Annotated in this window: 65 protein-coding genes and 3 pseudogenes (2 of these 68 only partly in view); 35 read left to right on the top strand and 33 right to left on the bottom strand. The window is 63.1% G+C overall.

All coding sequences use genetic code 11. The features are described from left to right. The 7 genes and pseudogenes from ORS3428_RS34415 to ORS3428_RS12990 all read left to right on the top strand — a co-directional run. Positions 1–192 carry the 3' portion of a helix-turn-helix domain-containing protein gene (locus ORS3428_RS34415; protein WP_108723052.1) on the top strand. It extends 60 nt beyond the left edge of the window, so the window shows 192 of its 252 coding nt (coding positions 61–252); the start codon falls outside the window, past its left edge; its stop codon occupies positions 190–192. Positions 193–202: 10 nt separating this feature from the next. Then, the gene (locus ORS3428_RS13000; RefSeq protein WP_071098241.1) at positions 203–856 is read left to right on the top strand and encodes an ImmA/IrrE family metallo-endopeptidase; all 654 of its coding nucleotides are present in this window, start codon (positions 203–205) and stop codon (positions 854–856) included. Between the two features lie 73 nt (positions 857–929). Then, positions 930–1,004 (top strand): annotated as a pseudogene (locus ORS3428_RS32440) (VOC family protein); the annotation flags it as partial. Positions 1,005–1,123: 119 nt separating this feature from the next. Beyond that, positions 1,124–1,273: a hypothetical protein gene (locus tag ORS3428_RS33295; RefSeq protein WP_157895959.1), complete on the top strand. Its 150-nt coding sequence runs from the start codon at positions 1,124–1,126 to the stop codon at positions 1,271–1,273. 68 nt (positions 1,274–1,341) lie between these two features. Beyond that, a complete protein-coding gene (locus ORS3428_RS12995; RefSeq protein ID WP_443136853.1) occupies positions 1,342–1,581 on the top strand; it encodes a hypothetical protein in 240 nt (79 codons plus the stop codon). A gap of 27 nt (positions 1,582–1,608) precedes the next feature. Further along, entirely contained in the window at positions 1,609–1,782 is a 174-nt protein-coding gene (locus tag ORS3428_RS33495; protein ID WP_172833683.1) for a hypothetical protein, read from the top strand. A 124-nt stretch (positions 1,783–1,906) separates the two neighbouring features. Further along, entirely contained in the window at positions 1,907–2,800 is an 894-nt protein-coding gene (locus ORS3428_RS12990) for a complex I NDUFA9 subunit family protein (protein WP_071098239.1), read from the top strand. 457 nt (positions 2,801–3,257) lie between these two features. Here ORS3428_RS12990 and ORS3428_RS12985 read toward each other — a convergent pair whose 3' ends face one another. From ORS3428_RS12985 to ORS3428_RS34410, 3 genes and pseudogenes are all read right to left on the bottom strand, one after another. Next, on the bottom strand, positions 3,258–3,728 hold the full coding sequence (locus ORS3428_RS12985; RefSeq protein ID WP_071098237.1) for a YbhB/YbcL family Raf kinase inhibitor-like protein: 471 nt from the start codon (positions 3,726–3,728) through the stop codon (positions 3,258–3,260). Between the two features lie 345 nt (positions 3,729–4,073). Continuing rightward, positions 4,074–4,937, bottom strand: a pseudogene (locus tag ORS3428_RS12980) (glycoside hydrolase family 25 protein); the annotation flags it as partial. Between the two features lie 98 nt (positions 4,938–5,035). Beyond that, positions 5,036–5,180, bottom strand: a pseudogene (locus tag ORS3428_RS34410) (GH25 family lysozyme); the annotation flags it as partial. Positions 5,181–5,402: 222 nt separating this feature from the next. On the opposite strand from ORS3428_RS34410, the gene ORS3428_RS12975 reads away from it, so the two are divergent. Beyond that, the gene (locus tag ORS3428_RS12975; protein WP_244507953.1) at positions 5,403–6,449 is read left to right on the top strand and encodes a Tim44 domain-containing protein; all 1,047 of its coding nucleotides are present in this window, start codon (positions 5,403–5,405) and stop codon (positions 6,447–6,449) included. Positions 6,450–6,532: 83 nt separating this feature from the next. On the opposite strand, the gene ORS3428_RS12970 is transcribed toward ORS3428_RS12975, so the two are convergent. The 3 genes from ORS3428_RS12970 to ORS3428_RS12960 form a co-directional block, all read right to left on the bottom strand. After that, positions 6,533–7,324, bottom strand: coding sequence for a phosphodiester glycosidase family protein (locus ORS3428_RS12970; protein WP_071098230.1), 792 nt, complete (start codon positions 7,322–7,324; stop codon positions 6,533–6,535). A 79-nt stretch (positions 7,325–7,403) separates the two neighbouring features. Beyond that, positions 7,404–8,024: a hypothetical protein gene (locus tag ORS3428_RS12965; RefSeq protein ID WP_244507952.1), complete on the bottom strand. Its 621-nt coding sequence runs from the start codon at positions 8,022–8,024 to the stop codon at positions 7,404–7,406. Continuing rightward, positions 8,012–8,884 carry an undecaprenyl-diphosphate phosphatase gene (locus ORS3428_RS12960; protein WP_071098228.1) on the bottom strand — a complete coding sequence of 291 codons (873 nt, stop codon included), beginning with the start codon at positions 8,882–8,884 and terminating at the stop codon, positions 8,012–8,014. Before ORS3428_RS12960 ends, ORS3428_RS12965 begins: the two co-directional genes overlap by 13 nt. Positions 8,885–9,068: 184 nt before the next feature. Here ORS3428_RS12960 and ORS3428_RS12955 point away from each other — a divergent pair, with 184 nt between their 5' ends. Beyond that, complete coding sequence (locus ORS3428_RS12955) at positions 9,069–9,977, top strand: hypothetical protein (protein WP_071098226.1); 909 nt, start codon at positions 9,069–9,071, stop codon at positions 9,975–9,977. A 36-nt stretch (positions 9,978–10,013) separates the two neighbouring features. Here the strand turns inward: ORS3428_RS12955 and ORS3428_RS12950 are convergent, their stop codons facing one another. The 3 genes from ORS3428_RS12950 to ORS3428_RS12940 all read right to left on the bottom strand — a co-directional run bounded on the left by ORS3428_RS12950 (position 10,014) and on the right by ORS3428_RS12940 (position 11,239). Beyond that, positions 10,014–10,232, bottom strand: coding sequence for a hypothetical protein (locus tag ORS3428_RS12950; RefSeq protein ID WP_071098224.1), 219 nt, complete (start codon positions 10,230–10,232; stop codon positions 10,014–10,016). A 242-nt stretch (positions 10,233–10,474) separates the two neighbouring features. Next, positions 10,475–10,870 (bottom strand): GFA family protein, encoded by a 396-nt coding sequence (locus tag ORS3428_RS12945; RefSeq protein WP_071098221.1) that lies wholly within the window; start codon positions 10,868–10,870, stop codon positions 10,475–10,477. A 120-nt stretch (positions 10,871–10,990) separates the two neighbouring features. After that, on the bottom strand, positions 10,991–11,239 hold the full coding sequence (locus tag ORS3428_RS12940) for a ParB N-terminal domain-containing protein (RefSeq protein WP_071098219.1): 249 nt from the start codon (positions 11,237–11,239) through the stop codon (positions 10,991–10,993). 287 nt (positions 11,240–11,526) lie between these two features. On the opposite strand from ORS3428_RS12940, the gene ORS3428_RS12935 reads away from it, so the two are divergent. The 5 genes from ORS3428_RS12935 (at position 11,527) to ORS3428_RS12915 (ending at position 17,243) form a co-directional block, all read left to right on the top strand. Then, positions 11,527–13,167: a N,N-dimethylformamidase beta subunit family domain-containing protein gene (locus tag ORS3428_RS12935; protein ID WP_244507951.1), complete on the top strand. Its 1,641-nt coding sequence runs from the start codon at positions 11,527–11,529 to the stop codon at positions 13,165–13,167. Position 13,168: 1 nt separating this feature from the next. Then, on the top strand, positions 13,169–14,551 hold the full coding sequence (locus ORS3428_RS12930) for an aminotransferase family protein (protein ID WP_244507950.1): 1,383 nt from the start codon (positions 13,169–13,171) through the stop codon (positions 14,549–14,551). Positions 14,552–14,561: 10 nt separating this feature from the next. Beyond that, positions 14,562–15,491, top strand: coding sequence for a 3-keto-5-aminohexanoate cleavage protein (locus tag ORS3428_RS12925; RefSeq protein WP_071098214.1), 930 nt, complete (start codon positions 14,562–14,564; stop codon positions 15,489–15,491). Positions 15,492–15,702: 211 nt separating this feature from the next. Beyond that, positions 15,703–16,212, top strand: a complete 510-nt coding sequence (locus ORS3428_RS12920; protein ID WP_071098212.1) for a GNAT family N-acetyltransferase — start codon at positions 15,703–15,705, stop codon at positions 16,210–16,212. Between the two features lie 2 nt (positions 16,213–16,214). Further along, positions 16,215–17,243, top strand: coding sequence for a histone deacetylase family protein (locus ORS3428_RS12915; RefSeq protein WP_071098210.1), 1,029 nt, complete (start codon positions 16,215–16,217; stop codon positions 17,241–17,243). Positions 17,244–17,247: 4 nt separating this feature from the next. Here ORS3428_RS12915 and ORS3428_RS12910 read toward each other — a convergent pair whose 3' ends face one another. The 3 genes from ORS3428_RS12910 to ORS3428_RS12900 all read right to left on the bottom strand — a co-directional run bounded on the left by ORS3428_RS12910 (position 17,248) and on the right by ORS3428_RS12900 (position 20,364). Beyond that, positions 17,248–18,516, bottom strand: coding sequence for a cysteine desulfurase-like protein (locus ORS3428_RS12910; RefSeq protein ID WP_071098207.1), 1,269 nt, complete (start codon positions 18,514–18,516; stop codon positions 17,248–17,250). A gap of 37 nt (positions 18,517–18,553) precedes the next feature. Then, positions 18,554–19,621, bottom strand: a complete 1,068-nt coding sequence (locus ORS3428_RS12905) for an aldo/keto reductase (RefSeq protein ID WP_071098205.1) — start codon at positions 19,619–19,621, stop codon at positions 18,554–18,556. 224 nt (positions 19,622–19,845) lie between these two features. Then, positions 19,846–20,364 carry a hypothetical protein gene (locus ORS3428_RS12900; protein ID WP_071098202.1) on the bottom strand — a complete coding sequence of 173 codons (519 nt, stop codon included), beginning with the start codon at positions 20,362–20,364 and terminating at the stop codon, positions 19,846–19,848. 344 nt (positions 20,365–20,708) lie between these two features. Here ORS3428_RS12900 and ORS3428_RS32430 point away from each other — a divergent pair, with 344 nt between their 5' ends. After that, positions 20,709–20,873, top strand: a complete 165-nt coding sequence (locus ORS3428_RS32430; protein WP_108723049.1) for a DUF1127 domain-containing protein — start codon at positions 20,709–20,711, stop codon at positions 20,871–20,873. 106 nt (positions 20,874–20,979) lie between these two features. Here ORS3428_RS32430 and ORS3428_RS12895 read toward each other — a convergent pair whose 3' ends face one another. Beyond that, entirely contained in the window at positions 20,980–21,483 is a 504-nt protein-coding gene (locus ORS3428_RS12895; RefSeq protein ID WP_071098200.1) for a DUF1993 domain-containing protein, read from the bottom strand. A 115-nt stretch (positions 21,484–21,598) separates the two neighbouring features. Between ORS3428_RS12895 and ORS3428_RS12890 the strand changes: the two genes are divergently transcribed. Then, the gene (locus ORS3428_RS12890) at positions 21,599–22,648 is read left to right on the top strand and encodes a DUF1176 domain-containing protein (protein ID WP_071098198.1); all 1,050 of its coding nucleotides are present in this window, start codon (positions 21,599–21,601) and stop codon (positions 22,646–22,648) included. A 155-nt stretch (positions 22,649–22,803) separates the two neighbouring features. Here ORS3428_RS12890 and ORS3428_RS12885 read toward each other — a convergent pair whose 3' ends face one another. From ORS3428_RS12885 to ORS3428_RS12855, 7 genes are all read right to left on the bottom strand, one after another. Beyond that, positions 22,804–23,652, bottom strand: coding sequence for an alpha/beta hydrolase family protein (locus ORS3428_RS12885; RefSeq protein WP_071098288.1), 849 nt, complete (start codon positions 23,650–23,652; stop codon positions 22,804–22,806). Positions 23,653–23,900: 248 nt separating this feature from the next. After that, a complete protein-coding gene (locus ORS3428_RS12880) occupies positions 23,901–25,511 on the bottom strand; it encodes an NTP transferase domain-containing protein (RefSeq protein ID WP_071098196.1) in 1,611 nt (536 codons plus the stop codon). After that, positions 25,508–26,212 carry an XdhC family protein gene (locus ORS3428_RS12875; RefSeq protein ID WP_071098194.1) on the bottom strand — a complete coding sequence of 235 codons (705 nt, stop codon included), beginning with the start codon at positions 26,210–26,212 and terminating at the stop codon, positions 25,508–25,510. Before ORS3428_RS12875 ends, ORS3428_RS12880 begins: the two co-directional genes overlap by 4 nt. Before the next feature lie 6 nt (positions 26,213–26,218). Next, positions 26,219–26,557 (bottom strand): XdhC family protein, encoded by a 339-nt coding sequence (locus ORS3428_RS12870; protein WP_071098192.1) that lies wholly within the window; start codon positions 26,555–26,557, stop codon positions 26,219–26,221. 46 nt (positions 26,558–26,603) lie between these two features. Then, positions 26,604–27,854, bottom strand: a complete 1,251-nt coding sequence (locus ORS3428_RS12865) for a vWA domain-containing protein (RefSeq protein ID WP_071098190.1) — start codon at positions 27,852–27,854, stop codon at positions 26,604–26,606. Positions 27,855–27,859: 5 nt separating this feature from the next. After that, positions 27,860–28,789, bottom strand: coding sequence for an AAA family ATPase (locus ORS3428_RS12860; protein ID WP_071098188.1), 930 nt, complete (start codon positions 28,787–28,789; stop codon positions 27,860–27,862). A gap of 29 nt (positions 28,790–28,818) precedes the next feature. After that, complete coding sequence (locus tag ORS3428_RS12855) at positions 28,819–29,313, bottom strand: flavin reductase (protein WP_071098286.1); 495 nt, start codon at positions 29,311–29,313, stop codon at positions 28,819–28,821. A 176-nt stretch (positions 29,314–29,489) separates the two neighbouring features. Between ORS3428_RS12855 and ORS3428_RS12850 the strand changes: the two genes are divergently transcribed. Both ORS3428_RS12850 and ORS3428_RS12845 read left to right on the top strand, forming a co-directional pair. Then, positions 29,490–30,560, top strand: a complete 1,071-nt coding sequence (locus tag ORS3428_RS12850) for a branched-chain amino acid ABC transporter substrate-binding protein (RefSeq protein ID WP_071098186.1) — start codon at positions 29,490–29,492, stop codon at positions 30,558–30,560. Then, a complete protein-coding gene (locus tag ORS3428_RS12845; protein ID WP_071098183.1) occupies positions 30,560–31,576 on the top strand; it encodes a P1 family peptidase in 1,017 nt (338 codons plus the stop codon). The genes ORS3428_RS12850 and ORS3428_RS12845 overlap by 1 nt, the downstream gene beginning before the upstream one ends. A 58-nt stretch (positions 31,577–31,634) precedes the next feature. Here the strand turns inward: ORS3428_RS12845 and ORS3428_RS12840 are convergent, their stop codons facing one another. Next, on the bottom strand, positions 31,635–31,892 hold the full coding sequence (locus tag ORS3428_RS12840; RefSeq protein WP_071098181.1) for a DUF2171 domain-containing protein: 258 nt from the start codon (positions 31,890–31,892) through the stop codon (positions 31,635–31,637). Between the two features lie 281 nt (positions 31,893–32,173). Here ORS3428_RS12840 and purB point away from each other — a divergent pair, with 281 nt between their 5' ends. Further along, entirely contained in the window at positions 32,174–33,481 is a 1,308-nt protein-coding gene (purB, locus tag ORS3428_RS12835) for an adenylosuccinate lyase (RefSeq protein ID WP_071098179.1), read from the top strand. A 199-nt stretch (positions 33,482–33,680) separates the two neighbouring features. On the opposite strand, the gene ORS3428_RS12830 is transcribed toward purB, so the two are convergent. Further along, the gene (locus tag ORS3428_RS12830) at positions 33,681–34,493 is read right to left on the bottom strand and encodes a VOC family protein (protein WP_071098177.1); all 813 of its coding nucleotides are present in this window, start codon (positions 34,491–34,493) and stop codon (positions 33,681–33,683) included. A 199-nt stretch (positions 34,494–34,692) separates the two neighbouring features. Here ORS3428_RS12830 and ORS3428_RS12825 point away from each other — a divergent pair, with 199 nt between their 5' ends. Continuing rightward, the gene (locus ORS3428_RS12825; protein ID WP_071098175.1) at positions 34,693–35,259 is read left to right on the top strand and encodes an RBBP9/YdeN family alpha/beta hydrolase; all 567 of its coding nucleotides are present in this window, start codon (positions 34,693–34,695) and stop codon (positions 35,257–35,259) included. Between the two features lie 9 nt (positions 35,260–35,268). Here the strand turns inward: ORS3428_RS12825 and ORS3428_RS12820 are convergent, their stop codons facing one another. Both ORS3428_RS12820 and ORS3428_RS12815 read right to left on the bottom strand, forming a co-directional pair. Beyond that, on the bottom strand, positions 35,269–36,042 hold the full coding sequence (locus ORS3428_RS12820; RefSeq protein WP_071098174.1) for an HpcH/HpaI aldolase family protein: 774 nt from the start codon (positions 36,040–36,042) through the stop codon (positions 35,269–35,271). 103 nt (positions 36,043–36,145) lie between these two features. Next, positions 36,146–36,466: a DUF1476 domain-containing protein gene (locus ORS3428_RS12815; RefSeq protein WP_071098169.1), complete on the bottom strand. Its 321-nt coding sequence runs from the start codon at positions 36,464–36,466 to the stop codon at positions 36,146–36,148. Between the two features lie 276 nt (positions 36,467–36,742). On the opposite strand from ORS3428_RS12815, the gene purC reads away from it, so the two are divergent. The 7 genes from purC (at position 36,743) to ORS3428_RS12780 (ending at position 40,471) form a co-directional block, all read left to right on the top strand. Further along, entirely contained in the window at positions 36,743–37,537 is a 795-nt protein-coding gene (gene purC, locus ORS3428_RS12810; RefSeq protein ID WP_071098167.1) for a phosphoribosylaminoimidazolesuccinocarboxamide synthase, read from the top strand. Positions 37,538–37,601: 64 nt separating this feature from the next. Continuing rightward, a complete protein-coding gene (gene purS, locus ORS3428_RS12805; protein WP_071098166.1) occupies positions 37,602–37,841 on the top strand; it encodes a phosphoribosylformylglycinamidine synthase subunit PurS in 240 nt (79 codons plus the stop codon). 18 nt (positions 37,842–37,859) lie between these two features. Next, positions 37,860–38,114, top strand: coding sequence for a hypothetical protein (locus ORS3428_RS12800; RefSeq protein WP_071098164.1), 255 nt, complete (start codon positions 37,860–37,862; stop codon positions 38,112–38,114). Positions 38,115–38,150: 36 nt separating this feature from the next. Further along, complete coding sequence (locus tag ORS3428_RS12795; protein ID WP_071098284.1) at positions 38,151–38,702, top strand: RNA 2'-phosphotransferase; 552 nt, start codon at positions 38,151–38,153, stop codon at positions 38,700–38,702. Beyond that, the gene (purQ, locus tag ORS3428_RS12790; RefSeq protein ID WP_071098162.1) at positions 38,699–39,367 is read left to right on the top strand and encodes a phosphoribosylformylglycinamidine synthase subunit PurQ; all 669 of its coding nucleotides are present in this window, start codon (positions 38,699–38,701) and stop codon (positions 39,365–39,367) included. Before ORS3428_RS12795 ends, purQ begins: the two co-directional genes overlap by 4 nt. Positions 39,368–39,420: 53 nt before the next feature. Further along, positions 39,421–39,831, top strand: coding sequence for a hypothetical protein (locus tag ORS3428_RS12785; RefSeq protein WP_071098161.1), 411 nt, complete (start codon positions 39,421–39,423; stop codon positions 39,829–39,831). Between the two features lie 10 nt (positions 39,832–39,841). Continuing rightward, positions 39,842–40,471: a Pr6Pr family membrane protein gene (locus tag ORS3428_RS12780; protein ID WP_071098159.1), complete on the top strand. Its 630-nt coding sequence runs from the start codon at positions 39,842–39,844 to the stop codon at positions 40,469–40,471. 24 nt (positions 40,472–40,495) lie between these two features. Here the strand turns inward: ORS3428_RS12780 and ORS3428_RS12775 are convergent, their stop codons facing one another. Then, the gene (locus ORS3428_RS12775) at positions 40,496–40,738 is read right to left on the bottom strand and encodes a DUF1127 domain-containing protein (protein ID WP_071098282.1); all 243 of its coding nucleotides are present in this window, start codon (positions 40,736–40,738) and stop codon (positions 40,496–40,498) included. 94 nt (positions 40,739–40,832) lie between these two features. On the opposite strand from ORS3428_RS12775, the gene ORS3428_RS12770 reads away from it, so the two are divergent. From ORS3428_RS12770 to ORS3428_RS12750, 5 genes are all read left to right on the top strand, one after another. Continuing rightward, complete coding sequence (locus tag ORS3428_RS12770) at positions 40,833–42,242, top strand: aminotransferase-like domain-containing protein (RefSeq protein ID WP_071098157.1); 1,410 nt, start codon at positions 40,833–40,835, stop codon at positions 42,240–42,242. Positions 42,243–42,385: 143 nt separating this feature from the next. After that, a complete protein-coding gene (purL, locus tag ORS3428_RS12765) occupies positions 42,386–44,623 on the top strand; it encodes a phosphoribosylformylglycinamidine synthase subunit PurL (RefSeq protein WP_071098155.1) in 2,238 nt (745 codons plus the stop codon). 9 nt (positions 44,624–44,632) lie between these two features. After that, positions 44,633–44,866 (top strand): BolA/IbaG family iron-sulfur metabolism protein, encoded by a 234-nt coding sequence (locus ORS3428_RS12760; protein WP_071098148.1) that lies wholly within the window; start codon positions 44,633–44,635, stop codon positions 44,864–44,866. A gap of 151 nt (positions 44,867–45,017) precedes the next feature. Next, complete coding sequence (grxD, locus tag ORS3428_RS12755; protein ID WP_071098147.1) at positions 45,018–45,353, top strand: Grx4 family monothiol glutaredoxin; 336 nt, start codon at positions 45,018–45,020, stop codon at positions 45,351–45,353. Between the two features lie 149 nt (positions 45,354–45,502). Beyond that, positions 45,503–46,747, top strand: coding sequence for a multidrug effflux MFS transporter (locus ORS3428_RS12750; RefSeq protein WP_083355123.1), 1,245 nt, complete (start codon positions 45,503–45,505; stop codon positions 46,745–46,747). A gap of 24 nt (positions 46,748–46,771) precedes the next feature. Here the strand turns inward: ORS3428_RS12750 and ORS3428_RS12745 are convergent, their stop codons facing one another. From ORS3428_RS12745 to rpsD, 4 genes are all read right to left on the bottom strand, one after another. Beyond that, positions 46,772–47,179, bottom strand: a complete 408-nt coding sequence (locus ORS3428_RS12745; protein WP_071098143.1) for a hypothetical protein — start codon at positions 47,177–47,179, stop codon at positions 46,772–46,774. Positions 47,180–47,248: 69 nt separating this feature from the next. Next, entirely contained in the window at positions 47,249–48,076 is an 828-nt protein-coding gene (locus ORS3428_RS12740) for an inositol monophosphatase family protein (protein ID WP_071098140.1), read from the bottom strand. Next, positions 48,066–48,962, bottom strand: coding sequence for a tRNA 2-thiocytidine(32) synthetase TtcA (gene ttcA / locus ORS3428_RS12735; RefSeq protein WP_071098138.1), 897 nt, complete (start codon positions 48,960–48,962; stop codon positions 48,066–48,068). Before ttcA ends, ORS3428_RS12740 begins: the two co-directional genes overlap by 11 nt. A 109-nt stretch (positions 48,963–49,071) precedes the next feature. Beyond that, complete coding sequence (rpsD, locus tag ORS3428_RS12730) at positions 49,072–49,689, bottom strand: 30S ribosomal protein S4 (protein ID WP_071098135.1); 618 nt, start codon at positions 49,687–49,689, stop codon at positions 49,072–49,074. Between the two features lie 414 nt (positions 49,690–50,103). Between rpsD and ORS3428_RS12725 the strand changes: the two genes are divergently transcribed. Further along, positions 50,104–50,307, top strand: a complete 204-nt coding sequence (locus tag ORS3428_RS12725) for a hypothetical protein (protein WP_071098130.1) — start codon at positions 50,104–50,106, stop codon at positions 50,305–50,307. A 162-nt stretch (positions 50,308–50,469) separates the two neighbouring features. Here ORS3428_RS12725 and ORS3428_RS12720 read toward each other — a convergent pair whose 3' ends face one another. From ORS3428_RS12720 to ORS3428_RS12710, 3 genes are all read right to left on the bottom strand, one after another. Continuing rightward, on the bottom strand, positions 50,470–50,652 hold the full coding sequence (locus ORS3428_RS12720; protein ID WP_071098127.1) for a DUF3008 family protein: 183 nt from the start codon (positions 50,650–50,652) through the stop codon (positions 50,470–50,472). A 159-nt stretch (positions 50,653–50,811) separates the two neighbouring features. Further along, positions 50,812–51,612 carry a glutamate racemase gene (gene murI, locus ORS3428_RS12715; protein WP_071098124.1) on the bottom strand — a complete coding sequence of 267 codons (801 nt, stop codon included), beginning with the start codon at positions 51,610–51,612 and terminating at the stop codon, positions 50,812–50,814. Between the two features lie 236 nt (positions 51,613–51,848). Continuing rightward, complete coding sequence (locus tag ORS3428_RS12710; protein WP_071098122.1) at positions 51,849–52,688, bottom strand: RNA methyltransferase; 840 nt, start codon at positions 52,686–52,688, stop codon at positions 51,849–51,851. Positions 52,689–52,896: 208 nt separating this feature from the next. Between ORS3428_RS12710 and ORS3428_RS12705 the strand changes: the two genes are divergently transcribed. Continuing rightward, positions 52,897–54,108: an NADP-dependent isocitrate dehydrogenase gene (locus ORS3428_RS12705; protein WP_071098119.1), complete on the top strand. Its 1,212-nt coding sequence runs from the start codon at positions 52,897–52,899 to the stop codon at positions 54,106–54,108. An 86-nt stretch (positions 54,109–54,194) separates the two neighbouring features. Beyond that, on the top strand, positions 54,195–54,821 hold the full coding sequence (locus ORS3428_RS12700) for a glutathione S-transferase family protein (RefSeq protein WP_071098117.1): 627 nt from the start codon (positions 54,195–54,197) through the stop codon (positions 54,819–54,821). Between the two features lie 39 nt (positions 54,822–54,860). Here the strand turns inward: ORS3428_RS12700 and ORS3428_RS12695 are convergent, their stop codons facing one another. Next, positions 54,861–55,153: the 3' portion of a DUF2269 family protein gene (locus ORS3428_RS12695; RefSeq protein WP_071098115.1), read on the bottom strand. Its footprint extends 193 nt past the window's final position; 293 of the gene's 486 nt are visible here — the last part of the coding sequence; its start codon lies beyond the right edge, outside the window; it ends in the stop codon at positions 54,861–54,863.

The following is a 55,153-nucleotide window of genomic DNA, read 5'->3' as shown; positions in this document are numbered from 1 at the left end:
GGCTTAAGCCTACGGGACATAGCAACCGCCTTTGGGGTGAGACTCGCCCTAGTCTCCTATGTCGAGCGAGGAGGCGAGCCCACACCAGAATTTGAAGCTGCAGCGAAATCAAAATTGAAAATCGACAGAAATCAATTTTGCACGGATGTACGAGGCAACCCGATCATAGCCGCAAACCAGAACCAAGACTGAGGGGCTGTCCATGAACGCGCTCCGATTTTACGGCCCGAAGCTTAGCGATCTAAGTATTAAAAGGGAGACCGAGCGACTTACAGCGATTTGGAGGTATATCAATAAAGGGTTTGTTGAGAATATAGATATATTGGATATTGTCGAGTTTAAACTTGAGTTCTTTGCCCCAGGGTTTTCATTCGCAGTAGTTACCTCTGACCATATGATGAAGCTCTTGGGGGCGAGCTGTGACAAAGAGTTGTCAATTGCGTTTACCGATCTAAGCATTAGAGTTATATATGTATCAGAGGCCCTCTATGACGACGCTTACAACGGCGACGGTTGGGCTAGGGTGCAATTAGCCCATGAATTGGGCCACGCAGTTCTTCACAGCGATTATAGAGACAGAACGGCGCATTCCTCTTTCAAATACACATCAAAGGTAAATTCTGATATTGAAGTAAGGATCCGCGACATACCTCTGTACAGAGACAACGAACGACAGGCAGACATATTTGCTAAATGCCTGATGGCTCCAGATTWTATTGTTGAACGCTGCAATAGCGCTCACGATTTGAGCAATAAGGCTGGGATAGATTTTCCGTCAGCAAGCGCTCGGTGGAAATTTTTCTCTGATGAGAGGGCCGGGATAACCCCAATCTTTTCCATACGGTTGAGACAATAGATCGATCCATTCACCCTCGAGGGCGTTGTGTAGTTAGTCCATCGGCGTTGACTCTGCGATCGACAAAATCGCCATGATCGATCACATCACCATAGAAGTGAGCGACCTCGACAAGARCAAGCTCTTCTACGAGAAGGCCTTCGCGCCTACCCTGGCGAAATACGTGCAGGCGTAGGATGCGCGCCCTTTCCTTCTCCCCTTGTGGGAGAAGGTGGATCGGCGCGTTAGCGCCGAGACGGATGAGGGGTGTTCCAGCGGAGTGAGACTTTGGCGATCCTGTCGCTGGCGAAGGTCGGCGCCAAGCTGGAACACCCCTCATCCGGCCGCTTCGCGGCCACCTTCTCCCACAAGGGGAGAAGGGAAGTAGCGTGCCTGCCGGTTCTCATGGAACTCGAGACCGAGAACGCAGTTCACTAGTGTGGTTTTCGGAATTCTTGAATCGCAGGAACTTCGAATTCACCGCGTCAGCGAGGAGCGGGAGCGGAATGAACGCGGTGCCGCCGAAGGAAATGGACGTCGTCCTGCAACAACTGCCGCTGAGGATCGGCGCCTACGTGCCCGACGATCTGCTGGAGGATTGGTTCGCGCCGGGAACGGGCATGCGGCCCGTMAGCGAGGCAGCGCTTGCTGCCGCCGCCCGTTACGGACGACGGTTCGAATGTGAATTCAAATACTATCCCGAGAGGATGGAAGGCGTGTTCTGGAAATGGGTTCCAGCGATCTGATTTGGACAGGCCGACGGAGCAAAGACAATGATGGAAGAGAAGGTTAGCGAGGCCATCGTCTCCGAGCTTGAGCGTCAATCGGAATCCGATCCTTCGAAACTGCGGATCGCATTGGACGGAGATCGGCTTACCGCAAACGGGGATATCGACCTGCTGGCACTCGCCACGGCGATCGTCGGCGCCGTGGCGGGCGCGCCTTAAAGCATGTCTCCCGAAGGTGGGAACCGGTTTCGAGACAAAGACATGCGTCAAACCAGAAATCTAAAGCGCATAGAGCGACTGAAAGATCGCGACGCGCTTTAGACGCGACGCGCGAGGAGCTTCGATGAAGGTTGCTGTGTTCGGCGGGACCGGGTTCCTCGGCCGCAGGATCGTCGAGCGGCTCCTGGACAAGGGCTTTGAAGTGCGGGCGGTATCCCGTCATGCGCGGCGAGCCATGGCAGCGGCCGGCTCGGAAGCGAAAGCGCCCGAACTGGTCAACGCTGATATTCTGGACAGATCATCGATCGGTCCCGCAATTGCCGGATCGGATGCGGTGGTGAATGCGGTCAGCCTCTATGTCGAGCATGACAGCTTGACGTTCGAGAGGGTGCACGTGACGGCGGCAGCCGATTTGGCGAGAGCCGCGCGGCAAGCCGGGGTCGAAAGGTTCGTCCAGATTTCGGGAATAGGCGCGGATCCGCGATCCAGTTCGACCTATATGAAGGCACGCGGGCGCGGAGAAGACGCGATCAGAAACTCGTTTCCTAACGCGATTGTCCTGCGCTCGACCGTCATGGTCGGGCCCGGCGACGCGCTTCTCACCACGCTTGCTCGGCTGGTCCGGCTGCTGCCCGTCTATCCCCTGTTCGGCCGGGGGGCTACGCGGCTTCAGCCCGTCTATGTCGGCGACGTCGCCGAAGCGGTGAGCCGGTTGCTCGCCGCTCCTATCCAGGACGTGCCTACGTTCGAGGTCGGCGGCCCTCGTATTTTGCGTTACGAGGAGCTGGTTCGCGAAATCGCCCGAAGGTTCGGCGTTCACCCAATCCTGGTGCCCATGCCTTTCACCGCCTGGAGCGCCCTGGCGGGAGCGGCGGAATTTCTCCCGACGCCCCCTTTCACGCGCACCCAGGTCGATCTCATGCGCCAAGACAACGTGACGACAGGCGGCATGCCGGGGCTGCGGGAGCTCGRCATCGAGCCGCGGGACATGGAGCAGGTCGTCCGCATGATCGAATGAAGCGGCTAGCGCAATTCCAAGCGCGTAGTGGTTTTCCGTCCAAGAAATGAATGCATGTCACCCAAGGTCTGCAGCGGCTTTGGGTGAACGACATGCATCAAAACAAGGGCTTAGAGCGCATCACTCGAATCCGTTTCGTGGGCGACACACCATGATGCCGCTACTACGCACGGAACTCTTCTGCCGTCGGCCTGGGAAATGTCGGCTCCTCCGGCGGGACCTCGGGTGGCGCGTCCGGCGGAATATCAGGAGGTCCTCGCCCCGGACCCGGGATGGGATCGGGTGAAGGCGGAGGAACGCCCGGCGGCTCTCCGGGAGGTTTTTCCGGYGGAGCTGGAGGCCGGGAAGGCTCGGGATTGGGATCGCCCRGCATCGGTTCGGGATTGTTCGGGTCTGGATTCATTGCGGGCTCCGGAGTGATGCGGCCGCGCTGCCTAACGGAAAACACCTTCGCCACTCAGGCGGCATGTTCGTATGTGCCCACAAGTTCCGCCGCCTCGATCGCGTGGCGCCGGGCCTCCTTCCAGATTTCCTTGACGCCGGCCTGGCCGGGAATGCCGAGACTCGGCACATCGAGAGCTGCCAGCCGGAAATGGTAGTGGTGAACTCCGTGCCCGGCCGGCGGGTCCGGGCCATCGTAGGAGGCGTTGCCGAAGTCGTTCTTCCCCTGCTGGAGCGCTTCGGTTCCGGGCTTCCCATCTTCCCCTTCGGCAAGTTGCTCGACGTCGGGCGAAAGGTTGAAAACCGCCCAGTGGCCGAACGTGCCGCGTGGCGCGTCGGGGTCGTCCACGACGAGAACCAGGCTCTTGGTCCCGTCAGGGATCCCGGACCATTTCAGAGGCGGAGAAACATTTTCACCATCGCGGGTAAAACGTTCGGGGATGGGATCGCCGTCGGCGAACGCCGGACTGGTCAGTGTAAGTGGCATGTTGGTCCCTTCCGCATTTGGACGCCCCAATGCCCGCACCTCGCAATGCCCTATAGACAGGCGTCGGCCACAGCCAAGCCTCTCTTCCTTCCGGATGGACGAAACGTGGGCTTCAGCCATTCGCCCGATTTTTCGGAGAGCGTCTGGCTCTCGCCTCACGACGTCCCTGATCGATAATCCAACGAATGCCGCGCCCGATCGTTCCGCGGCGCCGGCGGGTTGCGGCGCGCATGGACCTGCGTACGTCCTGTTGGCCTCAAGGGACCGCCGGCTCAGCCGCCGGCGGTGAGATCGTGGCGTGGCGCATCGCGCCAGCCATGAGCGTCTGAGACCGCTGGACGCGCCCTAATCCGCCTCGGCGACCATCTGCCCGCCACCGCCCAGCCAGGCACGCCACTGCCGCTCGTCGCCGTGGAAGACGTTGAGGTCGATGCGACCCCTCACCCCATGCGACAGGCCGGAGCCGGAATACTGCCAGAACAGCCACTTGCGGCCCGGATAGACCTTTGACGGGTGGGCCGCCACCGCGCGCAGCCAGAAGGGATAGTCGAGAAAGGCGCCGCGCAGGTTGTCGCGGTAGAAGTCGGGGCTGGTGTAGATGATGGGTCGCTGGCCGTAATGGCGCTCCAGCTTGTCCATGAACACCTGCATCTTCTCCAGCACTTTTTCGCGCGAGGGCCGCCGCTTGCAGGAGGAATCGCCGTTCCACTCGACATCGATAACCGGCGGCAGCGCGCCCTCGACCTTCGGCACGTTACGGATGAACCAGTCGGCCTGCTCGCCGGCGGTGCGGCACCAGTAGAAGAAATGGTAGGCGCCGCGCTTCAGCCCGGCGGCGTCGGCGCCGCGCCAGTTCCTCGTGAACATCGGGTCGAGATGGTCGCCGCCGTCCGTCGCCTTGATATAGGCGAAGTTGGCACCCTGGGCGCGCAGCTTTTCCCAGTTGATGTCGCCCTGCCAGCGCGAGACGTCGACGCCGTGCACGGCAAGGTGCCGCGGCGACGAGCGGCCGAAATTGATCGGCTTGGCATCGCGGAAGRCATAGCGCGTCACGGGGCTCGCCAGCATAGCGGGTGCGGCGCGCGACAGCCGCTTCGGCGGCGAGACGAGTGCAGCCTCCTCAACCGGCGGCTCGACGCTGTCCGGCAGGTTGGTCGCCGGGAAYGCCACCGTCTCTTCCTCGGCAAGGCCGAAAGGACGCGAATTCTCGTCGTTGCCTCCGGGCAGCGGCGCCGGCGGCCTGATGCGCGCGGAGCCGATCATCGACACGGTCTCGACGGTTGCCTCGCTGTCGGCGGTCTTGGCAGCCTTCGCCACGGGCGCGCTCGGCCTGACGACCGAGCTCGTCGTCTCGCTGGACGGCATCTGCAAGGCATCGACGCCCGACGTCGACGAGCAGCCGGCAAGGCAAAGCGCTGCGAGCACGAAACTGACGACGCCAGAAATCCRCATCTTGACCTGTACGCAATACAAAACAGACCGAAGGCAGGAACCACGCCGCCGGAAGCCCCATTGCTAATGAGAAATTACCAACAAAGTTTGARTCAAAATTTACCTTTGGTCCGGCAGCGATTYGCGGCCGGCGCGCCGCTGTGAATCCGGGAGGCCGCGGCCAGATCGAAAAAGGCCAGGAGCGCGGCCCGAAGCAATGACCTGAGAGACAGGGGCTAAACTGTGCCGCTTCGCACCCCATATAGGGGGCTCACGATGAAACACTGTCTACCCCAGGGATTGTCATCAATGTCAAAGTCACAGACGATCAAAGTCGCGTCGATCTTCCTGATCCTGCTGATGGCGCTTGGAAGCGCGACTATCGGCCCCGCGGAGGCGCGCATGGGCGRCAGTTTCGGCAGCCGCGGCAGCAGGACCTTCCAGGCCCCGGCCCCGACGAACACCGCGCCCTATACCGCGCCCGTAAGGCGCTCGATGACGCCGAACACCAACACCACCCAGTCGATACCGCCATCGCAGTCGTTTCCCGGCCAGATGCGCCCGGGATTCTGGAATGGCTTCGGTGGAGGCTTTGTCGGCGGGCTGGTCGGTGGGCTGCTCTTCAATGGCCTGTTCGRCATGATGCTCGGCCATGGATTTGGCGGCATCGGCGGCGGCTTCAGCTTCATCTTCCAGCTGCTGCTGATCGGCGGCCTCATCATGTTGGCGATGCGGTTTTTCAGCCGCGACAGCGCCGCGCCGGCCAATATGAGAAGCTCCGGCTTCTTCCCCTTCGGCCAGCAAGGCTGGGGAGGCACCCAAACCAGCTACCCATCCAGCGCCGCGAGCCGGAGCGCGGCCGGCVCATCCGGCGCTGACGAAATCGGCGTCACCGATACCGACCGGGACGCATTCGAACGTATCCTTGGCGACGTGCAGGCCGCGTTCAGTCGCGAGGATCACCAAGGATTGCGGCGGCTGGCGACCCCCGAGATGGTTTCCTACCTTTCGGAGGAGCTGGCGGACAACGCGACCCATGGCCTCAAGAACGACGTGACAAATATCGAGCTGCTGGAAGGCGACATCGCGGAGGCGTGGCAAGAGGGCTCTCGCGACTACGCCACGGCGGCAATGCGCTGGTCGGCCATCGATGTCATGCGCAACCGCCAGACGGGCGCCGTCGAAAAGGGCGATCCGAACAATCCGGTCGAAGCGACCGAATTGTGGACCTTCACCCGCGAGGCCGGCGGGCCGTGGCTGCTGTCCGCGATCCAGGATGCGTCCAACTAAACAAAAACGAAGGCACCGCGGCGCTGTCAGCGCCGCGATGCCCTTGTCGATGCAGCCCTCTGCCCGTTGTCGACGGGCGCTTTCTACCTGCCCCGCCTGAACACCCCGATCATCGGCCCGAGATTCCCGAAATCGTCGTTGCGGCCGATGGCCGGCGCATAGAGGCTCGAGATCGAGCCATCGAGGAAGAGTGCGTTCGGGCAGCCGAGCTTGTGGCGGAACAGGCGGGCGAATTCGTGGAAGGTCACGACATCGTTCGAGATGGCAAAGACTGCGACGCCGTCGGCGCGCACGCCGACGCCGTCGCGGATTTTTCGCGATGGGCTGTCGGCCTGGAATTTCGGATGCAGCCTGCCCTCGATGACCAGCATCGGGCCGGACTGAGTCGCGTAGTCCACCCGCGGCCGGCGCTTGAGATAATCCTTCGTCGCGCGAACGCCCGCCTTGCCGCCGCTGAGATAGAAGATGCCGTTGGGYAGCATGGAGAAATTGCCTGTCCCCGGCCCGGTCTTTGCCGGCGTGACCTGCCTTCCCTGCTCGACATAAAGCCCGACCGGCGCGAGGTCCGGATGGTACATTCCGGCATTGATGCCGAAGAGCATGGTGCGCCCGGTGGCCTGTTCGGCAGTGMGGAGATTGTGCAGCGAGCGATAGAGCTCGCCGTCCTTGTTCTTCCAGAACAGCTCGATCGAAAAAAGCTGCGGATCGGTCTCGCAGACAAGATAGGTGGCGTTCTCGAAGGTGAGATTGCGGCAGGGCGGCAGCGCCGCCAGCCACTGACCGAGTCCCATGCCAGCGCCGACTGCAGCAGGCAGCGCCGATTTCACCAACATCACCAGCAAGGGCAGCGACTGCAGAAGTGTCGAAATATCCATGCCGTTATCAATAAGCGAACAGGCCGCTGGGACGAACCGTCAAAGCATTCTTTTCGGCGACCCTTTTCGAAGGAAACTGCTACGAGGCCGGGATGCCTGGATCCTGCAGCAGATAGAAAACGCGTTTGGGATTGAAATCGGTGACGAGGAAATCGAAAGCCGCCTGATGGAGGACGTCCACATGGCCGTCGAGAAACCGCAGGCGGTCGAAAGGYTCGTTCTGGCGGTCGTATTTCGCAAAACTATCGGATGAAATGAATTCGGGAGGCGTGTGGGTCTGGTCGAAAGACAGGCCGTCGCCGAAGTCGCTGGGCTCGTTCAGTATCGACTGAAGCTCGAACATGAAATCCACCCATGGATGGCCGCTGTCGTTGAGCGCAACGATCCGCAAATAGAGGATGCCCTCGGTGGCGTTGGCTGTCAGCTGCCTTGAGCGGATCGTCAGAATGACGGGGTCGGCAGACTCCAATTCCTCGCCGAGAACGACCGGATCGGATTTGGTCCCGGTGCCCGAGACGGATCGGATCCGAAATCCGCCGAGCTCGTCGGAGAAAGAATATTGCCCGGCTTGCCAGGATTTTTGGTCATCGGCGCCAGCCGCCGACGGCAACGCAAGGAAGAGGCAGCCGAGAAATCCGGCGAAGCGGCACACGCCTTTTGCGCGAGCCGCTGGCAGTGCCGGATCGGCTATGACAGCCATCCCAGTGCCAGGCCCAGCAGCAGGACGACGCCAAGCAGGCCGCGATAGATGACGAAGGGCCAAGCGGAAAACCGCTCCAGCACGCGCATCAGTCCCCAGATGGCAAAGAAGGCCGAGATCGAGGCAACGACCAGGCCGACCGCCAGGACCGACCAGCCATAGGCGCCGAGATGCACCTTGTGCAGTTCCCACAGCTCCTTCAGGCCGGCGAGCGCGATGGCCGGCAGGCCGAGCAGGAAGGAAAAGCGCGCCGCCTCCGGCCGGGCGAAACCCAGCCCAAGTGCCGCCGTGAGCGTCGAGCCCGAACGCGAAACGCCGGGGATCAAGGCACCGACCTGGGCGACGCCGACAAGCAGTGCGTCGAGTATCGAAGCCTGGTTAAGCGTGAGCTTGTGCTTGGCGTAGATCTCCGAAAGCGCCAGCAGGATCGCCATGACGATGCAGGCCCAGCCGATGACGCCCAGGCTCCGCAGTGGCGAATTGCAGGCATTGAGAACGCCCGATAGCGCGAGGCCGACGATGATGATCGGAATGGTCGCCAGCACGATGCTGATCGCCAGGCGGAAATACCGGTCGCCGAAATCGCGCCGGGCGATCGCTGTGAGCGAGCCCACGGCGACATCCCTGACATCGCTCCAGAAATAGCTGACGACCGCGGCCAGCGCCGCCAGTTGCATGGCGGCCGAAAAGGCCGAGCCGGGATCCTGCCAGCCGAGCACGGCCGGCACGATGCGCATATGCGCGGTGGACGAGATCGGCAGCAATTCGGTGATGCCTTGAACGATGCCGAGAAATGCCACCTTGGCATAACCCAGGCCGACAAAGCCGGTATCCAGTCCCTGCGTACAGACGTCGGTCATCCCAGTCCTTTCCCCAGAAGAAAGCAAATCGTCATTCGAAAAGCCCCTTGCGGACAGCCTTAACGGCACGGGAAAGGGAATCCAATTCACGGATTTGTAAGGTGCCGCTAATCTTGCTTGACAGCCGGCACAGCCATATTATCCTTCGCTAATCTTACGCTGTAAGGCAAATCGGAGAAGGATCATGCAGACCGCCGCCCTGTCCGAACTACAGCCACCGCCAGAACCGCACCGGCCGGAAATTGCGACCGAGGAGGTCTCGCGCGATCTGAGCCGCGCCATCGAGCGCGCCGAGGTCAATGCCTGGCTAGATCTCTACGACGCCGCGCCCGCGGATTTCGCCGCGCGACACGACCTTTCGATCGCGCGCGACGGCGACCTGGTCTGGACCACCTGCACGACGATCCCGTTCATCCATTTCAACTGCGTGAAGAACATCGGCGTCGACGCTCCGGCCTCGGAGGAGGAGGTCGACGCGCTGCTGGCGCATTATCGTGCGGCCGGCATCCTGCGGCCGTGGTTCTATACGAGCCCGCATACCGAGCCGTCGCGGCTGCGATGCTGGCTGGAAGCGCGCGGGCTGCAGCACCAGAGTGGCTGGGAACGCATCTTTCGCGACGCGACGCCGCCGCCCGCCGAATCGCTCTTCCCGGCCGACGGCGCATCGGTCGAGGAGGTCACGCACGAAACGGCCGCGGAATGGGCTGCCTTCATCGACGGCAAATACAGGCTGCCCACCTCGCCCTGGCTCATGGCGCTGGTCGGTCGCAAGGGATGGCATCATTACATGCTGAAGCGTGATGGCGCGGTGGCTGCGGTTCGCTCACTGTTCATAGGCGCCGACGGCGCCGCCTGGAGCGGCATCGACGCGCCGGTGCCTGGCATCATGGCGCCGAGCTTCGATCTCGACGCCGTGCTTGGCGAGAGGCTGGTGCGCGACGGCATCGCCGCCGGCGCGAATCTGTTCGTCGCCGATATCGAGGCGCCGCGTCCCGAACGTGACGGTCCGGCCTACCGCAACTATGCGCGGCTCGGCTTCAGGATCGCCTATTTCCGTAGCCATTACAGCTATTTGCCGGCTCATTCGAGCTGAGCCGCGGTCGCCGTAAAGCACTTTTCCCGGATCGCCTCAGCGGTAGAGCCATTGCTTGAGGCAGCTGCTGGCCACGATATGCGCTGGCGGCACCACGACCGGTTGGTCAAGACGGGAATCGACGTCGACGGCCCTGTTGCGAGCCTTTTCCAGGAGCATGCGAAGGTCGGCCGCGCGCACGTGGTCACGCTCCATCACGAGCTGGATCATCGGGTCGTTCAAAAGCTCGTCCAGGGTGGTGATGCTCTCGCTCATCCGTCGCCTCCTCGATGCCGGCCCGCATGCGCTTAGATAGGCAGCCAATGATGGCCCGCCAATGACACTTTGCCGGCTATCTCGTGAATCGAAGATGAAATTTTTGTGCAAGCGTTAACCTCCTCTTTCGGGAGAAGGTTAAAGCAAGTCTCGCGAAAGTGGGAACCGGCTTCGGGACAAAGACATGCGTAAAATCAAAAACCTAAAGCGCATGGAGCGAATCTGGAAGATCGCGACGCGCTTTAAGCGGGTGGCCCACCCTCATATTGCGGCAGGCCATCATCGAGCCGCACCCAGGGCTGCCTGGACGCTGTCCAGAAATGCATGTCGGGCTTGAACACGGACGGATCGTCTAGCGAGCCGGACGTGATGCCGAGGATGCCCCTGGAATCGCGGCGCGAAAACATCGTCGTGCCGCAGGCCGGACAGAAGCCGCGCTTGAGGTCAGGCGAGGAATTGACCGTTGCGACCGGTCCTTCGATCGTCACATCGTCGATGCGGAACAAAAGCCGCGCGTTGAAGGCCGCGCCGATCGCCTTCTGGCAGATCCGGCAATGGCAGACGCGCTCGTTGATCGGTTCGGCCGCGGCGCGGTATCGCACCGCTCCGCACAGGCATCCGCCCTGGTATTTGGTCATCGCAGGCACTCAAGGTTTTTGGAGTGCCGGCACGGTACCGGCGGGCATCGCAGCGTCAATCAAAAAGCATTGATGGAACGTGATCGCTTGCTGTGATGTGACAGGCTGGGTGCTCCAGTGTCAGTGGCGCCTGGCCTGGACGAGATAGGCATCGATGGTGGTCTCGCCCAGCCACTTGGCGGCTTCGAGCCGGTGCAGTCCTTCGACAAGGACGTGGCGTTTGCCGTCGTGACGCACCTGGATCGGTGTCTTCATGCCGTTCTCGAGAATATCCTCGGCGAGGTGGCGAACGGTCTCTGGATGCAGCGTCTTGCGGCGCGCAGCCGGCACATAGATGTCGTCGACCCTGATCCTTTGCACGCGCAGCATGGCGGCTCCTAGTGCGAAACCTTGGCCTAGGTCTGTTGAGATTCAGGTCAGGCCGAGCCGAAAAGAGCGGTTTCCGAGAACCGGAGCGGAGCGTACTTGAAGTACGTGAGCACCGGAAGCGCAGGGAACTGCCATTGGCAGGCCGGCCTCACCTGAATATCAACAGACCTAACATGAAATAGTCCGTTTGCCGGATACCGCCAAGCGCTTGCTGGCCCGATCGTTTCCAATTGACGCTTGGCCGGCCAATGGTCTCAATGGCGACCTCTTGGTTTCCAGGTGATCGTTTGACGCAACTGCCCGCTGAATTCCCCGATTTCGGGCTGACGCCCGAGCAGCGCCGCGAAGCGGTGCGCGGCCATTATTACGAATGGCCGGGCATGGATGGCGGTCGCGGCGAGATCTGGTGTTACAGCGACCRCTTTTCCTATCGGCAAGGCGAGACGGTGACGCTTTTCATCAGTTCGACAGCCCCGCAATTCAACATTGCCATCGTCCGCGACGGCGGCATTGARACCAAGGTCTTCGAGGGCGCGCGCCTGTCGGCAAGCTGGCAGGACACGCCCGACCAATGCTCGGTCGAAGGCTGCGGCTGGGAAGCATCGTTCGAATTCCGAGTCGGTGACGACTGGGCGTCGGGCGCCTATCGCGTGACGCTCACGGCCGATGGCCGCGACGGCAAGCCGATCCACTGCCACCACCTCTTCATCGTCGCGCCCCTGTTTGGGCGCAAGCCCGGCCGATTGCTGCAGATCGCGGCAACCGGCACCTGGCTCGCCTACAACACCTGGGGCGGCTCCAATCACTATCAGGGCATCACCGGCCCGAACCGCGACCAGTATGCGACGATGGTGTCGACACAACGGCCCTGGTGCCGCGGCTTCGTCGTGCTGCCCAAGGACGCGCCGCGCGTGCCGCTTGAGGTTGCGGTGCCGCCGACGACCGTGCCGCGCTATCCGCATATGGAATGGGCCTTCGCCACAGGCCACTCGAAGAAATACGCCTCTTCCGGCTGGGCGAGCTACGACAGCCACTTCTTCCGCTTCGCCGAGCGCGCCGGCTATCAGGTAGATCTCGCCAGCCAGCACGAGCTGCATTTCTCGCCTGAAGTCCTCGACGGCTATGACTGCGTCGTTTTCGTCGGCCATGACGAATATTGGACCTGGGAGATGCGCGACGCCGTGGACAATTATGTCGAGCGCGGCGGCCATGCGGCGCGCTTTGCCGGCAATTTCATGTGGCAGACCAGGCTGGAGGACGGGGGCCGCCGCCAGGTCTGCTATAAATACCGCGCCCGCGCCGAGGACCCGGCCTATCGCGACGGTGATGTCACCCGCGCCACCAATTCCTGGGAAGCGCCGGAGATCGGCCGTCCGGGCAGTGCAACTTTCGGCCTCAACGCCACCAGGGGCGTCTATGCCGGCTGGGGCGGCTGCGCGCCGCGCGGCGTGCGCGGCTTTCCCGTCTATCGGCCCGAGCATTGGGCCTTTGCCGGCACCGGCATCTATTATGGCGACCTGCTCGGCGCCGACAGCCATGTCTACGGCTATGAGGTCGACGGGCTCGATTTCGAGATCCGCGGCGGCCTGCCCTACCCGACTGCAGAGAGCGGCGCGCCGGACGGCTTGCAGGTGCTGGCCGTCGGCATGGCGAGCCAGGTCGAGGAAAGCGCCGATATTCCGATCGAGGACCAGTTCCTCACCGACGAGGACGGCCGCTTCACCGCCGAGACGCTGTTCGGCGAGGCGAGCGACACCAATCTCGACAAGGTCAAGCGCGGCAACGGCATGATAGTCAACTTCGCGCGTGGCAAGGGCGAAGTCTTCCATGCCGGAAGCTGCGAATGGGTCGCCGGCCTGCTGAGGCAGGACGCGATGGTCGAACGCGTGACCAAGAATGTTCTCGACCGCTATCTCGGAAAGTCCTGACATGCAGAAACTGAACATGCAGCCCTCGCCCGACGCCGAAGCGCGGCCGCCATCGCATCTGTTCTACCTATCCAGCCTGCGCCGCCCGCTCGTCGACCGCGCCGAAGGCATCTATTTCTGGACCAAGGACGGACGCCGCTTCATCGACGGATCGAGCGGCCCGATGGTCGCCAATATCGGTCATTCCAACCGCAACGTGCTCGACGCCATGAAGCGGCAGATGGACAAGACCACGTTCGCCTACCGGCTGCATTTCGAAAACGAGCCGGCGGAAGAACTGGCGCGCGAACTGGCGCGCAAGCTTCCCGAGGGCCTGGACCGCATCTTCTTCGTCTCCGGCGGCTCGGAAGCGACCGAGTCGTGCATCAAGCTCGCCCGGCAATGGGCGGTCGCCACCGGCCAGCCGAAGCGCTGGAAAGTGATCACCCGCTTCCCCTCCTATCACGGCGGCACGCTGGGCTCGCTCGCCGTCACCGGCGACGATGCGCTCGCCGAGACCTTCACCCCATTGATGCGGGTGATGCCGACGGTGCCGGCGCCCACCGCCTGGCGCGACCGCGACAACCTGTCGATGGAAGAGCGCGGCATCCGCTACGCCGATATGCTGGAGGAAAAGATCCAGGCCGAGGGTCCGGAGAGCGTGCTCGCCTTCATCATGGAGCCGGTCGGCGGCGCGGCGACGGCAGCCCTTGTCGCGCCCGACAGCTACTATCCGCGTATTCGCGAGATCTGCGACCGCTACGGCATTCTTCTGATCCATGACGAGGTGATGAGCGGCGCCGGCCGCACCGGCAAATTCCTCGGCGGCGACCACTGGAACTGCAAGCCCGACATCGTCGCGCTGTCGAAGGGGCTGGGTTCGGGTTATGCGCCGCTCGGCGCGCTGGCGGCACCGATGCGACTGGTCGAGCCGCTGCTTGCCTCCGGCGGCTTCCAGCACGGCCACACCTATGCCGGCAATCCGCTTGCCTGTGCGGCCGGCCGCGCCGTGCTCGCCGAGATGGATCGGCTCGACCTCATCGCCAATGCCGCAGCAATGGGCGACGTGCTGATCGGCGAGTTGCAGGAGTTGCAAAAGCGCTTCCCCTTCATCGCCGATGTGCGCGGCAAGGGCCTGCTGCTGGGTGCCGAAATGGTCGCAGATCCCGAAACGCTGAAGCCGATCGACCCGACCCGCAAGGCGACGCAGCGCCTGCTCGATCTCGCCTATGCGCGCGGCCTGATCATCTATGGCCGCAAGGTCAAGGGCGGCGTCGACGGAGACAATTTCATGGTGGCGCCGCCAATGATCATCACCCGCGAGCAGATCGGCGAAATGATCGCGATCATCGGCGATTCGCTCGAAGCGCTCGCCGCCGAACTCGACCTGCCGGTCGAAGGCTGAGGACAAAGCGATGGCGCAGCGCAAAGTCATCATCACCTGCGCCGTCACCGGCTCGGTGCATACGCCGTCGATGTCACCGCATCTGCCGGTGACGCCTGATCAGATCGCGGCGGACGCCATCGCCGCAGCGGAAGCCGGCGCCTCGATCCTGCACCTGCACGCGCGCGACCCGAAGGACGGCAGGCCGACCGCCGATCCGGACGTGTTCATGCAGTTCCTGCCGCGCATCAAGCAGGCGACCGATGCAGTGATCAACATCACCACCGGCGGCTCGTCGCTGATGACGCTCGACCAGCGGCTGGCCGCACCGCTCAGGGCTCAGCCCGAAATGTGCTCACTCAACATGGGCTCGATGAATTTCGCGCTGTTCCCGATGCTCGAGCGGCCGCGCGAGTGGCAGCACGAATGGGAACCGAAGCTGCTCGAAGCCACCCGCGACACGATCTTCAAGAACACCTTTGCCGATATGGAAGCGATCCTGGAGAAGCTCGGCAAAGGCTGCGGCACACGGTTCGAATTCGAATGCTACGATGTCGGCCATCTCTATTCGCTGGCGCATTTGCGCGATCGCGGCCTGGTGTCGGGACCGCTGTTCCTCCAGTTCGTGCTCGGCATCCTCGGCGGCATCGGCGCCGATCCCGACAATCTCGTCCACATGAAGCGCATCGCCGACAAACTGTTCGGCGACAGCTACCAGTTCTCGGTTCTGGCGGCCGGCCGCCACCAGATGCCGCTGATCTCGATCGCCGCCGCCATGGGCGGCAATGTCCGCGTCGGGCTGGAGGACAGCCTTTATGACGGGCGTCAGCTGGCGAAGTCCAATGCCGACCAGGTTCGCCGCATCCGCAGCATTATCGAGGGATTGTCGCTGGAGGTCGCAACCCCAGCCGAAGCGCGCGAAATGCTGGCGCTGAAAGGCGGCGACCGGGTGGCGTTTTGAGATAAAGTCAATCTCAGATGCTTGCGTTTCTTCCCACCCCCCTCTGGCCTGCCGGCCATCTCCCCCGCAAGGGGGGAGATTGGCAGCGTCAGCCATGCCACCCATCTTGCAACGTCGGAGATTGGCGAAAGCCCATGCGACATCCGATCTCCCCCCTTGCGGGGGAGATGTCCGGCAGGACAGAGGGGGGTGCCTGGGCGCCTTACCTTCAGTGAACACGCCCCTATCTTCGCAGTCCGTCACCCTCCGCCCCGGCCGCATCGGCGACGTCGAGACGATCCACGCCGCGCTGCTCAAGCTCGGCGCACACATCGATGCGCATCAGGAAATCAAATCCACCCCCGACGACCTCCGCCGCTACGGCTTCGGCCAAAACCCCGCCTTCTCGACCCTGATCGCCGAGGTAGACGGCGAGTTTGCCGGGCTCTGCCTGCATTTCCCCATCTTCTCGACCTGGATGGGCCGGCCGGGCGTCTATGTGCAGGACCTCTATGTCGAGGACCGCTTTCGCGGCCGCCGCATCGGTGAAAAACTGCTGCGGCGCGTGGCCAGGGAGTGCCGAGCGGCCGGCGGCGTCTATCTCAGACTTTCTGTCGATACCGACAACGAGACCGCCAAGGCCTTCTATGAAAGGCTGGGCATCGGCTGGTCGAATTACGAGCAGGTGCAAAAGATCGTCGGCGATGCCTTCTTCGCTTTTGCCGACGCGCCGGAGGAATGACGATGAAAGCCTTCTATGCCGAGGAACAGAAGCGCCACGACCCGAAAGCCTTCCTCTCCAGCGGCGCGCCGCAGCCCAACCCCGAGAAGCCTGAACGGGTCGAGCGATTGTTAGCTGGCGCAAGATCCGCCGGCCTGACGATCGAGAGGCCGAAGGAATACGGCCTCGGCCCGATCGCCGCCGTGCACACGCCAGAATATCTCGACTTCCTCGAGCACATCTTCGAACGCTGGCAGCGGATCGAAGGCGCCTCGGCGGAAGTCATCCCCAACATCCACCCGATCGCCCGCAACGGCTCCTACCCCGCCTCGGCGGTCGGCCAGGCCGGGTATCATATGGCTGACACCGCCTGCCCGATCTCGGCCGAGACCTGGAACAGCGCGCTCTCGAGCGCCTGGAGCGCGGTGGAAGCGGCAGAAGCAGTGATGGCGGGCGCTGCTTCGGCCTATGCGCTCTGCCGGCCGCCAGGGCACCATGCCTTCGCCGACGTCGCCGGCGGCTTCTGCTTCATCAACAATTCGGCGGTCGCGGCGCAGGTGCTGCGCAGGAGCGCCGCGCGTGTCGCCATCCTCGATGTCGATCTGCATCACGGCAACGGCACGCAAGGCATCTTTTACGCGAGGCCCGACGTGCTCACGGTCTCGCTGCATGCCGATCCGGTACGATTCTATCCCTTCTTCTGGGGCCATGCCGATGAGCGCGGCGAAGGTGCCGGCCTCGGCTACAATCTCAACCTGCCGCTGCCCCGAAAATCCGGCGATGAGGCATTTCTCGAAGCACTGGCGACAGCCTTCCGGCGCATCGTTGCCTTCGCGCCGGAAGCGCTGGTGGTGGCGCTCGGCCTTGATGCCTTCGAAGGCGATCCGTTCGGCGGACTGTCGGTGACGACGCCCGGCTTCTCGCGCATCGGCGAGGCTATCGCCGGGCTCGGCCTGCCGACGGTCATCGTCCAGGAAGGCGGCTATCTCTGCGATGCGCTCGGCGACAACCTCACCGCGTTTCTGACCGGCTTCGGCGGCAAGCAGCGATAGTTCGCTAGCGGCGCTGCTGCCTCAGCATCGCGATCACGCGATGCACGCTTTCCAGCGTCTCCTCGATCTCGGCTGCCGTGTTGTAGTGCGCGATGCCGATGCGCACGACGCCCTGCTCCGGCGGGATGCCTAACTGGTGGACGATCTCCCACGCATAATTGTGACCGGACCAGAGGAAGATGTTTTCGGCATTCATCAGCTTCACGATCGTCTCCGGCGCTATGCCCTCGACCGTGAAGGACACCGTCGGCACGCGCTCGTGGAGCCGGTTCAAGTCGGTGATGCCGCGGATGGTCAGGCCCTCGATATCCGACAGGCCTTCGATCAGTTGCCGGGCCAGGGCATTTTCATAGGCGATCGACATCTCGAAGGCCCTGGCGATGCGTTGCCGCCGCGAACCGCCCTCGCCTGCGGCCGCACCCAGATCGGCGAAATAATCGACGGCAGCCGTCAGTCCGGCCATCAGCTCGATTTGCAGCGTGCCGAGCTCGAACCGCTCCGGCAAGCCGTTGGAGGAGCAGCGGCATTTATAAGGCTCGAGCGCGTCGATTACGTCGCGGCGGCCCCACAATATGCCGATATGCGGCCCGAAGAATTTGTAGGCCGAGCAGACCAGGAAATCGCAACCCAGCGCCCGAACATCGATCAGCCCGTGCGGTGCGAACTGCACGGCATCGACATAGACCAGCGCGCCGGCCTGTTTGGCGATCGCCGTCAGCGCCTTCACCCTGTTGATCGAGCCGGTGAGGTTCGAGGCATAGTTCAGCGCCACAAGCCGCGTCTTTTCCGAAATCAGYGCCTGCAGCGCCGCTTCCTCGACCTGCCAGCTCTGCTCGTCGAACGGCAGGAAGCGCACGACAAGACCGAGATCCTCGGCAAGCTGCAGCCAGGGCGAGACATTGCCCTCATGGTCCATGCGGGTGACGATGATCTCGTCGCCGGGCTTCATCGTGCGACCGATTGTGCGCGACATGTGGTAGGTCAGCGTCGTCGTGTTGGCGCCGATGATGATCTCCTCGACGCTGGCCGCACCGAGGAAATCGGCCATCGCGGCATGCGCGTCGTCGACCACCTGCTGCGCCGCGACCGTGGTTTCGAAGTAGCCGCCGAGATTGGCGTTGGTGGTGAGAAGGCAGCGCGATACCGCCTCGGCCACCGCCTGCGGCACCTGCGTGCCGGCCGGATTGTCGAGATAGATGCGCCGGCGGCCCTTGTCGGTCAGCGAAAGCGCCGGAAATTTTCCGCGCACAGCTTCGATCGGAAAATCTGCCATCGTCTCTATCCCTTCGTTCTTCTCTATGAATTCCCGTTCACGGGCACGGATTGCCGACGCGCTGGTGGACGGCGTCGACCGCCTTCTGCATCTCCTCCGTCCACCTGACCTCGACCGAGGACAGCGCCGTGTCGAGTTGCGCGACGTTTGTTGCGCCGACAATGTTCGAGGTGACGAACGGCCGGCTCGACACATAGGCGTTGGCGAAGAGCGCCGGCTCCATGCCGAAGGAGCGCRCCAGCTTGTTGTACTCGAGCAGCGCTTCGGCGGCATTCGGCGTCTCGTAGCGTTGGCCGCGGTTGAAGAGCTGAGAGCGCGAGCCGAGCGGCCGCGCGCCGTGATCATATTTGCCGGTGAGATAGCCCTGTGCCAGCGGCGAGTAAGCAAGCAGCGACACTTCTTCGCGCTCGCATACCTCCGCCAGGTTCACCTCGAAGGTGCGATTGACGAGGTTGTAGGCGTTCTGCAGTGAGGCGACACGCGGGCCGATGCCCCTGTCGGACTCGCCAAGGAAGCGCATAACGCCCCAGGAACTTTCGTTCGACAGGCCGAGATGGCGGATTTTTCCCGCCTTCACCAATTCCTCGAAGACGGCGAGTGTTTCGGCGATAGGCGTTTCGCCGGCAGGCGCGCCGACGGCATCGGCCCGCCGCGCTACCGCCCCGACCCGCGTCGGGTTCGAACCCCACGGAATATCCCGGTCCGGCCAGTGGATCTGGTAGAGATCGATATACTCGGTGCGAAGCTTGGCGAGCGACTTCTCGACCGCGTCGAAGATGTCGCCTCGCACCAGCTTCGAAGGTCGATCGCCGCGAAACCAGGTGTTGGCCGTGCGGCCGACCACTTTCGACGCGATGATGACCTTGTCGCGGTTGCCCTTCGCCTTCATCCAGCTGCCGATGATTGTCTCGGTGCGCCCTTGCGTCTCCGCCTTGGGCGGGATGGGGTAAAGCTCGGCCGTGTCGATGAAATTCACCCCGCGCGCGAAAGCCAGATCCATCTGGGCATGGCCCTCGGCCTCGGTGTTCTGCTGTCCCCAGGTCATCGACCCCAGGCAGATTTGCGAAACAAGGAGATCGGTCCGACCGAGGCGGCGTTTTTGCATGGAATTTTCTCCGGCGGGAGGTTTGCGCGGCTGCGCGGGGAGGAAGTTCAACCATAAAGCAAAGGCAGGAGCTTCTCCAAGCCCTGCGGCCGTCGACTTTTGCGTGAATGGCGAGACAGCTCTAATGCATGTCGCCCAAAGTGCGCAGCGGTTTTGGGGGAACGACGTGCATCAAAACAGAGACTTAAAGCGCGTGGTCTGAATAAGTTTCAGCGCGACGCGCTTTAACGGCGTGCGCCGGCCAGCGCGCGCCGCTTGGCCTCGTCGATCAGCATGTTGGCCACCTGCATGCGGATCATGGCGCGCGGGCGCAGATGCGGGGCGACACGGTCCGGATGGTTGGCGAAGGCAAAGCTGCGCCGCATGCGGCCGAAATCGGCATTCTTGCCGGGACGGTCGAGGCCGAGCTCGCCGGCAATCGATTCGGGATCGATCGGCGGCAGYTTTTCCTCGGGCCGAAACTCCTCCCCGGCGAGTGTCAGCTTTGCCTGATCGAGAAGCGCTGCGAATTCGGCGGCAAGATCAGCGCCTGCCTCGCGGTATTCGGCGGCGACGCTCTCGCCCGCAACCTTGATGCGGCCGGAGTGAAGCTCGTCCGCCACCGACAGATAGTCGAACGGTATGGAGAGCCCCGCGCCGCCATCTTCGCCCCTCTCGGAGGCGATGATCAGATCGTCGAGCAAGGAAGYGAAATCGAGCTTGTTCCCGGTGCCGATCTCAGCCTCCCCCTGTCGCGACGGCATTCACTATCGCCCCGACCATAGATCGCTCTCGTTAAAAATGAATGCCGACCACCTTAACAATTGCAGGCGTTTCGGGCCCGGACAGCCGCTGCCAGCAGGACCGAAATGAAAAGCCGGACTGCATTTTCACGCAGCCCGGCAAGATCGCCAGGAGTGGCGAGGAAAAAGGCCGGCCATGCGCCGGAATGGAGCGTACGATCGGGCCTGCCGGAAAGTTTCACATCGAATCGATTGTGACGAAAAGAAATTCGCCAGGCATGGCTGCCATGCAATTGCTGCACTGCACAATCGTAACAAATCACCTATATCATGGGCGTGTGGAGGACAAACTAGGGGCCTGAGGTATGGGGTTCTTCACCGAAATGTTCGCGCGGCCGCGGCCGCAGGAACAGCAGCGTTACCGCGCGGCGCTCGCGCTTCTCAACGCGATGAGCAACGCGGACCGTGCCGATATCGGCGTCAAGCCGGCCGATTTCCCGCGTATTGCCCGCGAAATGTCGATGCGCTGAACGCAGCGCCCGGGCAATTCCGGGAAAAGCCCGCAGCGGTTTTCCGCCAGGAATGGCAAGAAACCAAAAGAAGGGTTCCCGGCTGCGCCGGGAAACCTCCTGTTCTTCAGCGTGCGAGGAACATCGCCTTGCCCAGCGGCACGCCATTGTGCCGCAGGATGTCGTAGGCCGTGGTGACGTGGAAATAGAAGTTCGGCATGGCGGCGTCGAGCAGATACCGCAGCCCGCTCATCGAGACCTCGCGCCCGGCAAGCCTGAGCTCAATCGTCCGCTCCTCCGAGCCCTCCAGATCGGCAGCCGAGAACGTCGCCAGATGATCGAGCGTCTTGGCGATTCGGGCGTGCAGCTCCGCAAAGCTTGCCTCGTTGTCCTCATATTTCGGTACCTCGCGRCCGGCGAGCCGCGATGGCGCGCCTTTGGCGTGGTCGGTGGCGATCTGCACCTGCCTCGTCAGGGCGAACATGTCGGGCGCCAACCGCGCAGTCAAAAACACCTGCGGATCGATCTTGCGTTCGGCCGCATTCTGTTCGGCCAGCGCCAGAATGTTGGACAGCGACTTCAGCCTGGCCGAAAACACCGAAACCGAAGCGTCGTACATCGAAATCGTCATATTGCCTTCTCCCAGTCGTTTGGTGGAGCTAGCGCTTCCACAGACGATTCTTCAAGCGTCACCGCACCGCCGCAATCGCTATGCTAGTTGTCTCCATCCGGATTGGAGGATCCCGATGAGACGCGCCTTTCTTGCARCAACCGCCTTCTTCTCTGTAGTTGTAACAGGCCAGTCGGCTCTCGCCGCCGAGGCGCCCTATATCGATGACCGCTCGGATGCGGCTRCCGTCATCCGCTCGCTCTACAGCGCCATCAACCGGCACGAGTTCGCCCGCGCCTGGGGCTATTATGGCGATACAAAGCCGGCAAAGGATTTCAACACTTTCGTCAAGGGCTATGACGGCACCGACAGTGTCGAGGTCAAGACCGGTGCCGTTTCGAACGAGGGCGCCGCCGGCAGCATCTATTACAATGTTCCCGTCGCCATCCAGGCCACCGACAAGAAGGGCGAGGCCAAGGTCTTTGCCGGCTGCTACACGCTGCGCCAGGTCAATGCCCAGGTCCAGGAACCGCCGTTCCAGCCGATCTTCATCGACAAGGGCGTTCTGAAGCCGTCGACTTCGGATTTCGAGGGTGCCGTCCCGGCCAGCTGCGGCGACGGCCCGCCACCGCCGAAGAAGGACGAGGCGCTGGAGCAGGCCAAAAAGGCATTCCTCGCCGCCTACGGCGAACAGTGCGACAAGCAAAACCCGGACGGTAAGCCTGCCGGCGAGCCGGACGCCTACTCCATCCGCTACAAGGACAAGGACGCCGGAGCCGACGAGCCGGAACGGGAGACGCGGCTATTCCGCTTCTTCTGCCGGATGGCGGCCTACAATGAGAGCGCGGTCTATTACATTTACGATGACGTCGCCGGCGTCAGGCAGTTGCAATTCGCCGCGCCGGAGCTCGACATTCGTTACGAAAACAACAACAGCGAAGGCAAGGTCGAGGGCATCCATATCATCGGCTTTCAGACCGACGACCAGTTGGTCAATTCCGACTATGACGACAAGACCAGGACGATCACGTCCATGAACAAATGGCGCGGCGTCGGCGACGCTTCTTCAAGCGGCACCTATCTGTTCCGCAACGGCAATTTCTCGCTGGTGCAATATGACGTCGATGCCTCCTATGACGGCGAGATCAACCCCGAGACCGTTCTGGACTACAACACCCCGCCCTGAGCAACGTCCGTGATTAGGGCTGTTGAGATTCAGGTCAGGCCGAGCCGAAAATGGTGGTTTCCGAGAACCGGAGCGGAGCGTACTTGAAGTACGTGAGCACCGGAAGCGCAGGAAGCCGCTATTTGCAGGCCGGCCTCACCTGAATCTCAACAGCCCTAAGGCGCTTTCGTCAGCATCCAGTTCAGCGTGCCGCGCCAGTCGACCATACGGATCGGCGTGCCGTGCGTGCCGGTTTCGAAACGGACGAAGCGTGTCGGATAGGTCTTCGACTTGGCGAGGATCGAGCGGAAGAACGCCTCCTGCTTTGCCACGGCGAACACCACGTCATGGCTGCCCTGGCCGAAAAACACCGGCACACGGCGCTTGAAGGCGGGGCTGGTCAGAAAGCTCTCGTCCCAGAGCGAGCCGAGCAGCAGCAGGCCGTTGATGCGCCCGCCCGTGTCCTTGCGATCGGCAAGCTTCCAGCAGAGCATGCCGCCCATCGAGCCGCAGGCGACGAAGATTTTCGCACCGGGCGATTTCTCGGCATAGTGGTYGATCAGCGCCGCCACCTGCGCGGCGCCCTTTTCGCCGAAATCGGGGAAATCCGGCGAGAGATAGAGCCCGCCATTTTCGGCCATCAGGTTCTTGATGCGGTTGAAATTGCCGCCAAAGGTGAAGTCGTCGACGCCCTGCTTGCGGCTGCCGCCCTGCCCGTGCAGGTAAAGCACGATAATGGAGGCCCCTTCGGTCTGGCCGACCGCGACATGCCTGACATCGCCGGCCTCCGTCTTGAGCATCAGGTCCTGCTGGACCTTGCGCACGCCGGGGTCGGTATATTGCGCATGCACGCGCTTTTCCGGCACCTCGTCGCGCTGGTTGATGTCGCGCATCTCATAATAGTCGAGGACCGTGTAGGCGCCGTTGTCGCCGCTCGACAGCGCCGCCGGGTAGGCGAACAGTTCGTCCTTGTAGGGTTTCAGCTCAAGAGCGTTGGCTGAGGTGACGGACAAGAGGAAAAGCAGCGAAATGAGACAGGCATGGAGCGTGGATACCCCCCTCTGGCCTGCCGGCCATCTCCCCCTCAAGGGGGGAGATTGGATGTCGCGACGGCTTTCGCCAATCGCCGGCGTAGCTGGATGCGCGCCGCGGCAGAAACTGCCGATCTCACCCCTTGAGGGGGAGATGGCCGGCAGGCCAGAGGGGGGTAACCGGCGACGAAAGCGAAAAGGGAGAGCCATAGCCGAGCCATGCGTGCTTCGACTCCGCTTTGTCAATCCTGTAGGACGCCGCCGGCGCCTTCCAGCGCCTCGCGTGTGTCGACGTCGATCGAGGCCGCCTTTCCGATCTCGACGTCGATGACGTCGAGCCCCTCGGCCTCGACCAGATGCCGCGCGCCGGTGTCGCCCTCGAGATGCGCGACGGCGGAAAACAACGAGCGCGGCAACAGCACCGGGTTGCCGCGTTTTCCGAGATGCGCGGCGCGCACGACCGCGCGCCCGCCGGATTTGCGGAATGCATCGATCAGGCTGTCGAGATCCTTCGACGAGATGCCCGGCATGTCGCCGAGGACGATCATGGCGCCGGCAGCGTCGGGCGCAACCTTTGCAATGCCAGCTTTGAGCGAGGAAGCCAGACCGTCGGCAAAGTCCGGATTGTCGGTGAGTGTGACCTTGAGACCTGAAAGCGCCGAGCGGACCCGCTGCCGCTGATGGCCGGTGACGACGATGGTGCTGGCGGCCTTCGACCCCAGCGCGCGCTCGGCGGTGCGGCGCACCAGCGGCTTGCCGTCAAACAGCGCCAGCAGCTTGTTCGGTCCACCCATGCGGCTGGACCGGCCGGCGGCGAGAAGCACGATCTCGACCTTGGGCTCCGCTCTCACCGGGAACGGCTCGCGCGGCTGCGGTCTGGACGGGATTTCCATCAGCAGCCCGCCGACACCCATGCCGGCAATGTCGCGTGCCGTCACGTCGAGCCCGGCAATCAGCCGGTCAAGCACCCAGTCGAAGCCATTCTCCTTCGGGCTGCGCGCGCAGCCGGGCGCGCCGATGACGCGCTTGCCGTCGAGCATTCCAAGCACCAGGAGATTGCCGGGATCGACCGGCATGCCCGCGCGGATCACCGTACCGCCCGCCTTCTCGATCGCGGCCGGAATGACGTCGGCGAAATCGGCCAGCGCCGAGGCGCCGAAAATCACCACCATGTCGTTGTCGCGGGCCAGCGCTCTCGCGGCTTCCGCGACGGGGGCGATTTCGTGCGGCGTGCGCCGCTCCGCCGCCAGCCGGCCACCGGAACGCGCCAGCCGCGCCTCGGTGACGCGCAGCGTCTTGTCGAGCACGCTCGGCTTGACGCTGGGCAGCGTCGTCTGGATGACGCCGACATTGACGGGTTTGTAGGCGTTGACGGCAAATATCTCGCCGGCGGCACAAATCTTGACCGCCAGATCAACCAAGCTTCCGGCGACGGCAAAGGGAATGATCTTCACCGTCGCCACCATCTGACCCTTCTCGACCGGGGCGTGCTGCGCCAGCGTCGCGATGGTGATGGCCRGATCGACGGCATTGATGGCGTCGATCATTTCGGTGTTGACAGTGAAGATACCCGCGTTTTCCGCATGCAGATTGACGCGTCCCGTCGCGGCCGGCTTCGTCTCGATGTTGCGATGGGTCATGCTCAAGGCGATCTTTTCGGCCGCGGCATCCTCGCCAAGATCGCCGGGCGCCAGCACCGCTGCGACGACTTCGCTGACACCGGCCGCCTTCAGCACCGCAACGTCCTCGCCACTCAGCCGATGTGCCTTACGCAGCCGCCGCCCGCCGGCGGTGGTCGCATGCGCCAGCACCGCACCTTCAGCCTGCTCGATCGGAACCGGACCGAACTTCACGCCACTGCACCCTTGGCCTCGAGGCCGCGCGAGCGGAAGGCATAAATCGCCTGCGCGAGAATGGCGACGGCGATCTCGGCAGGGCTCGCGGCCCCGATGTCCAGCCCGATTGGCGCATGGATGCGGGCGATCTGGTCGGCACCGGCGCCCAGCGCTAGCAGGCGCTCGACCCGCTTGGCGTGGGTTTTCCTGCTGCCGAGCGCGCCGACATAGAAGCATCCGGCGTCGAGAGCCGCCTTCAGCGCGAAATCGTCGATCTTCGGATCGTGCGTGATCGCGGCGAGCGCGGTGTAGCTGTCGAGCGGCTGGCGCTTCAGCACATCCTCGGGCCATTCGGCATGCAGCACGACATCCGGGAAGCGTTCTGGCGTAGCGAAGGCCGTACGCGGGTCCACGATCTCGACCGGATAGCCGGCGATCCTGGCCATCGGCGCCAGCGCCTGGCTGATATGCACCGCGCCGATCACCACGAGGCGCGGGCGCGGCAGATGCGCATTGAGAAAGAAAGTCCGCCCCTCCGCGTCGACGGTTCCCGAATTGCCTGTGCGGAACGCCCTGGCGATCGCCGCCCCAAGATCGCCCGCGACATGGTCGCCCTCGCGCACGATGCGGTCGCGGCCATCGCCGAGATCGGTGACCAGAACGGCGGCGCGCCGGGCGCGGCGCGCTTCATTCAATGTCTTGAGGACGTACGGATCCATAAGTGATCAGCCCAAGCGCTCGACATAGACCTTGATGCGCCCGCCGCAGGAAAGGCCGACCTGCCAGGCGGTTTCGTCGGCAACGCCGAACTCCAGCATCTTCGCCTTGCCGGTATCGATGACATCGATCGCTTCCGCCACGACCGCGCCCTCGACACAGCCGCCGGAAACGGAGCCCTGGAAATTGCCCTCGGCGTCGATGACCAGATGACTGCCGACCGGACGCGGTGCAGAACCCCAGGTTTCGACCACGGTCGCGATGGCGACATCCTTGCCGTCCTTCATCCAGCCCTCCGCTATGATCAGCGGGTCGCGAGCCTCATCGAGATAGATGCTGTGTTCCATGGTCGCTTCTCTCAGAGTCTGTTTTTTCAGGGCGTAAGACATATGGCTACGCTGCGCGCCTCTCGCCAGTTTGGAGCCAGCGACCGGGGTCAACGGAGCCCGCCGACCGCCAGTCGAGCGAGGCGCAAAGATCAGCCAGCGCATCAAGATTGTGYACCGCGCGGAACTCGTCGACATGCGGCAGCATCGCCTTTACGCCGCGGGCGCGTGCCTCGAACCCGTCGAAGCGCAAAAGCGGATTGAGCCAGATCAGCCGCCGGCAGGACTTGTGCAGCCGCTCCATTTCGCCCGACAGTCCGGTGACGTCGTCGCGCTCCAGTCCGTCGGTGATCAGGAGCACCACGGCGCCCTGCCCCAGCACGCGGCGCGACCACAGCCTGTTGAATTCGGCGAGCGTGTCGCCGATGCGAGTGCCGCCGGACCAGTCCTTCACGGCCATCGAGCATTCGGCCAGCGCCTCGTCCGGATCGCGATGCCGCATCTGGCGGGTGAGGTTCGTCAGCCGCGTGCCGAAGACAAAGGCGTGCACGCGCCGCCGCTTTTCCGTCAATGCGTGGAGGAAGTGGAGGAAGATGCGCGTGTATTGGCTCATTGAGCCGGAAATGTCGGCCAGAACCACCAGCGGCGGATGCACCTCGCGCCTAGAGCGGAATTTCGGCAGGATCAGCGCCCCGCCGGTCCGCGCGGCAAAGCGCATCATGGCGCGCGGATCGATGCGCCGCCCTTGCGCATCAGCTTTGAAGCGGCGCGTGCGGACCAGATCGAAGGGCAGCCGCAGGGCCGCGATCGCCTTTTTGGCCTCGGCCATCTCGGCGGCATCCATCTGGGCAAAATCCTTGGCACGCAGCACCTCATTACCGGAGAAGGTAAGGCGCGCGTCGACTTCGATCTCGGGCACTTCCCGCACCGGCTGGTTTTTGTTATGGCCTTCGAACATCGCCTGGCTGACGCGGTTCTCGGCCGCGCGCGGCTTCTGTTTCTCACTCGTATCCGGCGCCACCGGCGAAAACATCGCCAGCATCTTCTCGATCAGCTCGCGCGACTTCCAGAACAGGCGAAACGCCTCGTCGAAGACGGGGTGATCTTCGTGCCGTGAGACCAGCACCGCATGAAGTGTCCAGTAGAAATCGTCGCGCGAGCCGATACCGGCGGCAAGCACCGCCTCGATGGCGTCCTTGACGGAGGCCGGTCCGACCCGCATGCCCGCCTTGCGCAGCGTACGCGCGAAATAGACGATGTTGTCGGCGATGCGCCCGTCGGCTGTCGCCTCCCTGGGTTCCGGACGCGGCGACGCCATCGCGCCTACTCCGCCGCCGAAAGCTCGGCCTTCACCTCGTTGAGGATGCGCCGGCCTTCGCCCTGTTCGATGCGGGCAATGTCGTCCTGGTATTTTAGAAGCACGCCGATCGTGTCGGAAACCGTCTCCGGGTCGAGCGCGACCTTGTCGAGCTCGGTCAGCGCGCCTGCCCAGTCGATCGTCTCGGCGACGCCTGGCGCCTTGAACAGTTCGACCTGGCGCAGCTTCTGGATGAAGGAAACGACCTCGGCCGACAACCGGCTGTTCGCCTGCGGCACCTTGCGGCGCACGATCTCCAGCTCGCGCTCGGCGCTCGGATAGTCGACCCAGTGATAGAGGCAGCGCCGCTTCAGCGCGTCATGAATCTCGCGCGTGCGGTTGGTGGTGATGATGACGATCGGCGGCTCTTCCGCCTTGATCGTGCCGAGCTCGGGAACCGTAACCTGGAAGTCCGAAAGGATCTCGAGCAGGAACGCCTCGAAGGCCTCGTCTGTGCGGTCGAGCTCGTCGATCAGGAAGACAGGCGCGGCGCCCGCCTTGCCGGTCAGCGCATCGAGAACCGGACGGCGGATCAGGTATTTTTCGGAAAAAACGTTGCGCTCCATGTCGGAGCGCACAACCTTGCCCGCCGCCTCCTCCATGCGGATCTCGATCATCTGCGCGGCGTAGTTCCATTCGTAGACGGCCGAAGAGACGTCGAGCCCCTCATAACATTGCAGGCGGATCAGCCGGCGGCCCAGCGCATCGGCCAGCACCTTGGCGATCTCGGTCTTGCCGACGCCCGCCTCGCCTTCGAGGAACAGCGGCCGCTGCATGCGCAGCGACAGGAACAGCACCGTCGCCAGCGAGCGATCCGCGACATAGTCCGCGCCGGTCAGCAGGTCGAGCGTCTCATCGATCGACTTCGGCGCGGGGCGCGGCGCAAGCGCGGTCATCTTGTCTCCGTGGATCCCGCGCACCCGTCTCACAGAACGTGGTAGCCGCGGTTGTGATAGATCAGCGGCCGCAAATTATCGCCGATGCRCAGGCCTGTCACCTTGCCAAAAAGCACACGATGGGTGGCAAGGTCCTTGGCATCGATGATCTGGCAATCGAATACGGCGAGCGCGCCTTTCAGCGTCGGCGCGCCGGTGGAGATCACATCCCACTCGCCGAGCGCGAAGCGCTCTTCCGGGGGCAGGCCGGTCATGCCGGAAAAACCGACCGAAAGCGCTTCCTGGTCCGATGCGAGCGTGTTCAGTGCGAAGTTGCCGTTGTCGATGAATGGCTCGTTCTTCGGATTTTCGCGATTGAGGCAGACGAGAACTGTCGGCGGTGTGTCGGAAACAGAGCAAGCGGCGATCACCGTGGCGCCCCTTTTGCCAGCGGGGCCGTCGGTGGTCACCACATGCACATGGCCGGCAAAATGCGCCATCGCATCGCGATAGGCCTGGGGCCCGATGTCGTTGATCTTCAGCACCGATAATCCACCTGTCAAAACCAGCCCGTTATATATGGCGGCATATTGCATGCCACAAGCGAAGTGCTTGACGGCTATCCTGAAATTCGCGAGTTGCGCCGGGATTAGCCAGACTTTAGGTCTTTGCTGGAATAGTGCCGGACTGTAGCTCCGGCACGCAGGATCCCTTCGCCCGAATGCGCCATACCACGACGACATTAGCCGCGCTGCTCTGGCTGACGCTGGCCGCGAGCGCCAATGCCGATGTTCTGGTGGGCGTCGCGGCGCCGCTCTCCGGACCATCGGCAATCCTCGGCCAGCAGATCCAGAACGGCGCCGGTTTGGCGGYGGAGGCGAATGGCGTCACGATCAAGACGGTCGACGATGCATGCACCGCCGATGGAGGTGCCGCGGCCGCCAGGCAATTCGTGGACGCAAAAGTCAATATCGTCGTGGGCTTCCTCTGCACCGAGGCGATCGAGGCAGCGCTTCCAATCCTGAAGGACGCCAACATTCCGGTCATCACCGTGGGCGTACGCACCGAGAGCCTGACGGACAGGCGCGTCAAGACAGGCTGGCCCGTCTACCGGCTAGGGCCGCGCGGCGACGACGAACGCAATGCGGTGGCCAGGATCCTCACCCGGCTCTGGCGGAACGAATTGTTCGCCATCGTCGATGACGGCACCATCTATGGCAGGGAGATCGCCGAGACCTTCCGCGCGGCCGCCGAAGAGGCGGCGCTGAAACCGGTCTTCGTCGACACGTTCCGGCCGCAGCTCGACAACCAGATCGGGCTGATTGGCCGCCTGAAGAAAGCGGGAGCCACAAAAGTGTTTGCCGGCGGCGACGGCGACGACATCGCCATCATGGGGCGCGACGCTGCCCGGCTCAAYGCCGGCATCACCTTCGCAGGCGGCGAGACGCTGCGCATACCGCCGAGCGGCGTGCCCTACGCGGTCGGCACGCTGATGATCGCATTGCCGGAATGGGCGGACGTCGCAGACCCGAAGGTCGTGCAGACCTTTGGCGAAAGGAACATTGTGACGGATGGCTATACCTTGCCGGCCTATGCCGCGGTAGAGGTCGCCAAGGCGGCGGCCGTCGACCCGCAAAGCTCCGCCAAGCCGCTCGCCGAGGCGCTGACCGGACATGACTTCGCAACCGCGATCGGCACCATCCGCTTCGACGAAAAGGGCGATCTCAGCCAGAACCCGTTTCGCGCCTTCCGCTTCGACGGCAGCCGTTTTTTTCCGCTGGAGGAAAAGTGATGTTCCGCACCGGACCTCGTAACCTGATCACCGATGTCGCCGGCCTCAGCGTCGGCAACGCCGCCGACGCCAGGCTGAAATCCGGCGTCACGGTGGTGCTGTGCGAGGAGCCGGCGGTGGCTGGCGTCCAGGTGCTGGGCGGCGCGCCGGGCACGCGCGAGACCGACCTGCTCGAGCCGCAGAACCTGATCGAGGCCATTCATGCGGTAGTTCTATCCGGCGGCTCGACCTTCGGCCTGGATGCCGCCTCCGGCGTGCAGGCGGCATTGCGGGAGAAAAACATCGGCTACGAGGTCGGCGGCTTCCGGGTGCCGATCGTGCCGGCGGCGATCCTGTTCGATCTGCGCAATGGCGGCGACAAGGATTGGGGCCGCTATCCGCCCTATCGCGAGCTGGGCTATGAGGCGGTGCAGGCAGCGGCGGCCGACTTCGCGATCGGCACGGCAGGGACCGGCACCGGCGCGCTGACTTCGGGGTTGAAAGGCGGGCTGGGCTCAGCCTCGACGGTGCACGACAGCGGAGTCACCATCGGCGCGCTCGCTGCCGTCAATCCGACCGGCTCGGTGACGGTCGGCCGCAGCCGGCATTTCTGGGCGGCGCCCTTCGAGATCGGCGACGAATTCGGCGGCCTGGGCTATCCCGATTCGATACCCGAAGACGCCCGAAAGATCCTGTTGAAATACCGCGACAGGCATATAGGGGCGCAGCCGGAGGGCAGCAGCACGACGATTGCGGTCATCGCTACCGACGCGGTTTTGACCAAGGCAGCCGCCAAGCGGCTGGCGATTTCGGCACATTACGGGTTCGCACGCGCCATCTGGCCGACGCACACACCGGCCGACGGCGACCTGGTCTTTGCTCTGGCGACCGGCCGGAGCGGTATTGAGCTCAGCACCGACGCAGCGATCGACCTCTATGCGGCGGCCGGCGCCACCATGGCGCGCGCGATCAGTCGCGGCGTCCATGCCGCAACGCCTACCGACGGCGACTTGTTTCCGGTCTGGTCGTCGCGCTGAGCAATTCCAGGAACAGTGCAAAGCGGTTGCCGTCCGCAATCGCGTCCAATCCTGCCGATCACGTCGGATCGGACTTCTCTTCCTCGAAGGTCACCGCGACATCCGAATTGGCCGACAGCCAGACTTTCTTTTCGTCGATCTCCGCGACCAGGGCCAGCGGAATGTAGTGGTGATGGCCTTTGTGCATGCCCATGCCGCTGTCGGCCTTGGTCAGCTTGATGCGCTGACCGTCGACCTTGTCGACGGTGCCGACGTGGACGCCATCGGCGCCGATCACTTCCATATGCTGGCGGATCTTGCTTGTGTCGGTGGTCATGCTGGTCCTCCGTTGAAATGGTGGCCGCGCCCTTTGGGGACAGACGACAATAACAAATGAGCGCCGGATTGGATGCATCGAGCGGCCCGTCTTGTTCACCATGACATGATAGGCATGACGCCGATGAGACGGATCGAGCGCTGGCATCAGCCGTGTCTATTTCCTTTCGCTTCGCCGCACTCGTCGTCGCCTGCACCTGGTTTGCGCGGCAGCGGCGTTGAGCATTGGGCCGGCCTCTGTTAGGACGCGGCCGAAGCTTTTCCCAGGCAGGACACCAAACGATGATCCCTCGCTATTCCCGGCCGGACATGGTCGCCATCTGGTCGCCTGAAACCCGGTTCCGCATCTGGTTCGAGATCGAGGCGCATGCCTGCGATGCGCTGGCCGAGCTCGGCGTCATTCCGAAAGAAGCCGCGAAAACCATCTGGGAAAAGGGCGGCGCCGCGAAATTCGACGTCGAAAAGATCGACGAGATCGAGCGTGTCACCAAGCACGACGTCATCGCTTTCCTCACCCATCTCGCCGAATTCGTCGGGCCGGATGCCCGTTTCATCCACCAGGGCATGACCTCGTCCGACGTGCTCGACACCTGCCTTGCGGTGCAGTTGAAGCGCGCCGGCGACATTCTGCTCGCCGATATTGACGCGCTGCTCGCCGCCTTGAAGCGCCGCGCCTTCGAGCACAAGGACACCATCACCATCGGCCGCAGCCACGGCATCCATGCCGAGCCGACGACCTTCGGCGTCAAGCTGGCGCAGGCTTATGCCGAATTCTCGCGCTGCCGCGCGCGGCTGGTGCACGCGCAGGAAGACGTCGCGACCTGCGCCATCTCGGGCGCGGTCGGCACTTTCGCCAATATCGACCCCTATGTCGAAGAGCATGTGGCGAAGAAGCTCGGGCTGAAGCCGGAGCCGGTATCGACGCAGGTCATCCCGCGTGACCGCCACGCCATGTTCTTCGCCACCCTCGGCGTCATCGCCTCGTCGGTCGAACGCCTGGCCATCGAGATCCGCCACCTGCAGCGCACCGAAGTGCTGGAAGCGGAAGAGTATTTCTCGCCGGGGCAAAAGGGCTCGTCGGCGATGCCGCACAAGCGCAACCCGGTGCTCACCGAGAACCTGACCGGCCTTGCCCGCATGGTGCGCTCCTACGCAATGCCAGCGATGGAAGATGTGGCGCTTTGGCATGAGCGCGACATCTCGCACTCCTCGGTCGAGCGCATGATCGGGCCGGACGCGACGGTGACGCTGGATTTCGCGCTGGCGCGCCTCACCGGCGTCGTCGACAAGCTGCTCGTTTACCCCGAGAACATGCTGAAGAACCTGAACAAGTTCCGCGGCCTGGTGCATTCGCAGCGCGTGCTGTTGGCGCTGACGCAGGCCGGCGTGTCACGCGAGGACGCCTACCGGCTGGTGCAGCGCAACGCCATGAAGGTGTGGGAACAAGGCGCTGATTTCCTTGAAGAATTGCTTGCCGACAAGGACGTTGCGGCAGCGCTTCCCGAGGCCGATATCCGCGAGAAATTCGACCTCGGCTACCACACCAAGCACGTCGACACGATCTTCAAGCGGGTGTTCGGAGAGGTTTGAGCTTCCCTTCTCCATCACGGGGAGAAGGTGCCGGCAGGCGGATGAGGGGCGGCGCCGACGTCGGCGATAATCGCACCTATCACCCTTCGTATCCGAAACGACAATTTCGTAGACTTGGCGCTGCCCATCATTGCCCTGCCGGGCATTTCTCCCCGCATAGTGACGGCGAGAAAGACGCCCCCGCCAACACTATCGCCGATCAAGCCTTGCCGGGCACCGTCCTGATCACCGTGCCCCAGGGGTCTTCGCGGGTCGTCTCCGCCTTCACATTGTCCGAGCGCATCTCGACCCAGGCGAGCCCTGAACGGGCAGGATCGCGGCGACCTGCGCCGGCGCTTCGCCAGGCGTTGGCGCCGATATGGTGGTGGTAATGGCCTGAGGAGAGGAACACCGCCTGACCGCCATATTTGGCCACCGTGTCGAAGCCGAATTCGTCATGCCACCAGGCCTCGGCGTCCTCCGGACGTCCGACGCGCAGATGCACATGGCCGACAATGGTGTTTTCCGGCGCGCCCTGCCAGCCGGCATCGCCCGCCGGCACGCTGGCGACGACCGCGGGTAGGTTCAGGCGCTCGGTCGACATCGCTATTCTGTCGCCAGTCCACTTCCAGTCCTGMGGACGCCGGTCGGCGTAGATCTCGATCCCGTTGCCTTCTGGGTCGGTAAGGTAAAGCGCCTCGCTCACCAGATGGTCCGACGCGCCTTCGATGCCGATCCGGTTGGCGGCGGCATGGTTGATCCAGCGCCCGAGGTCGGCGCGCGAAGGCAGCAGGAAGGCGGTGTGGAACAGGCCGGCGCTGTGCGGATCATCGGGCTTGGCCGAGGCATCCTGTTCAAGCACCAGCAGCGGCCGGTTGGCGGCGCCGAGCGTGATCGCGCCGTCGGCCCGGCTCAATTCCTGCAGGCCAACGACCGCGCGGTAGTAGGCGGCAAGGTTCTCCGCGTCGCGCGCCTTCAACCCGACGCGTGAGACGCTAACCGGGGTGGTCGCGGCAAAGGGCAGTTCACTCATCAAACTCTCCGTTCGGGCGACTGTCTCTCCATGGCAGTCGCACCAGCTGATTTATTAGTAGTTCCTGTTTACCACTTCAGATCGTCCATCGCGATCGTTCACACAAGGCGGAAAGAAGCGAACAGGTTGTTCACAATTGTGATGCGCAGCGTCCATCGCCATGGTTGCATGAGACAAGGCCGCTCGCTACATCCGCGCGATGAAAGTCAAGGACGCAGATATTCTCATCRTGCCCGGCTACACCAATTCCGGCCCCGAGCACTGGCAGACCCGTTGGCAATCCAAACTGTCGACGGCCCGCCGGGTCGAGCAGACCGAATGGTCGAAGCCGGTTCGCGAGGACTGGACGGCAAGCGTGGCGAAAGCCGTCAACGAGGCCGAGCGGCCCGTCGTGATCGTTGCGCACTCGCTCGGCGTGGCGGCCGCGGTCCAGGCCATTCCGCAATTTCAGAAGCCGATCGCCGGCGCCTTTTTCGTGGCGCCGCCCGACGTCGCCAATCCGGAGATCAGGCCAAGGCATTTGATGACCTTCGGACCCTATTCGCGCGAGCCCCTGCCCTTTCCGTCGATTGTGATCGCCAGCCGCAACGATCCGTTCTGCGCCTTCGAAGTCGCGGAGGATATTGCCGCGGCCTGGGGGTCGCTGTTCATCGATGCGGGCGAGGCCGGCCATCTCAACGCCGATGCCGGGTTCGGTCCCTGGCCGGAAGGCTCAATGACCTTCGCCAAGTTCCTGACGGAACTGAAGGATCCTGAGGYCGGCTAGCTCGGCGGTTCAGGAGCCGATCGAATCCCGCATGCTCTTCAAAAGGGTTTTCGCGCCGAGCGAAATCAGYGTGTGGTCTGACCCCATGGCGAGCAGCCTGTAGCCCATCGAGACGACGCGGCCGGCAACCGCAGGCTCGATGACATAGATCGCGGCGTGCTTGCCGGCCTTGCGCGTCCGCTCGGCGATCGAGGCGACCGTCTGCATCATGCTTTCCAGCGTCGAATTGACGGTGGTGCCGTTCGACCAGGCGATCGAGAAATCCGACGGGCCGACGAAAATGYCGTCAATGCCGGGCGTTTCGAGGATGCCGTCCAGTGCCTCGAAGGCCGCCCGCGTCTCGACCATCGCGAAAGCCATGGTGCGCTGGTTCGAGTCACGCAGCCATTCGGCGTGGTCGCCCTTGCCGTGCCGCGGGAAGGCATAGGTCGGGCCCCAGGAGCGCTCGCCAAGCGGCGGATATTTCATCGCGGCCGCAAATTGCCGGGCATCCGCCACCGAATTCACCATCGGCGCAATAACCGCCTCGGCGCCGAAATCGAGCGCGCGGCTTGCCATATCGAAGCGGCCGACCGGAATGCGCACCAGGGCCGGCTTGTTGGCCGCAAGCACCGGCACCAGCCCGCGCAACACGCTGTCCTCGTGGTGGCCGCCATGCTGCATGTCGAGGGTTACGGCATCAAAGCCCTGCTTGGCGATGATTTCGACCGTCAGCGCATCCGGCACCCCGGACCAGGCGGTGAACAGCGTTTCATCGGCGGCCAGGCGGGACTTGAGCGACATCGGAACTTTCCTTGTTAACAGTGCGCAGTTTCAGCCGGAAACAGCGGCAAAGGCAAAGAAAAACCGCCCGGCTGAGCCGGGCGGTCGATTGGTCCAATGATGCTTAAGTATTCTTGATCTGCTCGATCGCCTGCGCCATCAGTTCGTCCATGGTGCGGCGGATCTGGTGGTCCGACTGGTTGACGCCGGCCGCGTCGAAATCCTTGCGGATCTTGCGGAACACGTCATGGTCGCCGGCTTCCTCGATGTCGGAGATAACCACCTGATTGGCATAGGCCTCGGCATCGGCGCCGGTTTTGCCGAGCTTTTCGGCGGCCCAAAGGCCGAGCGCCCTGTTCCGGCGCGCCGAGGCCTTGAAGCGAAGCTCCTCGTCGAAGACGAATTTGCGCTCGAAGCCCTCTTCGCGGTCTTTCATGCTGCTCATGACGTCCCTCCGGTCAATCCGATTCGCTTGGCGATGAAACTGCGTTCTGGCCAAGCACAAACCAAAAGGTCGCGGGCCGGTCAATATGCTTGATCGTATGCTGCGCTGCGGCATTTCAGTCCCGAAACCGGTTGATTGGCAGGATTTGYCGATTGAGCAAACATTACGATTGCTATAGACACCGGCATTGAACGCCGCCGGCGCCGCAACTAATTTAGGCAGACGGGCAGGAACTGGTCGCTTGCCGCCTGCCCGCCAATCCAGAGAAAAAATCAGATGAAAAATCGCCGCCGCATTTATGAAGGCAAGGCCAAGATCCTCTATGAAGGCCCTGAGYCTGGAACTCTGATCCAGTTCTTCAAGGACGACGCCACCGCCTTCAACAAGAAGAAGCATGAAGTGGTCGATGGCAAGGGCGTGCTCAACAACCGCATTTCCGAGCACATCTTCAACCACCTGAACCGCATGGGCATCCCGACCCATTTCATCCGCCGGCTCAACATGCGCGAGCAGCTGATCAAGGAAGTCGAGATCATTCCGCTCGAGGTGGTTGTGCGCAATGTCGCCGCCGGCTCACTGGCCAAGCGCCTCGGCATCGAGGAAGGCACGGTGCTGCCGCGCTCGATCATCGAGTTCTACTACAAGGCCGATGCGCTGGACGATCCGATGGTGTCGGAGGAGCACATCACCGCTTTCGGCTGGGCAAGCCCGCAAGAGATCGACGACATCATGGCGCTGGCCATCCGCGTCAACGACTTCCTCTCCGGCCTGTTCCTGGGCGTCGGCATCCAGCTCGTCGACTTCAAGATCGAGTGCGGCCGCCTGTTCGAGGGCGACATGATGCGCATCGTCGTCGCCGACGAGATCTCGCCGGATTCCTGCCGGCTGTGGGACGTTGCGACGCAGGACAAGCTGGACAAGGACCGCTTCCGCCGCGACATGGGCGGACTGGTCGAAGCCTATCAGGAAGTCGCCCGCCGCCTCGGCATCATGAACGAGAACGAGCCGCCGCGCCCGACGGGTCCGGTGCTCGTCGCCTCCTCAGAGCCGTCAAAGGGCACGAAGCACTAACAGCCGGTGCGGGCCGCCGGAAAAGGCGCTCGCTCTCCGCACTACCGATCACCCAGGAGTATCGATGAAAGCCCGCATCACCGTCACCCTCAAGAACGGCGTTCTCGACCCGCAGGGCAAGGCGATCGAACACGCGCTCGCAGGGCTGGGCTTTGATGGCGTCGGCCAGGTGCGCCAGGGCAAAGTCTTCGACATCGAGCTCACCGGAAGCGACAAGGCCAAAGCCGAGGCCGACCTCAAGGCCATGTGCGACAAGCTTCTGGCCAACACGGTGATTGAGAACTATAGTGTGGCCATAACCTGAGGTTGTGCCGGAGGCGCTATGCCTGAAGCCACGAATGAGTTGATGTTTGAGCTGTTGAAGCGCGTTCATCAAGAAATTGGCGAGCTTCGCCAGGATGTGTCTGAGACGAAGCGGGAGTTGAATGTCATGCGAGGCCACATGGTGGCCACACAAAGTGACATCCACAACATTTACGGGATTCTTGCCCGCCAGGACAATCGGCTCGAACGTATAGAAAGGCGCCTGGAACTCCGCGAACTCGCCGAGGCTCAAAAGCCGTTTGAGCCGAAATAACGCCGGTTCGGCATGCTTGACCGTAACGATCCCAACATGCCGAACGACATCCAAATCTCGAAATTCATGAGCCTTGTGCTCCGCCATGCGCCGGAAGAAGCTGGACTTATTCTTGACGAGAATGGCTGGGCCGATCTCGGCACGCTCTGTGCSGTGATCAGGCAGAAATTCGGCGCGTCGGCGTCCGATGTCGAGCGAATCGTCGCGGAGAACCCGAAGAAGCGATTTGCCATCGCGGGCAATCGCATCCGCGCAGTCCAAGGCCATAGCGTCGATATCGATCTCGGGCTGTCGCCGAGCATCCCGCCGGCGGTGCTTTATCACGGCACCAAGGAAGATTCTCTCCATGCGATCCGGCGTGAAGGCCTCACCAGTCAATCGCGCCAGCACGTGCATCTGTCGAAGGAAATAGAGACGGCCCTTATCGTGGCACGGCGCCGCAAGGGAAAAAATGTTATCCTTCGGATCGACTCGGCGGCCATGGCTGGGGACGGGCTGACWTTCTTTCTCTCCGACAATGGCGTCTGGTTGACCGATAGCGTTCCGCCCCGGTATCTGCTTGAGATCAGCGAACGGGAACTGTCATGAAATCAGCCGTTGTCCTCCTGCCTGGCCTTAACCGTGACCGCGACATGATCGCGGCCCTGACCAAGATTTCCGGGCAGGCGCCGGCGACCGTCTGGCAGACTGACACGGAAATCCCCGATGTCGACCTGATCGCCATTCCCGGCGGCTTCTCCTTCGGCGACTATCTGCGCTGCGGCGCGATTGCCGCGCGCATGCCGGTGATGCGGGCGGTGGCGGAAAAGGCGGCGAAGGGCGTCACCGTCATCGGTGTCTGCAACGGCTTCCAGATCCTGGTCGAGGCGGGGCTGCTGCCCGGCGCCCTGATGCGCAACGCCTCGCTGAAGTTCGTCTGCCGCCAAGTGAAGCTCGAGATCGCCAACGCCAACACCATGTTCACCCGCCGCTACCAGCCTGAGCAGATCATCCGCTCGCCGGTTGCGCATCACGACGGCAACTATTTCGCCGATGCCGAGACGCTGGCCCGCCTCGAAGGCGAAGGCCAGGTGGTCTTCCGCTATGCCGAGGGCACCAACCCGAACGGCTCGATCAACGACATCGCCGGCATTGTCAACGAGAAGGGGAATGTGCTCGGCCTGATGCCGCATCCGGAGAACCTGATCGAGGCAGCGCACGGCGGCAGCGACGGACGGGCGCTGTTCGAAAGCGCGCTCGGCATCGCTGCTTGACCCTTTTCAGACATTCCTTTCAGAACATTTTCAGACCACGGGGCGGCCTGACCATGAGACTGACGATTGCTCGCCTTGCTCTCCTGGCCATCGCCGGACTTTCGCTTGCTTCCTGCCAGTCCGGTTCGAAGTCCACGCCCGCGCCTGCGGGCAAAAGCGCCTCGCTGCTTGCCATGGAGCAGGTCGCGATCGCCGCGCATAAATGCTGGATCGCCAGCAAGGACCCGGCCTTCAAGCCCTACCAGATGGCCAATGAGCTCAATTCCTACAGCGGCACGCCGCGCTTCCTGCTGGTCCCCGCGAAGCATTATGGCGGCAAGCCGCTGCTGGTCGTGCAGGCGCAGGGCAATTCCAGCAAGGTGGACGTATTCGGGCCACTGATGGCCGAACCGCTCGGCGCGCGCATCGGTGCCGACATTGCCCGCTGGCAGGCCGGCAATCCATCCTGCGCCGCTGCCGCATAAGCCGCCTGGTATGGGCYGGTTCCTGCAGAAGGCGGGACTGGTCATCGGCATAATTGCGCTCGTCCTGCAGTTTGCGATCACCATCCCCGCTTCGATGGCGGCGGGCCGCAGCCTGCTCGGCTCGATCGTCTTCTATTTCAGCTTCTTCACCATCCTGACCAATATAGCCGCGGCGCTGGTGCACGCATCGCTGCTGTCACCGACCGGCTATGCCTGGTTCCCGGCCTTTGCCGGGCGGCGCCTGCGAGCCGGCGTCACTGTGGCCATAACACTGGTCTTCATCGTTTATTCGGCCGTTTTGCAGGGGCTCTGGCAACCCAAAGGCCTGTTCCTGCTTTGCGACATCCTGCTCCATTATGTGACGCCGGCAATCTACGTGCTGTGGTGGCTGATTGCGGGCGCCGACGGCAGCATGCGCTGGCGCGACATCTCCTGGTGGATGGTCTATCCTCTCGCCTATCTCGCCTATGCGCTGATACGGGCGCCATTCGCCGGCGAAGTGCCCTACCCCTTCCTCGACGTGGCGAAGAACGGCGCGACCAGTGTCGCCATCGCGGCGTTGACCACGACGGCTCTGTTCCTCGGTCTAAGCGTGCTCACCGTGCTTGCCGATCACGGAATCGCCAGGCTGCGGAAATGATCTGCCGCCCAAGGCGGAAAGCGGTTACTCCCAGAACGGCCGGATACCCTCGCGGTGGGCATCRCAGCGCGAAACACCGATGTCCTTGAGCTGCTCGTCGGTCATCTCCAGGAGAGCCAGGCGGCTGCGACGACGCTCAAGCATGCGGCCGATCCGTCTCGCAATGGAGGCAGGCACGAACACAATACGGTCGACAAATCCGCGCCGGACCGATGGACGGCCACGCAATTGAGCGCCGCGGTGATGAAATGTATCAATTGTATTCATCTTTCGCTCCGCAAAATTGATGAATTGCACCCTTGCCACCCGCGATTTCATATCGATTGACTCATCTTCCTGTGCAATATAGAAAATTGTCACCATGACAAATTGGCTCCCCGATCTCTCTGCCGGCTCCGGCCCTCTGTATCAGCGCCTTGCTGACAGCATTGAGTCAGATATCGACAAGGGCGTCATCGACGCCGGCGCAAAACTGCCGCCGCAGCGCGACCTCGCCTATGACATCGGAACCACGGTCGGCACCGTCGGTCGGGCCTATCAGTTGCTGCGCGAGCGCGGCCTGGTGAGTGGCGAGGTCGGACGCGGCACCTATGTGCTGGCGCAGCGCGTTGAAAGCCCGAAGCCAGAGCTGGAGCCTGCCGTGCAAGGCACACGCCTCATCGATGCGCCGAGCGGCAAGCTGCGCTTCGACAGCACCGCCGCCCCCGACGTCGGCCAGGGCGCAATCATTGCCGAAATGCTGGCGCGGACCGCGGAGGATCATCCCCACGACATTTCGAGCTACACGAGGGATTTCCCCGAGCGCTGGTACGAGGCGGGCAGCCGCTGGCTGGCGCGCAATTCCTTCCACCCCTCGCCCGATTCAATCGTGCCGACGCTTGGCACCCATGCCGCCGTGATGGCGGCAATCGCGGCGCTGACGACGCCCGGCGACTATGTCGTCTTCGAGCACCTCACCTATTCGCAGATTTCGCGCAGCGCCGGGCTGATCGGGCGCCGTACCGCCCTGGTTTCGGCGGACGACGAAGGCATCGACCCCGACGATTTCGAACGCGTCTGCGCGCAAAAGCACCCCAAGATGATGTTTCTGATGCCGACGGCCAAGAACCCGACGCTGGTGACGCTGTCGGCCGAGCGCCGGCAGGCGATCGCCCGCATCGCGCGTGAATACAATGTCGTGCTGATCGAGGACGACCTCTACGGCGAGCTGACCGACGACCCGACGCCGCTGCTAGCCGAATATGCGCCCGAGCGCACGATCGTCGCCGGCGGCCTGTCGAAGTCGATCGCGGCCGGCGTGCGCGGCGGATGGCTCTCCTGCCCGCCGACCTATCGCCACCGCATCCGCGTCGCCCACAAGATGATGACCGGCGGCCTGCCCTTCCTGCTGGCGGAGGTCGCTGCACGGCTGGTGACATCCGGCGAGGCGCGCGAGATCCGCAAACGCTGCATCGTCGAGATCCAGGCCCGCATCGCCACCGTGCGCGAGATGCTCGCCGGGTTCGATTTCAAGACGAGGGACAATATCCCCTTCGTCTGGCTGACCTTGCCGGATCCCTGGCTGTCCGGCACCTTCAAGAATGCCTGCCTGGCGCAGGGCGTGCTCATCGACGACGAGGACGAATTCAAGGCCGGCCGGTCCGAGCAGGTCTTCCACGGGGTCCGCTTCGGCGTGTCGAAGCCGCAGCTGAGCGAGGAAGTCGCCGGCGGCGTCGCCGTCATCCGCCGCCTGCTCGACGAGGGCCGCGCCGGCTACGACAGCTTTTCCTGAACCGCCTTATGCGCCGGCGGTCGGGCATTCGCCGACGCGGCGGCTTTCAGGCGTTTTTCGTCATCCGATGGGGTGTATCGCGCGAAAGCTTGCGATAAGAGGAGACTCGAATTCTCCTCTTCCACGGATAAAAATCGCCGCTCATGACCATTTCCAATTCCGTGCCGATCACCCCTGAGCTCGTCGCTGCGCACGGGCTGAAGCCCGACGAATACCAGCGCATTCTCGACCTGGTCGGACGCGAGCCAAGCTTCACCGAGCTCGGCATCTTCTCGGCGATGTGGAACGAGCACTGCTCCTACAAATCTTCCAAGAAATGGCTGCGCACGCTGCCCACCAGCGGTCCGCAGGTGATCCAGGGTCCGGGCGAGAATGCCGGCGTGGTCGACATCGGTGATGGCGACTGCGTCGTCTTCAAGATGGAGAGCCACAACCACCCGTCCTACATAGAACCCTACCAGGGCGCTGCGACCGGCGTCGGCGGCATCCTGCGCGACGTCTTCACCATGGGCGCGCGGCCGATCGCGGCGATGAACGCACTGCGTTTCGGCGCGCCGGATCATCCCAAGACCCGACATCTGGTCGCGGGTGTGGTTGCGGGCGTCGGCGGCTACGGCAATTCCTTCGGCGTGCCGACGGTCGGCGGCGAGGTCAATTTCGACCCCCGCTACAACGGCAACATCCTGGTCAACGCCTTCGCGGCGGGCCTCGCTAAGACCAACGCCATCTTCCTGTCGCAGGCCAAGGGCGTCGGCCTGCCGGTCGTCTATCTCGGCGCCAAGACCGGGCGCGACGGCGTCGGCGGCGCTACCATGGCCTCGGCCGAATTCGACGACAAGATCGAGGAGAAGCGGCCGACCGTGCAGGTCGGCGACCCCTTCACCGAGAAGTGCCTGCTGGAGGCCTGCCTCGAGCTGATGGCCTCGGGCGCCGTCATCGCCATCCAGGACATGGGCGCGGCCGGCCTAACCTGCTCCGCGGTCGAGATGGGCGCCAAGGGCGACCTCGGCATCGAGCTCGATCTCGACAAGGTGCCGGTGCGCGAGGAGCGCATGAGCGCCTATGAGATGATGCTGTCGGAAAGCCAGGAGCGCATGCTGATGGTGCTGCGCCCCGAAAAGGAAAAGCAAGCCGAGGCGATCTTCCACAAATGGGGGCTCGACTTCGCCATCGTCGGCAGGACCACCGACGACTTGCGCTTCCGCGTGCTGCACCAGGGCGACGAGGTCGCCAACCTGCCGATCAAGGAACTGGGTGACCAGGCGCCGGAATATGACCGGCCATGGGTTGAATCGAAGAAGCCGGCGCCGCTTGCCGCGAACGATGTGCCGAAGACCGATGTCGCGGACGCGCTGCTCAAGTTGCTCGGCGGGCCGGACCTGTCCTCGCGCCGCTGGGTGTGGGAGCAGTACGACACGCTGATCCAGGGCAATTCGCTGCAGCTTCCCGGCGGCGATGCCGGCGTGGTGCGCGTCGAAGGCCATCCGACCAAGGCGCTCGCCTTCTCCTCGGACGTCACGCCGCGCTATTGCGAAGCCGATCCCTATGAGGGCGGCAAGCAGGCGGTGGCCGAATGCTGGCGCAATCTGACGGCCACCGGCGCCTTGCCGCTTGCCGCGACCGACAATCTCAATTTCGGCAATCCGGAGCGGCCGGAGATCATGGGCCAGCTGGTCGGTGCGGTGAAGGGCATCGGCGATGCCTGCCGGGCGCTCGGCTTCCCGATCGTCTCGGGCAATGTCTCGTTCTACAATGAAACCAACGGCCGCGGCATCCTGCCGACGCCGACCATCGGCGGTGTCGGGCTGATCGCCGACTGGACAAAGATGGCCCGCATCGGCTTTGCCGCCGAAGGCCAGATGATAGTGCTGGTCGGCGCGCCGCCGACATGGGGCAGCCACCTCGGCCAGTCCGTCTATATGCGCGACATCCACGGCCGCACCGACGGCCCGCCGCCGCCGGTCGATCTCGCGCATGAGAAGCGCGTCGGCGATCATGTGCGTTCGCTGATCGCCTCCGGCATCGTGACCGCCGCGCATGATGTCTCGGATGGCGGCATTGCCGTAGCGCTTGCCGAAATGGCGATGGCCTCCGGCATCGGCGCCACCATTCCGGGGCTCACCGGCACCGACCCGATCCCGGTCTGGTTCGGCGAGGACCAGGGCCGCTATCTGCTGACCTTGTCGATAGACCCCCAAAGCAGCGAATGGGACAGGATCCGCGGCGAGCAGGAAAAGCTCGGCATCTTCGCGCCATGGATCGGCACGACCGGCGGTCTTGAATTGAAACTCGGCGAAGCGCGTGCCATATCGATCAGTGAATTGACCGTCGCCCATGAATCCTGGTTCCCTCGCTTCATGGGGACCGAAGTCGTAAATTAGGAATTCCACATGGCAATGGACGCGCGCGACATCGAACGCCTGATCAAGGAAGGCATCCCTGACGCCAAGGTGACGATCCGCGACCTGGCCGGCGACGGCGACCACTACGCGGCGGAAGTGGTTGCGGAGAGTTTTCGCGGCAAGAGCCGGGTGCAGCAGCATCAGATGGTCTATGACGCGCTGAAGGGCAATATGGGCGGCGTGCTGCACGCGCTTGYACTGCAGACCAGTATCCCCGACTGAGCATCAACCTCAGCCGGACTTGGCCCAAAATCGCGTTATCCCTTGCGCCATTACGATGGCGTCGCGRCTAACGTCTTGTTTCAGCCAACCTATGGGTTTATCTGATGGGTATGTTTCGAGCCTGACTCCCACAGGCGTGAAAGGATTCCCCATGAGTGGCATCAACGACTACATCGATAATGAAGTGAAGAGTAACGACGTGGTGCTCTTCATGAAGGGCACGCCCGGCTTTCCGCAGTGCGGTTTTTCCGGCCAGGTCGTGCAGATCCTCGACTATGTCGGGGTCGACTATAAAGGCGTGAACGTGCTGACCTCCGCCGAACTGCGCCAAGGCATAAAGGACTATTCCAACTGGCCGACCATTCCGCAGCTTTACGTGAAGGGTGAGTTCGTCGGCGGTTGCGACATCGTGCGAGAGATGTTCYAGGCCGGCGAATTGCAGAGCTTCCTCGTCGAAAAGGGCGTCGGCGTCAAAGGCACTGCCTGACTTGAGTTCGCGCAGGCCGGCTTGTCCGGCTGCGCTGTGAAATCCGGGGGCGCCCCCACCTCGGCATAATAGTTCTCGATAGTTGAGAACGAGACGAATAGATGCGCCGGTAATCCGGCGCATGTTCGTTCGATTGATCGGATTTTGCCGTGGACAAGCAGTTGGTAGCGCAGCAATCGGCAAGCACCTTGCCCATTCCGCGCTGGGAATTCATCGCGCTCTGCGCAGCGCTGATGGCGCTCAACTCTCTGGCCATCGATATTATGCTGCCGGCATTGCAGCAGATCGGCGCCTCGCTCGGCGTCGAGAACGAAAACCACCGCCAATACGTCATCACCGCCTACATCCTCGGCTTCGGCAGCGGCCAGCTTTTCTTCGGCCCGATCTCCGACCGCTTCGGTCGCCGCGCGCCGCTGGTCGTCGGGCTGATCATCTATGTCGCGGCGGTGGCCGCCGCCGCGATCGCGCCAACCTTCGCCGTGCTGCTCGCCTGCCGTTTCGTGCAAGGCATCGGCGCCGCAGCGACGCGCGTCATCGCCGTCTCGATCGTTCGCGACACCTTCGAAGGCCGCCGCATGGCTGAGGTGATGTCGCTGATCTTCATGGTGTTCATGGCGATCCCAGTGGTGGCGCCCGGCATCGGCCAGTTCATCATGCTCTTCGCCACCTGGCACTGGATCTTCGTCACCATGGCCCTCGGCGCGCTGATCGTCTCGACATGGTCGCTGCTGCGCCTTCCCGAAACGCTGCACCCGGAATATCGCCGTCCACTGACGGTCAACGCCATCGTCGGCGGCTTCCGCATCGTGCTCACCAACCGCATCGCGCTCTGCTATGCCTTTGCCAGCACCTTCATTTTCGGCGCCATGTTCGGTTTCATCAATTCGGCGCAGCAGATCTATCTCGACGTCTTCCATGTCGGCGAACTGTTCCCGCTGATCTTCGCCGGCGTCGCCGGCGTGCTCGCCTTCTCGAACTTCCTCAACTCGCGGCTGGTGGGCAGGATCGGCATGCGCCGCCTGTCGCAAAGCGCGCTGCTGCTCTTCCTCGCCATCAGCCTGATCTGGCTCGTCGTCTCGCTCGAGGTGCAGATGCCGCTTTGGCTGTTCATCGCCTTCTTCGCCGGAGCGATGCTGCCGTTCGGCTGCCTCGGCGCGAATTTCAACGCGCTGGCGATGGAGCCGCTCGGCGAGCTCGCAGGTACGGCGTCCTCCATCCTCGGCTTCATGCAGACCTTCCTCGGCGGCCTTCTCGGCACGTTGATCGGCCAGGCCTATAACGGCACGGTCACGCCGCTCGCCGCCGGCTTCTGCAGCGTGTCGGTTGCGGCCTTGCTGATGATCCTGATTGCCGAGAGCGGGCGGCTGTTCCTGCCGCATAATCCGCCGGTGTGAGACGCGGGCGCAACGGCTGCGCACTCAAGATTTTCTCTCCAGCGCGGCGGTGAAGCGAGGGGAAAGTATGCGCCCCGCGATCGCCTCGCCCATGCTTTTGGTAAAGGGCAATGGTAGAGCCTTATCGAGAGCCTCGAGGACGGAAGCAACGAAAGCTCTATTCAATCTGTCGTCCGGTCCCAACTTGGAGAAGGTGGCGCGCGGCTTGCCGATAAGCGTTCCATCTCGGCGAAGCGCGAACCGAAGTGTCAAGGACAGACCGGCAGTTCCGCGAGGCGGCTGCCAGCAGGCATAGATGGCAGCCGACATTTCCGCTATGGAATTGATGGGATCGCGGCTCCCGCAGGCACGTTGCTGCGCTGTCGCTTCGTCGAGACCGGCAACCACAGCGATGGCAAGAGCAAGAGCGACCATCGCGGACCGAGGGCTCATTCGCATCTCCGGACTTGCGGTCCCGTCGATCTTTCAATCACCGTCAGCACTCTGACGCCGGCGGCGATCCTAATCCGCCCAGAGCTCGCGACGCAATTCGTTCCAGCTTTGCTGGTCGGGGGCAACGAGCAGGCTGCCGTCGACATGCGACGGCAGATAAGGATCACCGTCGATCCGCGCGGCGTAGCCGCCGGCTTCCTGATGGATGAGCACGCCCGCAAGGTGATCCCACGGCATCAGCTTGTTGTAGACGACGAAATGCGCGTGGCCGCTGGCAAGAAGCCGGTATTCATGCGCGGCGCAGCGATAGCCGAACTGCGACAGCGCCTTGGTCTGGTTGCGGGCAAGGCGCGAGCGCTCCGGCTCCTTCAGATACTGCCAGTAGACGGCGCCCGTCATGTTAGAGATCGGCGCAGGCTCGGCGACCCGAACCTTCTCCAGCGCGCCATGCGCATGGCGGATATGGCTGCCCGCTCCCTTGGCGCCGATCAGCCAGTCCTTGCCGATGGGGTCGTGGATGATGCCGGCAACCGTCGCGCCTTTGACGACGACACCGAGYATGACGCCGAACAACGGCACGCCGGAAGCGAAGTTGAAGGTGCCGTCGACCGGATCGATGACGAAGGCAAGCTCGGCACCGCCGAGACCTGTGAGCAGAGCCGGATTGTCGGRGCAGGCTTCTTCGCCGACCACCATTGCATCGGGATAGCGTTCGCGCAGCCTGGCGGTGATCAGCCGCTCAGCATTGACGTCCGCCTCGGTCACCAGATCGGCAGCCGAGGTCTTCTGGCGGACATCGCCCTCGCCCAGCCGGCGAAAGCGCGGCATGATTTCGGCCCTGGCCGCCTCGGCGAGAAGATCGGCGAGCCAGTCGATTGCCCGGTCGTCAAATGTCATCGGAAATGTCTTGCCCTGTAGTGATGCCAGCATCGAGCGCGGCGAAGTCGAACAATTTTCGGTCGAGCAGATGCGAGGGCCGCACATTGGTCATGGCGCGGATCATCGTGTCCTTGCGGCCGGGCATGCGCTTCTCGATGTCGTCGAGCATCGCCTTCATCGCATTGCGCTGCAGCCCTTCCTGGCTGCCGCAAAGGTCGCACGGGATGATCGGAAACTTCATGGCGTTGGCGAATTTCTCGAGATCGGCCTCGGCGCAATAGGCGAGTGGGCGAAGCACCATGACATCGCCCTCGTCATTGATGAGCTTAGGCGGCATGGCGGCAAGGCGCCCGCCATGGAAGAGGTTCATGAAGAAGGTTTCGAGGACGTCCTCGCGATGATGGCCGAGCACAAGCGCGGAGCAGCCCTCCTCGCGCGCGATGCGGTAGAGATGGCCGCGCCTAAGCCGCGAGCAGAGCGAGCAATAGGTGCTGCCCTCTGGCAGCTTGTCGGTAACCACCGAATAGGTGTCCTGGTACTCGATGCGGTGAGGAATGCCGTTGGCGCTGAGATACTCCGGCAGGATGTGTTTTGGAAAGTTCGGCTGACCCTGGTCGAGATTGCAGGCAAGCAACTCGACCGGCAGCAGCCCGCGCCATTTGAGGTCGAGCAGCAAGGCAAGCAGGCCGTAGGAGTCCTTGCCGCCGGACAGCGCGACCAGCCAGCGCTCGCCGGGCTTGACCATGGCGAAGTCCTCTACCGCCTGGCGGGTGAGCCGCAGCAGCCGCTTGCGCAGCTTGTTGAACTCGACTGAGGACGGCACATCGCGAAACAGCGGATGAAACCCGCCCTCCGGTTCATAGGCGATCGGCTCAAGCGATTTGATATCTGGCAGCATGTTCATGGCGCATATGCCCCACGGTCTTCGTTGCCGTTCCGATTAGCGGACATGACCGACAAAGAAAAGGCCGCCTCGAGAGGCGGCCTGGGATGATGTCGCTGATTGGCTTCGATCAGCGCGAATAGAATTCGACGACCAGGTTCGGTTCCATCTGGACGGCGAACGGCACGTCCGACAGGCCGGGAACGCGGCTGTAGGTCGCGGTCATCTTGTTGTGGTCGGCCTCGATGTAGTCCGGCACGTCGCGCTCGGCCAAACCAACCGACTCCAGCACGATGACGAGCTGCTTCGACTTCTCGCGCACCTCGATGACGTCGCCCGGCTTGCAGCGGTACGAGCCGATGTTGACGCGCTTGCCGTTGACGTTGACGTGGCCGTGGTTGACGAACTGGCGGGCCGCGAAGATGGTCGGCACGAACTTGGCGCGATAGACGATCGCGTCGAGACGCGACTCGAGCAGGCCGATCAGGTTCTCGGAGGTGTCGCCCTTGCGGCGGTTGGCCTCTTCGTAGACCTTGCGGAACTGCTTTTCCGAAACGTCGCCATAATAGCCCTTCAGCTTCTGCTTGGCGCGCAGCTGCAGACCGAAGTCGGAAAGCTTGCCCTTGCGGCGCTGGCCATGCTGGCCGGGGCCGTATTCACGCTTGTTGACCGGGGACTTCGGGCGGCCCCAGATGTTTTCGCCCAGACGGCGGTCGATCTTGTATTTTGCGGATTCGCGCTTGCTCATCGCATTCCCTTTCAAAACAATATACCCGGAACCCCATGGTTCCGGGCGAAGGAAACGCGCCCTCCTCTGGCCTCCGTTTTCGAGACCTGACAGGGTTTTCCACGCAACGCGACGGAAAACCCACGGGACACGTCGGTTCGAACAAGACCGCCGACAGGCTCACTTCCGGTGAGGTCTTGCCCATGTAAAGAAACCACCGGGCGTCGCCACCCGGTGTTGATGGGCCTGTTAAACAGAGATTTAACCGCTGTCAAGCTTGTGACTGGCGGCTCGACCGGCAAAGCAATAACAATTCAGCGTTGCATGCGGTGCCGGCGGACACCACCGACGGCTTGAGGGCGGGTGCAATCATTTTGGACGCAAGCTCGCCCTGACACTTGATGAAGGGACTGGAGCAGAGGAGTCCGAATTCCCATGAAGAAATTCTTCCTTACCTTGACCGGAGCCGCGGTGTTGGCGGGTTCGATGGCGKTCATGACGCCGGAGCCAGCGATGGCCAGGCACTGGCACGGCCACAAGCAGGTGTGCCGCGTCGTGGTGAAGAAAAGGGTCGTATGGCGGCACGGCCACCCTCATGTCGTCCGCTACAAGGTGCGGCGCTGCTGGTGGCGCTGGTAATTTCCCGGCTTTCGCCAATCCGGAAAAGCCCGCGGTTCGCCCCGCGGGCTTTTTCCATCCGGTCCCAATATCGTGAGGGGCGTAGTGGAGACGCAACGAGCGACCCCATCGGGCCTAGAACGACATACACTCGCCACCGGCAGAGCGGCCGGCGATAGACGATCACGATTTCTTGCCGGGCAGGCCCTTGCGCTTGGTTTCGGCGAATTCCTCGAGCTGTTCCTCGCTCATCGATTCATACATTTCGCGCGAGGCGCCTTTCAGCTCGCTCTTCTTGATCTCGCCGCRCTTGGCCGCGAGCGCGGCACCAGCGGCCTTTTGCTGGGCTTGCGATGTAGCGGGCATGGTCGAGTCCTCCTTCGCTGTGAAGAGAACGCTGCGCCGCGGCCGCAGTTCCAGCGCCAGCGAATGTCGCCCAAAAATGCGCAGCGGTTTTGGGACAACGGCGTGCGCAAATACAAAAACATCACACCGTCGGCTGAATCCCTTCCAGCGAGAGGCTCTTTAGCGTGCRGTCAATCCAAAGCCCTGGATGAGCCGTCTCGTCGCGAAATCCACCTTGCCGGAGGTGAAGAGAGCGATATCGGGCTCGCTCTCACTGGACTGCTCCCCGACGGGTTCGAGCAAAGACATCGCGCGCCGCGCGATCGCTTCCGCCGGATCGATCCAATCGACCGGCCAGGGCGCCGTCTTGCGCATGCGGTTGACCAGGAACGGGTAATGCGTGCAGGCGAGCACGACGATGTCGGTGCGCATGCCGTCGCGCTCGATGAAGCAGGGCGCGATCTCCGCCCGCACGGCCTCCTCGTCGACAAAACCCTCGCGCATATAGATTTCGGCCAGTCCGGCGAGCCGGTCGCTGCCGACCAGGCGGACATGGCATTTCTGCGCCCATTTGCCGATCAGGTCGCGCGTGTACTGGCGCTTCACCGTGCCGGGTGTCGCCAGCACCGACACCAGGCCGGAACGGGTGCGCTCGGCCGCCGGCTTGATCGCCGGCACGGTGCCGACAAAGGGATGGCCGGGGAACTTTTCGCGCAGCGCATCGATCACCAGGGTCGAGGCGGTGTTGCAGGCGATGACGGAGATCGCCGGCTGCAAACGGTCGAGCAGTTTGCCGAACAGCGAAAGGATGTGCTCCTTGAGCGCCGGTTCCTCCCAGGCACCATAGGGGAATGCCGCGTCGTCGGCGACGTAGACGAAGCGCCGGTCCGGCATCAGCACACGCGCTTCGCGCAGCACCGTCAGCCCGCCGATGCCGGAATCGAACATCAGGATCGGGCTGTGACTTGAGCGATCATTCATTGTCAGCGGACCAAAAAGACCTTGGCCCGTGATTTGGCCAACGGCGCTTCTATCCTGAACGATCATGGTGTTGAAGTGRCTAACGCCAGCAACTTTTGCGCAGAACTCGTGATCGCTCGCGCTCTTCTTCGCCGATCGTGATGCATGTCACCCAAAATAAGGACAGCGGTTTGGGGAAACGACATGCATCAAAACAAAGACTTAAAGCGCGTCGTCTGGATACAGTGCGATGCGCCTTAAGCTTCCTTGCCTTTCGTGCGCGTGGCGGCGGCGGGCAGCCGCCGCGGATCGTCCCCCGGCGAACCGTCACCCCGCGGCATTGCCGGCGAGAACCGGTCGAGCGAGGAGATGATGCCGCGCAGCACCTTGAGTTCCGGCTCCGCGAAGCCTGCCCGCGTCAGCACGGCGCGCAGATTGTCGACCATCTTGGGTTTCTTCTCTTCCGGGCGGAAATAGCCGCGCGCTTCCAGCGCGCCCTCGAGATAAGTGAACAGGCTGTGCAGCTGTTCCTTGGTTGCCGGAACGAGCTCCGGTCCGGAGAAGTTGGTCGCGGTCTCGTCGGCGAGGCCGGACTTCATCCACTCATAGGACATCAACAGCACGGCTTGCGCGATATTGAGCGAGGAGAAGCCGGGATCGACGGGAAAGGTGACGATCTCGTCGGCGAGGCCGACCTCTTCATTGTAAAGACCGAAGCGCTCGCGGCCGAAGAGGATACCGGTGCGCAGCCCGGCCTGCTCGCGGGCCCGGAGCGCCCTGCCCGCTTCCACCGGACCGCGCACCGGCTTGAAGCCGTCGCGCTCGCGCGCCGTGGTGGCGAAGACGAAGTTGAGGTCGGCGACCGCCGAGGCAAGGTCGTCGAACACTTTCGTGGCATCGATGACATGGTCGGCGCGGCTGGCTGCCGCGCGCGCCTTCTCGCTCGGCCAGCCGTCGCGCGGATTTACCAGACGCAGTTCCGAAAGGCCGAAATTCGCCATGGCGCGTGCGACCATGCCGATATTCTCGCCGAGCTGAGGCTCGACGAGGATAATCGCCGGTCCGGCGTTCTTGGCTGGGTCTTTTGCGGTTGGCATGGCTCTCGATAATCAGGGTTTGCGGCGTTTCGGCGTCCCCTGCCACATCCGGCCCGGAAAATGAAGCATTCACAACAGCGGCACCGGTCTGTGGTCGGCTTGTCGCGGTTTGCGCGCTCAAAAAGGCTTTGATATACGCTGCGCAACTCCGGCCGAAACCAATGCGGGCAAGGCCGTTCAGATCCCCCAGCAACGAGGCATTCTTTCCATGGCGAAGATCAAGGTGGCGAACCCGATCGTCGAGCTCGACGGCGACGAGATGACCCGCATCATCTGGCAGTTCATCAAGGACAAGCTGATCCACCCTTATCTCGACATCAAGCTGGACTATTTCGACCTCGGCATCGAGAACCGCGACGCCACCAACGACCAGGTGACCGTCGACTCGGCCAACGCCATCAAGAAGTACGGCGTCGGCGTGAAATGCGCGACGATCACGCCCGACGAGGCGCGCGTCGAGGAATTCAAGCTCAAGAAGATGTGGAAGTCGCCCAACGGCACCATCCGCAACATTCTCGGCGGCACCATCTTCCGCGAGCCGATCATCATGAAGAATGTGCCGCGCCTGGTGCCGGGCTGGACCAAGCCGATCGTCGTCGGCCGTCATGCCTTCGGCGACCAGTACCGCGCCACCGACTTCCGCTTCCCCGGCAAGGGTAAGCTTTCAATCAAGTTCGTCGGCGAGGACGGCCAGGTGATCGAGCATGACGTGTTCGACGCACCGGGCGCCGGTGTAGCCATGGCTATGTACAATCTCGACGAGTCGATCYGCGAATTCGCCCGCGCTTCGCTGAACTACGGCCTGCTGCGCAACTTCCCGGTCTATCTGTCGACCAAGAACACCATCCTCAAGGCCTATGACGGCCGCTTCAAGGACATCTTCCAGGAAGTCTACGAGAAGGAATTCGAGGCCGAATTCAAGGCGCGCAAGCTCTGGTACGAGCACCGCCTGATCGACGACATGGTGGCTTCCAGCCTGAAATGGTCGGGCGGCTATGTCTGGGCCTGCAAGAATTATGACGGCGACGTGCAGTCCGACACTGTGGCACAGGGCTTCGGCTCGCTCGGCCTGATGACCTCGGTGCTGATGACGCCGGACGGCAAGACGGTGGAAGCAGAGGCCGCGCACGGCACCGTTACCCGCCATTATCGCCAGCACCAGAGGGGCGAGGAAACCTCGACAAACTCGATCGCCTCGATCTTCGCCTGGACGCGCGGTCTCGCCCATCGCGCCAAGCTTGACGACAATGCCGAGCTGAAGCGCTTCGCCGAGACGCTGGAAAAAGTCTGCATCCAGACCGTCGAGGCCGGCTTCATGACCAAGGACCTGTCGCTGCTGATCGGTCCCGACCAGCACTGGCTCTCGACCACTGGCTTCCTCGACAAGATCGACGAGAATTTGCAGAAGGCGATGGGGTAAGGAGCGGTGCGCGAAGCACGTGAAAAGCCCCCAAATGGGCTTTTCATGCGACGAACGCCCGGAGCCATAGCGGAGGGCCGGGCCGCATGACCAAGCCGATCCTCTACGGCGCCGATTACAGCGTCTATGTGCGCATCGCGCGGATGACGCTGGAGGAAAAGGGCGTCGACTACGAGCTAGTGCCTCTCGATATCTTCGCGGCCGACGGCATTCCGGCCTGGTATCTGGAGCATCATCCGTTCGGCCGCATCCCCGCCTTCGAGCATGACGGCTTCCGCCTCTTCGAGACTGCTGCCATCGCACGCTATGTCGACGAGGCTTTCCCCGGTCCGGCCCTGCAGCCTGCCGATCCGCGCGGCCGCGCGAGGATGAATCAGGTTATCGGCATGTTCGATGCCTATGGCTACSGCGCCATGGTCTGGGACGTCGCGGTCGAGCGGCTGGAAAAGACGCCGGCCGACGAGAGCCTGATCGCCGACGGCCTGCGCCAGGCTGAAACGGTGCTCGAGGTGCTGACGTCGCTGAAGGCGAAGGGACCTTGGCTGCTCGGCGACCAGATCACGCTGGCCGACCTGCATGCCGCGCCGATCATCGCCTATTTCGTCAAGGTAGCCGAAGGCTGCGATTTGCTGGCGCGCTTTGCGGACATCCAGGAGTGGCATGCGCGCATTGCCGATCGCGCGAGCTTTGCCAGGACGGAGAAAACTGGCTGAATCGATCGCATACCAACCTGCGACAGTTCAGGCCGGATTCTATGGCCAAAGGCCGATCTCCGGTCGGGTCACCATCAGCCAGAGGATCGCCAGGACTGCGCCAAAGGCTGGAAAACCGCAGGCAAACCAGATGCGAAAGAGGCGCTTTTCCTCGTACGGCAACGGCACTTTGTCACGGGCAGCTTCGCGCGCCAGATCGCGCATGCGCATCTGGATCCAGACGACCGGCAGCCAGAAGGCGCCGGCAACCGCATAAAGCAGTAGCGAAAGCACGATCCAGCCTTGGCTGAGAGGCCAGCCGACCTCGCGCGCCAGCAGCGCCCCGGTGATCG

Source organism: Mesorhizobium sp. ORS 3428 (genome assembly GCF_001854785.1).
Taxonomy (GTDB): domain Bacteria; phylum Pseudomonadota; class Alphaproteobacteria; order Rhizobiales; family Rhizobiaceae; genus Mesorhizobium.
The sequence above is the reverse complement of the archived record's forward strand: the minus strand, read 5'-3'. Positions and strand labels throughout refer to the sequence as shown.

What these genes read in the sequence shown, in the direction of transcription:
- ORS3428_RS12985 (WP_071098237.1), bottom strand. Translation starts at nt 3,728, where the DNA reads ATGCCACTTACACTGACCAGTCCGGCGTTCGCCGACGGCGATCCCATC.
- ORS3428_RS12950 (WP_071098224.1), bottom strand. Translation starts at nt 10,232, where the DNA reads ATGAGCGAGAGCATCACCACCCTGGACGAGCTTTTGAACGACCCGATG.
- ORS3428_RS12845 (WP_071098183.1), top strand. Translation starts at nt 30,560, where the DNA reads ATGTTCCGCACCGGACCTCGTAACCTGATCACCGATGTCGCCGGCCTC.
- ORS3428_RS12955 (WP_071098226.1), top strand. Translation starts at nt 9,069, where the DNA reads ATGCAGACCGCCGCCCTGTCCGAACTACAGCCACCGCCAGAACCGCAC.
- ORS3428_RS12945 (WP_071098221.1), bottom strand. Translation starts at nt 10,870, where the DNA reads ATGACCAAATACCAGGGCGGATGCCTGTGCGGAGCGGTGCGATACCGC.
- purB (WP_071098179.1), top strand. Translation starts at nt 32,174, where the DNA reads ATGATCCCTCGCTATTCCCGGCCGGACATGGTCGCCATCTGGTCGCCT.
- ORS3428_RS12930 (WP_244507950.1), top strand. Translation starts at nt 13,169, where the DNA reads ATGCAGAAACTGAACATGCAGCCCTCGCCCGACGCCGAAGCGCGGCCG.
- purQ (WP_071098162.1), top strand. Translation starts at nt 38,699, where the DNA reads ATGAAATCAGCCGTTGTCCTCCTGCCTGGCCTTAACCGTGACCGCGAC.
- ORS3428_RS12785 (WP_071098161.1), top strand. Translation starts at nt 39,421, where the DNA reads ATGAGACTGACGATTGCTCGCCTTGCTCTCCTGGCCATCGCCGGACTT.
- ORS3428_RS12925 (WP_071098214.1), top strand. Translation starts at nt 14,562, where the DNA reads ATGGCGCAGCGCAAAGTCATCATCACCTGCGCCGTCACCGGCTCGGTG.
- ORS3428_RS12800 (WP_071098164.1), top strand. Translation starts at nt 37,860, where the DNA reads ATGCCTGAAGCCACGAATGAGTTGATGTTTGAGCTGTTGAAGCGCGTT.
- ttcA (WP_071098138.1), bottom strand. Translation starts at nt 48,962, where the DNA reads ATGAACATGCTGCCAGATATCAAATCGCTTGAGCCGATCGCCTATGAA.
- ORS3428_RS12915 (WP_071098210.1), top strand. Translation starts at nt 16,215, where the DNA reads ATGAAAGCCTTCTATGCCGAGGAACAGAAGCGCCACGACCCGAAAGCC.
- ORS3428_RS12960 (WP_071098228.1), bottom strand. Translation starts at nt 8,884, where the DNA reads ATGACCGACGTCTGTACGCAGGGACTGGATACCGGCTTTGTCGGCCTG.
- ORS3428_RS12770 (WP_071098157.1), top strand. Translation starts at nt 40,833, where the DNA reads ATGACAAATTGGCTCCCCGATCTCTCTGCCGGCTCCGGCCCTCTGTAT.
- ORS3428_RS12870 (WP_071098192.1), bottom strand. Translation starts at nt 26,557, where the DNA reads ATGGAACACAGCATCTATCTCGATGAGGCTCGCGACCCGCTGATCATA.
- ORS3428_RS12710 (WP_071098122.1), bottom strand. Translation starts at nt 52,688, where the DNA reads ATGCCAACCGCAAAAGACCCAGCCAAGAACGCCGGACCGGCGATTATC.
- ORS3428_RS12745 (WP_071098143.1), bottom strand. Translation starts at nt 47,179, where the DNA reads ATGAGCCCTCGGTCCGCGATGGTCGCTCTTGCTCTTGCCATCGCTGTG.
- ORS3428_RS32430 (WP_108723049.1), top strand. Translation starts at nt 20,709, where the DNA reads ATGGGGTTCTTCACCGAAATGTTCGCGCGGCCGCGGCCGCAGGAACAG.
- ORS3428_RS12875 (WP_071098194.1), bottom strand. Translation starts at nt 26,212, where the DNA reads ATGGATCCGTACGTCCTCAAGACATTGAATGAAGCGCGCCGCGCCCGG.
- ORS3428_RS12860 (WP_071098188.1), bottom strand. Translation starts at nt 28,789, where the DNA reads ATGACCGCGCTTGCGCCGCGCCCCGCGCCGAAGTCGATCGATGAGACG.
- ORS3428_RS12940 (WP_071098219.1), bottom strand. Translation starts at nt 11,239, where the DNA reads ATGCTGCGCGTGCAAAGGATCAGGGTCGACGACATCTATGTGCCGGCT.
- ORS3428_RS12840 (WP_071098181.1), bottom strand. Translation starts at nt 31,892, where the DNA reads ATGACCACCGACACAAGCAAGATCCGCCAGCATATGGAAGTGATCGGC.
- ORS3428_RS33495 (WP_172833683.1), top strand. Translation starts at nt 1,609, where the DNA reads ATGATGGAAGAGAAGGTTAGCGAGGCCATCGTCTCCGAGCTTGAGCGT.
- purL (WP_071098155.1), top strand. Translation starts at nt 42,386, where the DNA reads ATGACCATTTCCAATTCCGTGCCGATCACCCCTGAGCTCGTCGCTGCG.
- purS (WP_071098166.1), top strand. Translation starts at nt 37,602, where the DNA reads ATGAAAGCCCGCATCACCGTCACCCTCAAGAACGGCGTTCTCGACCCG.
- rpsD (WP_071098135.1), bottom strand. Translation starts at nt 49,689, where the DNA reads ATGAGCAAGCGCGAATCCGCAAAATACAAGATCGACCGCCGTCTGGGC.
- ORS3428_RS12815 (WP_071098169.1), bottom strand. Translation starts at nt 36,466, where the DNA reads ATGAGCAGCATGAAAGACCGCGAAGAGGGCTTCGAGCGCAAATTCGTC.